The organism is Nocardia sp. alder85J, assembly GCF_020176955.2.
Classification (GTDB): domain Bacteria; phylum Actinomycetota; class Actinomycetes; order Mycobacteriales; family Mycobacteriaceae; genus Nocardia.
The window spans coordinates 1-57,382 of the sequence record NZ_JAIUCZ020000016.1 but is presented as its reverse complement, the minus strand read 5'-3'; the positions used below and the strand labels follow the sequence as shown (position 1 = coordinate 57,382).

Here is a 57,382-nt window from a genome sequence, read left to right as displayed (position 1 = left end):
GGTGGCCTGGCCGGTGCTGACCCGGCTGGCGCCGGTACTGAGCCGGCACGCGCCCGATCTGCGGGTGGTGAAACTGGACAACACCGCGATCAGCCGCGACGCCGAGGTCGTCGCCGCCTACAACGCCGACCCGCTGGTCCATCACGGCCCGCTGCCCGCCCGCACCGCCGCCGAGATCGTGCGCGGCGCCGCCGCGGTGCTGCAACGCCTGGACCGGCTCACCGTGCCCACCCTGGTACTCCAGGGCACCGCCGACCGCCTGGCGCCCCCGGCCGGCGCCGACCTGATCGAGCGGGGGGCGGCCGCCACGGACCTCACCGTGATCCGTTATCCGGGCCTCTACCACGAGGTCTTCAACGAACCCGAGCAGCAGACGGTGCTGGGGGACCTGGTCGGCTGGCTGGAGGCGCATCTGCCCCCGCAGTAGAATCCGGCCCATGAGCACCGATACCGGGCGCATCGCGTTCGTCCGCGCGAACTGGCACCGCGCCATCGTGAACCAGGCCTACGAGGGGTTCCTGGCCGAATATCGCGACCTCGGCTTCGCCCCGGAGACGGTCGACGTGTTCGACGTGCCCGGCGCCTTCGAGATCCCGCTGCACGCGCAACGGCTGGCCCGCAGCGGCGGGTACGCGGCGGTGGTGGCGGCGGCGCTGGTGGTCGACGGCGGCATCTACCGCCACGAGTTCGTCGCGGGCGCGGTGATCGACGGCCTGATGCGGGTGCAACTGGACACCGATGTGCCGGTGTTCTCGGTCGTGCTGACCCCGCACCACTTCCACGAGCACAGTGAGCACGTGAACTACTTCACCGACCATTTCGTCACCAAGGGCGCCGAGGCGGCGCGGGCGCTGGCCACCACGCTCAGCTCGTTGCGCTCGCTGCCGGCCCCCGCGGCCGACCGCGGCTGACACCTCCGCACGGATCGGAAACCACCGGGTCAGGGCCGCTGTCACCCCGCTCGGCGGACCGATGCCTGGCGTACAACAACGCCCCCCTGCTGTTCAGCTGACGGCAACCAGCCGCTGTTAGCGTGCGCGCGTGTCCGCTCAGTTGGTGGTGAGTATCCATGACGTGGCTCCGGCGACCGACGCCGAGACGGCGCGGTGGTGTGCCGATGCCGATTCGTTCGGTATTCCGGTGTCGCTGTTGGTGATTCCGGGGCCGTGGCGGGGTTCCCGCCTGGCCGAGGCGCCGGAGTACGGGATGTTCCTGCGGGAGCGGCGGGCCCACGGCGACGAGATCATGTTGCACGGCTGGGAACATCGCGCGCCGGGTGAGGGCGCGCCGCTGCGCCGCGCGGTGGCCCGGGCGGTGGCCCGCGGCGCCGCGGAATTCGCCGCGCTGGAGCCGGAGGGCGCCGACGACCGGCTGCGCCGGGCGATCGCGGTGATGGACGAGATGGGGCTGGCGACAACCGGATTCACCCCGCCCGGCTGGCTGGCCTCACCGGCGGCCGAACAGGCGCTGGCGCGAGCCGGATTCTCGCACACCACAGACCATTTCGGCCTGCTGGATCTGCGCACCGGGCAGCGGTGGCGCGGCTTCGCCCTCTCGCAACGGCCCGGTGGCGCCGGGGAGCGCACGGCGGCGCGGCTGATGCAGGCGCTGGCGCAGCGGTCGGCGCGCCGTGGCGGGCTGGTCCGCATCGCCCTGCACCCCGACGATCTGCACCGGCCCGGACTGCGCACGGCCGCGCTGCGGGCCATCGAGGGCGCGCTGGCGGCGGGCGCCCGCGCCACCACCTACGCAGGAGTGATCGGGTGATGCGCATCGTGCAGCTGGCGAACTTCTATACGCCGGCCTCCGGGGGGTTGCGCACCTGCGTCGACGAGATCGGCCGCGGCTATCTGGCCGCCGGCCACGAACGGGTGCTGGTGGTGCCGGGTCTGACCGACGGCGACGAGCACACTCCGGCCGGGCGCCGGGTCACCGTGCGCGGGCCGCGATTCGGCGGCGCCGGGTACCACATGCTCACCGCCCGCCGCACCCTGCCGCTGCTGGAGTCGTTGCGGCCGGACGTGATCGAGTGCAGCGACAAGCTGAGCGTGCGCTGGCTCGCGCCCTGGGCCCGGCGCGCCGGAGTGCCGCTGGTGCTGTTCTCGCACGAGCGCATAGACGCCATCCTGCGCAGCCGGGTGCCGCGCGGATTCCCGCTGGCGGCGGCGGCCGACGTGGCGAACCGGCGACTGGCGGCCCGGGCCGCGAAGATCGTCGTCACCTCGGGTTTCGCCCGCACCGAATTCACCCGGATCGGGGCGGGCAACGTGCATCGGGTGCCGCTGGGCGTGGATCTGGACACCTTCCACCCGCAGGCGGTGGCGCGGCTGGATCCGGACGTGGTGTCGATCCGCCCGACCGGCGAGGCCGAGAAACGGCCCACCCGGCCGCTGCCGGTCCGGCCGCGCGCCGGACTGTCGCTGGTCCGGCCGCAATACGCGGTGGTGCGGCGCAATGCGACCGTCCGGCGCGCGGTTTCGGTGTCCGTGCGCGGGGACCGGATCCGGCACAACGGCATCCGGGCGACGGCGCAGGCCCGGCGCGGCGCGGCGATCCGGATCGGCGACGACGCCCCGGCCCGGCCGGCGCCCGCCGGACCGGAGGTGCGGCTGGTCACGGTCAGCAGGCTGTCCCGGGAGAAGCGCCCGGAGCGCGCGATCGAGGCCGTGGAACTGCTGCGGGACAGCGGCATTCGCGCCGAACTCACGGTGATCGGCGACGGCCCGCTGCGCGAGCGGTTGCAGCGGCGGGCCGAGGGCCTGCCGGTGCGCTTCCTGGGGCACCTCGCCGAGCGCGACGCGGTGGCCGGCTGGGTGGCCGCCGCCGACATCGCCGTCTGCCCGTCCCCGGCGGAGACCTTCGGGCTGGCGGTGCTGGAGGCGCTGGCCTGCGGCACCCCGGTGGTGGTCCCGCACGCCGGCGCCGCGCGGGAACTGCTGGGCCCGGCCGGATCCGGCATCGAATGCGACGGCACCGCGGCCGGCCTCGCCGCCGGCGTCCGCACCCTGCTCACCGTGCCCGCGCCGGAGCGGCGCCGGGCGGCCCGGCTGGCGGCCGAGCGCTTCCCCTGGTCGACCACCGTGGCCGGAATGCTCGCGCTGTACGCCGATTGCACCGCGATGGCCGCCGGCCAGTAGCGGGCACCGGCCGAATCGCCCGGTTGGCCCGGCGTGTCGCGCGCCGAGCGGTCACCATGGTTGGGTGGCAGGGCAATTCGTACCGATCCCGGACTGGTTCTCCTGGGAGAACCAGGACTGCGGCATCGCCGTGGCCGACATCGACGGCGACGGCGCACTCGACGTCGTGGTGTTGATGGTCGACAACCCGGAGGGTCAGAACACCGGCAACTATCGCATCGGCACCGGACTCGCCGCCGACGGCACCGTCGCGGCCTGGGGGCCGTGGCTTTCCGTGCCCGACTGGTGGGGCTGGGAGAACCAGGGCGCGGGCATCGCGCTCGCCGACCTGTCCGGCAACGGCCGCCTCGACATGGTGGTCTTCACCGTCGACCACCCCGACCAGGGCAATCACGGAAAGTACCGGGTGGCACGGGATCTCGCCGCCGACGGCACCGTGACCGGCGGCTGGACCCCGTGGCTGGACATCCCCGACTGGTACGGCTGGCAGAACCAGGGCGCTGACATCTGCCTGGTCGAGATCGAGGGGCAGCACGTACTGGTGGTGCTGACCGTCGACGATCCGGCAGGCCAGAACTCCGGGCAGTTCCGGCTCGGCAAGGGCTTCACCGCCGACGGCACGGTGACGGAATGGACGCCGTGGCTGGCGGTTCCGGACTGGTGGGGATGGGAGAACCAGGGCGCCGGCATCACCGCGGCCGACCTCGACGGCGACGGTCGCGCCGAGCTGATCGTGTTCACCATCGACCACCCCGCCGACGGCAATGCCGGGCTGTACACGGTCGGCTGGGGGCTCGACGGCACCGGGCACTGCGTCGACGGCTGGAGCACCTGGTCGCACGTGCCGGACTGGGGCTTCACCCAGAACCAGGGCGCCGCGGTCGCGGTACTGCCCACCGGCGCCGCGACACCCGAACTGGTGATCCTCACCATCGACCACCCCGCAGGCGGCAACCACGGCTATCTGCGGGTGATCGATCCGGAACTCGATGTGGCACAGGGCTCGACGCTGGGCCTGTGGCGAATCCTGGACTTCGGCACCGAGATCAACCCGGTGCACGCGGCCCTGCTGCACACCGGGGACGTGCTGTTCTTCGCCGGATCCGGCAACGATCCGGATCGCGAGCCCACGCACGACTTCGCCACCCGCGTCTGGCATTACCCGAATCCCGGGCTGGCCGCTCCCCCGCTGACGGTCGACATCTTCTGCTCGGCGCAGGCGTTCCTGCCCGACGGCCGGGTACTCGCCGCGGGCGGCACCCAGCAGTACGACCCGTTCTTCGGGCTGCGCGACGCGCTGTTGTTCGACCCGGCCACGCTGGCCTGGAACGCGGTGCCGGACATGACCTTCGGGCGCTGGTACCCGACGCTGGCGGCGCTGCCGACCGGGCGGGTGGTCGCCACCTCGGGGCTGGGCGCCGACGGATTCCTGTCCGAGACACCGGAAGTGTTCGATCCGGCCACCGCGACCTGGGCACAGCTGCCGACGCCGGGCCCGATCCCGATGTTCGCCCATCTGATCCTGCTCGCCGACGGCCGACTGTTCTACACCGGCGGCCAGTACGGTGGCAACAACGGTATGCACCCGTCCATCTGGGACACCAGCACCGGCGCGGTCACCGTGGTGAACGGCCTGGCCGATCCGGATTCGCGCAACCAGTCCACCAGCGTGCTGCTGCCGCCCGCGCAGGAGCAGCGGGTGATGCTGATCGGCGGCGGCGGATACGATCCGCACCAGCCCTCCCCCGCGACCGCCGACACCCGGATCGCCGACCTGAGCGAGCCGACCCCGGCCTATCAGCCCGGCCCGCCACTGCAATTCGCCCGCATGCACGTCAGCGCGGTGGTGCTGCCGGACCGCACGGTCCTGGCCTGCGGCGGCGCCACCATGGAGGAGATGGGCACCATGGCCCCGCCGCACGCGGAGCTCCTGGACCCCATCGCAGGCACCTGGAAACCGACCGCGCCGCAACGGGTTCCGCGGCTCTACCATTCGGTGGCACTGCTCACCCCCGACGGCAAGGTGATCACCGCCGGCTCCAATCCGGCCCGCAAGACGGAGGAGACGCGGATCGAGATGTTCTGGCCGCCTTACCTTTTCCAGGGCTCCCGGCCGACTCTCCACCTGGACACCACCGCCGCCGGATACGGCGGCACCCTCACCGCCACCACCACCGCGGCCACCGTGCGCGAGGTGAGCCTGATGCACCCGACCGCATGCACCCATTCCTCCGACAACAGCCAGCGCCTGATCGACCTGCCGTTCACCGAATCCGGCCCCGGCGCCCTCACCGTGACACTGCCCTCGAATCCGGCACTCGCGCCACCGAGCTGGTATCAGGTACTGGTGGTCGACACCCATGGCATCCCGTCACCGGGGCAGTGGATTCGGCTGGGCTGAGCCGACGGCCGGAAATCGCCGGGGCAGGTTCATGATCCAGGACGCCCCGGCACCGGGTAGGCGGATACCGGCGGGCTGAGCCAGTAGCCGAACGGCCGTGGCCGGACCCCCGCACCCTGGCGGTGGTACAGCATGGTTGGTCCAGCGGCCGGAATGGCCGGGTCCGGACCACGATTCGGGGGCGCCCCCGGCAGTGGATGGGGCCGAGCCGAGTCGTCCGCCGGAATCGGCTGGGCCGGTTCACAATCCGGCCCCGCCGGTGGCGTCGACGACCCGGCCGGTGACCCAGCGACCGTCCGCGGAGGCCAGGAAGGCGACGATGCCCGCGATGTCGTCGGGTGTGCCGACCCGGCCGAGCGCCGACAGGGCCGCGGCGCCGGCCATGGCCTCGGGGTTCCCGCGCAGCCAGCCGGCGTTGATGTCGGTGTCGACGATGCCGGGGCGACCGAATTCACCGTGATGCCACGTGAACCCAGCTCCTTGGCCAGGTTCACGGTGAAGGTGTCCAATGCCCCCTTGGTGGAGCCGTAGGCGATCGCGGCGGGCATCGCCAGCCGCGCTGCGCCGCTGGAGATGTTGACGATCCGGCCACCGTCGCGCAGGCGCCGCAACCCTTCCCGCACGACGAAGAACGGCGCCCGCACGTTGATCGCGAAGACCCGGTCGAACTCGGCTTCGGTCAGCGCGGAAATATCGGCGGGACTGTTGGTTCCGGCATTGTTCACGATGATGTCCACGCCCGGGACCGGAGTGGCGGCGTCGAAGGCCGCCCACAGCCGGGCCGCATCGCCGTGCCCGCCGAATTCGGCCCGCAGCGCGAACGCCCGCCCACCGGCCGCGCCGATCCCGGCCACCACCGCGTCGGCGGCGGCCCGGTCGGTGGCGTAGGCGACGCCCACCACCGCACCGTCGCGCCCCAGCCGCTCGGCGACGGCCCGCCCGATCCCCCGGCTACCGCCGGTCACCAGCGCCACCTTGCCGTCCAGCACACCCATGACACCCTCACATTCAATTTTTGGTCGATCATTCAAAAATGACGCTAGCATATAGTTGAACGATCGCTCTAAAATAAGCGACATGGGAACACCGGCACGGGGACGCCCCCGCACCTTCGACCGCGACGCGGCGCTGACGGCCGCGACCCACCTGTTCTGGGAGCGCGGCTACCACGCCACCGCACTGTCGGACCTCACCACCGCCATGGGCATCCGCTCCGCCAGCCTCTACCAGGCATTCGGCGATAAGCAGGCCCTGTTCCGGGAGGCGGTCGCCACCTACGCCGCCGTCCCCGGCGCCGATTTCGTCACCACCGCCCTCGCCCAGGAGCCCACGGCCCGAACCGCTTTCGCCCGCATCCTGCGCGACGCCGCACACTTCTACAGCGACCCGTCTCATCCCCCCGGCTGCCTGGTCATCACCGCCGCCACCAACATCACCCCGCAGGACACCGCCGTCGAGGAATACCTGCGCGGATTACGCCGAGCGAACCTGGAGATCTTCCGCGACCGCCTGACCACGGCGGCACACGACGGCGAACTACCCGCCGGCACCGACACCACCGCGCTCGCCGACTACTTCGCCGTGGTCGTCCAGGGCATGTCCCAGCGCGCCCGCGACGGCATCGATACGGCAGCGCTGGCGGCGGTCGCCGAACTGGCGATGGCGGCCTGGCCCGCCAGATCCCGCACCACCACCGATCACGCAGGCGAGGGCCGAGCACATCCGGCAGCCGTCGCGCCGGACCGGATCACGCCGCCGACGGCGGACGCGCCGGTCATGCCCCGGACACGACCGGCATGGCAAGCCGTTTCCCACCTGCCCGAGGCACTCGCCACACCCAGCGACGAATGCCGGGCAGACATGTGAATCACTGAGCCATTCCGGGTAAGGGTGGCTGCGGCGGCTTGACCTGGTGACACGCCGGAACGTGTTGGGGTGCAACGTGAAAGCGCGGAGTGCCTGGTAGAGGTTGTTTCGACCAAGAAGACAACTTCATAGGAACTCCGCGCCCCATGAGTGTGACATACACAGCCGTCCTGCCGGTCTCCGAGCCCACTGTCGAACGCTTGACCAGCCTGCTCGAAACCGAACGCCGTCGCCGGGGCACTCGTGCGGGGCGGCGGGCGCTGTGCTGCTTTGACCAGGCCGTTCTCGTGCTCCGCTGGTTCCTCGACGCTGTTCGTGTCAGCCAGCTCGCCGTCGATCACGGCATCGGTAAATCCACCTGCTACGCCTACCTTCACGAAGGGATCGACGTGCTCGCCGACCAGGCACCCGACCTCGGGCAGGCGTTATGGGAGGCGTATCTGGCTGGGCACGAGCATGTTTCGGTCGATGGCACGCTTATCGAAACCGATCGGATCAGCGAACCCGGACCGACCCTGCGCAAGGGCAGTTCCAGCGGTCGCCGCGTCGATCTGTGGTGGTCCGGCAAACACCGCCACCACGGCGGGAACGTGCAGGTCGTGACGGTGCCCGACGGATTTCCGATCTGGACTTCCGACGTGCGGCCCGGCCGCGAACACGACACCAAAGCGTTGCGTACCCACGAGGGTGTGCATGATGCGTTCACCGGCTGGACCAGCCACGACCTTGCTGTGCTGGGCGATCTCGGCTACGAAGGACAAGCCCCGCTGATCACCACCGCGACCAAGACCCCGGCCGGCGGGACGCTCACCGAGGAACACAAGACCGCCAACAAGGCTCACAACACCCGCAGAGCCCTCGGCGAGCGCGGAAACGCGCTGCTCAAAACCACTTTCAAAGCTCTTCGCCGAGTCACGCTGTGCCCGTGGCGAATCGGCGCCATCACCGCCGCCGCACTGGTACTGCTCCAACTCGAACACCGCCGCACAGCGTGAGCGCCCGACACGCCGCTTACCCGGAATGGCTCACTGTGCGAAGAAGCCTGTTTCAGCTGTTGAAAGTGCGGGCCGTGGCCAGGGTGGCGAGGCGGTTCTCGTTACCGGAGTCGCGCAGTTCGACGCGGCCGACACCGTCGTGGAGTTGGGCGGTGGCGACCACCGGGCCGACGCGGGCCGCTTGCAGATACCGCAGCCCGAGGAAGCTGAGGCTGTCACCGGGTGCCAGTGAGAGCACCGCTTCTTCGGCGGCGAGCGCGATCAGGCCACCATTGACGGTGTTGGACGCATTCAGCCCGTCTTCGGTGCGCGGCAGCACCGCCACCCCCGGAGCACGCCGCTCACAGCCCGCCCGGTCGGCCAGCGGCACGGTGAGGCGCTCGGTCCCGGCGGGCATGTCGATGCTCAGGTTGCCGTGGAACTGCACGTCCGGATTGGGCGCCACCATGAAGGAGGCCGCGCCGAAGGCCACCGGCACCCCGTCGACGCTGCACTCCGTCTCGGCGACGAACACCGAGCGGCCCACCTTGACCGTGCGGCCGATCATCCGCACCACCCCCGCACCCGGCAGCGGACGGTAGACGTTCACGTCCAGTTCCAGCGTGACGGGCACCCGCGGCCCCATGAGCAGGGCCGCGAGCAGACCCGAGACCGTATCCGCCCAGGTGGCGAGGATCGAGGTCCGCAGATGACCGGTGCCGGGCACATGCATCTCGGGCGTGATCTCGGCACTTCCGTGCAGTTCGTCACCGACCTTGCGGGTGGCGAACCGGAGCTCACGAAGAATGTGCCGACGCTCCTCCAGCCTCGTCTCGACCGTCACTGCACACTCCTCACCTTCACCCCGACCGGCCGAACCCGGCGGGCGCCCGGCCGGAAACACCACTCTACAAATAGGCAAGTAGCGTTCTCATTGCCGAGACTATCGATTTCAAAGTTAGCACCCGGCCGCTGCGGTGAGATTGCGACGCCGAGTTGCCTGGATCACATCCCCCTCACTCTCGCCAGCGGTGCAGCAAGCGGTCGGCCTCCGCCGCGAGCCGGTACTGGAGAAACGGCCCGAAACTGATCCGACCCGCACCCGCCGCGGCGAACTCCGCCCGATCACCGGCCTCCGGCGAGGTGACAGCATTCACCGGCAACGGCAGCGCCGCCGTCAACCGCCGCAACGTCGCCGCGTCGTGCCGCCCGATCGGATACAACACATCGGCCCCCGCCTCCGCCGCCAGCAGCAACCGCGCCACGGCCCGCGCCACCCGATCCGCCGGATCACCGTCCTCCCGCAGGAACAGATCGGTCCGGGCATTGACCACCACCGGCACCCCCGCCGCATCGGCCGCAGCCCGCAACCCCGCCACCACCTCGGCATGCTCCTGCGGCCCTCGCAACCGCCCACCCTCGCCGTGCACGGTGTCCTCGATATTGAGCCCCACCGCCCCCGCCTCGATCAACCCCTCCGTCAACCGCACCGCCTCCACCCCGTACCCCGACTCCACATCCACCGACACCGGAATATCCACGGCCGCAGCGATTTCCCGCACCCGCCCCAGCACCTGCGCGAAACTCATCCCCTCCCCGTCCCGCGCCCCCACCGCAGCCGCCAGCGGATGACTCCCCACCGTCAACCCCCGAAAACCGCTCTCCTGCACCAGATTCGCCGACCACGCATCCCATACCGTCGGCAGCACCACCGGATCCCCCGGCCGATGCAACTCCCGGAACGCCACCGCCTTCGCTGCAAGACCAGTCATCCCGTCCGCCTCCTCATCCAGTCGAAACCTGTTGATATACAAGCCCTCACACCAGCCGATGCCCCGGTACTCGACCCCACCCACAGGCACCGCCGGCACAGCCAGGACAGTCGACCCACACCCACACGCCCCGACACAAAGCCCGGTACTCACCGAGAGCACCAGCACACCGAAGCGCCACGACGCCCTGCACGTTCGAATCACCGATAACCTGCGCGCGGTGGCGAATCACGCCGACCGAATTACCGAGCCACCAGACCGCCGGGCACCGGTTTACCGGACTTCGGTTCGACGGACCGCGAGGCCGCCGACCCGCCGGGGTAGTCAGGCCCGGCCCCACAGCCCCGAGACCGCAATACTGCGCAGCCACGCGCCTGCAAGCCCTGACCAGATGCTCGCAGGCATAGCGGATGCGTTCCTACTTCGTGGGGCACGCCGCCAACATGCAAACTCCGGAGTGCCGGAGTGCCGGAGTGCCGGAGTGCCGGAGTGCCGGAGTGCCGGAGTGCCGGAGTGCCGGGAATTATGCCAACCGCTCGGGTGCCCGCATCCACGGTGCTCATGCGCCGAAACCGGTGCGCCAGGCGGCGTGTTGCGGCTTCCAGCCCAGGGAGCGGGCCAGCGCGTTGGTGGCGCCGCGCTCCCATCCGGCGCGGCCGGACACCGGCGCCGGCGCCGGCGCGCCGACGGCGGCCGCCAGCACCGGCACCCATTCCCGGCCCGGAGCGGGCTCGTCGTCCACCACGTTCACCGTGCCGCTGGGCCAGTCCAGCGCCTCGACGGTGGCGCGTGCGGCATCGTCGACGTGCACGAACGAGGCCACCGCATCGTTCGGCACCAGGTTCGCCATGAATCCGGCCGCCGGATCGGAGGTGTCACCGTGCAGTACGGCGTCGGCCAGCCCGCCGCGCCGATACCAGGTGCCCGGCCCGTAGAGCAGCCCGTATCGCAGCACCACGTGCTGCGGCAGCTCCGCGACCGCCTCCTCCAGCGCCCGCACCCCGGCCACCGTCGTTGCCCGGGGCTCCGGCGCGCCGAGATCCAGCGGCGTGGCCTCGTCCGCAGGCGTGTCCCCCGGCTGGTAGACCCAGGAGATCGACTGGGCAACAATTCTTTCCACCCCGGCGGCCAGCGCCGCATCCACCAGATTCCGGGTGCCGGCCACCCGGATGCGGCCGTTCTCGGCAGGGGTGCCCCCACTGAGCGCCGTCAACTGATGCACCACCACATCCGGTGCCGCCGCGGCCACCGCCCGCCCGACCGCGTCGGCGTCGAAGACGTCCAGCCGCACCCCTTCGGCCCCGAGCGCTCGCACCGCTGCCACCCCCGCCTCGGTCCGCGAGGTCCCGGCCACCCGATGCCCCGCCGCCACCAGCGCCGCGACCAGAGGCCGCCCGATCGCCCCGGTAGCACCTGCCACGAAGATCCGCACAGCCACTCCTCACTCTCGAATGTCGTTGCGGCCGTGTTCCATTGCCGCAGGGGAAGGCCGATCGCCGCCACCGCGTCCGGCCGCCCGATGATCACGCTACGCACTCGGTAGTCCATTAGAATGATCCACTGCCGACACAAAAAATTGGACCACTTGCCATGCTGTACCCGAACAACGACGACCCCGCCGCGACAGCCGACGGCCACTCGACGAATCGACCCCCGACCGGCCACCCTCCCGCCGGCCGGAACACCGCCGACTACACGCCGGTGCCGCACAACTCGACGGCGTCGCTCGACAACCGGTCCACTCGGGACACGCTCGGCCGAGCCCCGGCAACTCGAAACATCACAAGGCACAACCCGCCGCCACCGGCGGAATCGCACCGCGAACCGGTCGGCCGGGGGACAGCCGTATCGGGCGGGACCATCGGCCCCGAACTGCCGGAACCCCACCGGCCGAGGGCCGCTGTATCCGAACTCCCCCGGCCTCACCAGCCAGGGGACCCGCGACCCACCTGTCCTGAACTGCCCGCACCTCGCCGACCGGGGGCGACTGTGTCCGGTCGGCCTCCCGGTCCCGAACTGCTGCTGGAGCTGACCGCGCACGGGACCCGCAGGCACGCGCTGGAAGAGGCGTTGCGCGGCGCGATCCGGGACGGGCGGTTGCGCGCGGGGAGCGGGCTGCCGTCGAGCCGGGACCTCGCCGCACAACTCGGACTGTCGCGGGGCACCGTGACCACGGTGTTCGAGCAATTGGTGGCCGAGGGGTGGCTCACCGCACGGCAGGGGGCGGGGACGCGGGTGGCGGCCGGTGTCGTGGCGGCGGACCACGAGGCCGCGACACCGGCACCGGCGGAGGGGACGTATCGGTTCGATCTGCGGCCCGGCCGCCCGGATGTCGGCGCGTTTCCGCGCAATGCCTGGACCCGGGCGATGCGGGTCGCCCTGCGCGAGGCGCCGGCCGACGCGTTCGGTTTCGGTGATCCGCGCGGACGGCTCGAGCTGCGCACCACCCTCGCGGCCTATCTGGGGCGGGTGCGCGGGATGCGGGTGGATCCGGCGCAGGTGGTGATCTGTTCCGGTTATACGCAGGCGCTGGGGTTGCTCGCCGACGTGTTCGCCGAACTGGGTGTCGGGACGGTGGGGATGGAGGATCCGTCGATCGGCGACCATGCGCGACTGGTCGCGACGCGGCTGACGGTGGCCGATATTCCGGTGGACGACAACGGGATTCGGGTCGACGCGCTGATCGGTTCCGGCGCGGGGGCGGTGGTGTGCACACCGGCGCACCAGTTCCCGACCGGGGTGGCCATGACCCCGCAGCGCCGCACCGCGCTGCTGGACTGGGCCGACGATCGGGGCGGCTGGATCGTCGAGGACGACTACGACGGCGAATTCCGCTACGACCGGCACCCCACCGCCGCCCTGCACCCGCGCGGGCCCGCGCGGGTGATCTACGCCGGGTCCACCAGCAAGACCATCGGTCCGGCCGTCCGGCTCGGCTGGATCGTCTGCCCGCCCGGGCTGCTGGACCGGCTGGTGGCGGCCAAGCGCCGCACCCACGACTGGCGCACGCTCGATCAGCTGGCCCTGGCCCGGTTGATCGACACCGGTGCCTACGACCGGCATCTGCGCACCGCACGGCGCGGTTATCGCCGCCGCCGGGACCTGCTCACCGCGGCCGTCCGGAACGACCTGCCGCACAGCGTGATCCGGGGCCTGGAGGCGGGTCTGCACGCCGTGCTCGAGCTCCCGCCCGGCACGACCGAGGCCGCCGCCCGTACCGCGCTGGCCGCGGCGTCGGTGACCACCTTCGGCCTGACCGACCTGCTCCGCACCGACCGTCACCATTACCCGCCCTCCCTCGTGCTCGGTTACGCCACCCCTTCGGCGCGGGACTACCCCACTGCCGTCGACACTCTCACGCGCACACTGGCCGGACTCGGCCGCTGATCGAACGGACCGTCAAGGCGCCGAACGAGATTCGGCCGCATCGCCGGACGCCGGAAACGAGCCGGCGGGCCCGGCGGGCCGCCCCGGCCGCGCGAGCGTTCGGCGCACCGCCCGCAATTGCGCGAGCACGGCTTCCGGATCGTCGCCGGCATCGATCTCGACCGCCGTGGCCGCCAGCGCCTCGTACTGCCGCTGCCGCCGGGCCTCCCGATATCGCAGCACATCGTCGAGACGGAGGCGGTGGAAACGCTTGCCGACCAGTTCGGCCGGCAGCTCCCCGCGCTCGATCCAGCGTTTGACCGTCGGCCGGCTCACCCCGAGCAGGTCGGCGGCCTGCTGGGACGTCAGCGCCACAGCAGGCCGGGACGTTTCGTCGCCCATGAGATCACCTCTCCTCCGTCACCGCTTGTCCGATCGACGGTACGACGGAGGTACGACACGAATGTCCGTGCCCGGCGCGGCGACTCGCCGGAACGCGGTCAGAACCGGCCGGCGGCGACCAGCACGGCGATCACGAAGAGGAACACATTGGACAGGGACCGGGCGTATTCGTGGCGGCGCAGATGGGTGGCGAAACCGCCGACCATGACCAGCGCCAGGCCGACCGCCGCGATCGGGGTGAGCACCGGCGCGATATCGGTGGCCCACGGCAGGATCACGCCCGCGCCGCCGAGGATCTCGACCGCGCCGATCCCCTGCACGGCGGTGCGCGGCATGTCGTCCACCCAGGGCATGCCGCCGCGCAGCTTGTCGAGGGGGAGAACGAGTTTCACCAGGCCGCCGCCCAGGAAGCTCACGGCGAGGACGATCTGCCCCACCCACAGCCAGACATTCATTCCGATCTTCCTTCCAGTTGCCAGGTCGCGGCCACGGAATCCGCCACCCGGTCGATCAGGGCGCGGTCCCCGTCACCGCCGAGCATGTGCAGCCAGAGATAGACGGGACCGGCGAATTGCGCGTGCGCCCACCGCAGATCGGGCATCGCGGTCAGGTCGCCGCGCGCCACCGCCCGCTCGGCGGTGCGGCGGATGAGTTCCAGTTCCGGCCCCAGGCAGATCCGCTCGAACGTGTGCTGCAGACTCTGTTCCCGCATCAGCTCGATGAAGATCTCCGGCAGCACCGCCCGCACCCGCGGCCGGGACATCCGGGTCACGAAATCCGCGGCGACCTCGCGCAGATCACCGCGCATGCTGCCGGTGTCGCGGTACTCCCGCGGCCGGAGGTCACCGATCAGATGATGCAGGGCGAGGGCCGATTTCGAGGGCCAGCGCCGATACAGCGCCGCCTTCCCGACCCCGGCCCGTGCCGCCACGTCGTCCATCCGCAGCCGGCTGTACCCGACCTCCGCGAGCAGGGCGAGCGTGGCGTCGCACACGGCCCGGTCGGTCTCCGCGGACAGCGGACGGCCGGTGCGCGACTCACCAGTTTCGGAACTCACGGTTCCGAATATAACAGATACGGAACCCGCGGTTCCGCCTCACGCGGATCCTCGCGGTGAGCGGCGATCTACGTGTGCACCGGCACCTCCACCCCGTCCGGATCGCGTTCGTCGTGCAGCGTCGGCGAATTCGCCAGCAGCACGATGCCGGTGATCACGATCGCGCCGGCGAAAAGCAGCGGCACCGGCCGCGGCCGCGTGCCGACGGCGAACAGGGTCATCCCGGCCAGATAGCTCAGCGTCGGATCGGTGATCGTCATGGTGGTGAGAGCGGTGGGCAGCGAGCCCCGGGCGAACGCCTCCTGGGTCAGGATCGCGCCGATGGTGGTGGTCACCGGAATACCGAGCAGGGCCCAGGTGAGGTGCGGCAGCGCCGGCACCGCGATCGCGGTGACCACGGCCGTGGTCGACACACAGCACCCGGCCGCCATCGCGGTGAGCGCGGAACGCATCTGCGGCGACCGGACCGTGCGCGACGCGATCAGCAGCAGCGCCACCGCCGCCAGGATCACCCCACCGGCCTCCGGCAGCGCCGCCACCCGCACGTGACCGTGCGGCACCCCCTGCGCGATCAGCAGCGCCAGCCCGCAGCACACCGCGACCGTGCCCGCCCAGTCCCGCCGCAGCAGCGGACGACCGCGCCGGCGCGCCGCCAGCGGCAGCGCGAACAACAACTGCACCACCAGCAGCGCCTGCACCATCGGCAGTGCGCCGTAGCGCAATGCCGCTGCGTGCGAAGCGAATCCGGCCACGCTCGCGACCTGTCCGGCCAGCCAGCGCCGGCTGGTGACCAGGGTCCGGGCGATCCCGGCGACCGCCAGGAACCGGGTCGCGTCCGGGTCGGCCAGCGCGGCCTTGCGCGCACTGCTCTGCTGCAACGACGCCGAGGTCGCGAACAGCAGCGACGACACCAGCGCCAGCGCCGCACTGAGCGAGCCCGAACTCATCGGGCCCGCCCGGCGCGAACCGACGGAACACACACCATGTCCACATCCTGGGGAGCGTGGATGAACCCCGGTTGTCGGGCAGATGGACCTTTTCCGGCGGCCGCGGCACGTCCTACTTGTAGGTCGTCAGGCACGCGCCCTCACCGTCGAGGACGCCGGTGCGGAACGCGTCCAGCCGCTGGAAGCCGCTCGCCACCACTTTGCCGTCCACATCGGAGGCCGCGAGACCGTCGGCGAGCAGCCCGGACACCGCGGCGTCGAGATCGCCCGCGGTCAACTGCACCCCGCTGCCCGGATCGCTGAACTTGGTGGACACCGCCCCGGACAGGCACGCCGTCCGCAGCCCCGCGGTCTCGGCGCCGGTCAGGCTCAGCTGCCGGCTCTGCTGCACGGCCAGCAGATACCGCGAGACGAAGACGATGAACGCGTTGTAATTACCGTCCACCACCGCCGACAGCGGCTGATCGTCACCGGCCTGTTGCCCGGCCCGTTTCGCCAGCTCCGGCACATCGGTGCCGAGGGTGCCGTTGGCCGGGCAGTAGGAGGCCGGTTCGACACCGCCGTCCTGCGGGCAGTTCCGCACGATGCCCGTGTAGTCCAGCCGCGGCGGCTGCGGCAGCGGATACAGCTTGCCGAGCGCCCCCGCCACCAGAGTCAGCGAGTCGTTGTCGACGGCCAGCTGCCCCTCCTCGTCACCGGGCTTGTAGGTGACGGGCAGTTCGCCGCGGCGCTTCTGAATCTCCTTGCGGTTGATGTTCTTACAGGCCATGGCACCGTCCTGCCAGCCCATCTGCACCGCGGTGACCCGCTCGAAAGCGGAGCCGTGCACATTGTGGGGATTGTTCGGATCCTGATCGCGCACCGCGACGGTGGCGCCCAGCACGCCGTTGAGGCCGTCGGTGGTGTTCAGGGTGAAGTGCGTGGAGCCGCCGTCGGCGACGTGCCGCAGGAAAACCCCGGCGAAACAGTCCGCCTGCTGCTCCAGCACCAGGCCGGGGGTGAGGAACCCGTTGAGCCGGGCCAGATGCTGGATGGAGTGCCCGTATTCGTGCGCGAGCACCATCACCACCGCCATCTTCCCGTACTTCTGGGAGATCAGCGGCAGCAGCACCCCGCGGTCCCAGCCGATGGTCTGATCCACCGAGCAGTAGGCCGCGTTCACCACGTGATACGTGTTGGAGCGGCAGAAGGTGATCTGTTGTTCCTTGGGCGCCTTGGCATCCCAGGACAGGAAGTGGTCGACCGGCACGAAGGCGCCCTTGTCGAAGACCTTGCCGTACTCGGTCTTCCAGAAGTCGCCGAGATCGGCGATGGTGTTCAGCGCCAGCCGGTCCATCTCGCCGCCGTCGCCGTTGTCGGCGCGAAGCGGTGCGTCCGGCACGCCGGACCGCGGGCCGCTCGGCCCGTTCTGCGCCGATCCGGCCACCGGCCAGGAGTCGTTGTCGGCGGCCACGGCCGCGGTCTGTTGCGAGGCAGCGCCTTCCACCCCGTCGCCGCATCCGGCCAGCAGCAGTACCAGCGTCAGCAACCCGGCCAGCACCGCCGGTACGGCCGCGCGCCGTCCGTTCCTTCTCATGAAGTTCTTCCCTCCCGAATACCGCAGTCGCGCACTCGAAAAGAGGGTGTGCCGCCGTCACGGCGAGCGGTCCCCCCGCTTCCGAGCGTCCACATGGTAATCGCAGCCGTGGGCCCGCGCGCAACAGAGATTTCCGGACGGCTCCGGGGCCTGCTCAGCTGTGCTTGCGGTGCGGCACGAACTCCAGCGTGAACAGCGCCGCCGCGGTGAACACGATCTCCCGCCAGCGCAGCAGCACGAACCGCTGATCGCCGAACGAGTTGAACTTCCGCAGGAACCGGTACAGCGACTCCAGCCGGATCATCGGATCCAGCGTGCGGGCCAGCACGTACAGCGTCTGCTTGATCCGGGACCGCTGCTTGTCCGAATACAGCTCCGGGAACGCCGCGAACGCCAGCGAGATGGACCGGACGCCGTGGTGGCGGCCGTACTCGACCAGGTCGACGATCATCCGCTCATCCAGGCCGTTGGGGGCGTCCTTGCGCCGCCACGGCACGTCCAGGCTCAGCTCGCTGCCGCGATTGGACGTACCGTAGCGCTGGAAACCCACCACCCGGCCGTCGCCGTCGCGCGCGATCACCAGCACCATGCCCGGATTCCGGCCGTCGAGCAGATGATCGAGGATCATCGAGAACCCGCGGGTCTGGCGGCCGGCGTTCCACTCGTCGACGATCTCGAACAGGGTGTCGCGCAGGGCGTCGGTGAGCTCGCGCTCCGGCACGATCTCGGTGGTGACCCCGAAGTTGTGGGTGCGGCTGACCGCCTGCCGCAGATTGCGGAACTTCCGCCCGACCAGGTCGAAGCCGTCCACGTCGACGACGACGTCGCGGCCGATCGGGATGGCGTGCAGCCCGTGGTGGTCGACCGCGCGGGTGCGCCACAGCTCCGACATCTCCGGGCTGGCGCCCAGCACCGCGATCCGCCAGCCCTGGTTGTGCGCGAATTCGGAGAACTCGCCGATCAGCGCGCCGAACCGGGCCCGGTCGCCGACCGGATCGCCCGCGACCACCGCGACGCCGAACCGGGCCCGGTAACCGATGGCCGCGGTCGACCCCTCGTCGAAGAAGTAGGTCTTGGCGGAGTGCAGCGCGAACGGCGCGATCGGGTCCGAGACCGTCCCGTCGACCAGTTCGGCGACCTGGAACCGCTGCTCGGGCTGCGCCCGGGAGCTCTGCGGCAGCATCAGCAGGAAGCCGGTGCCGGCCAGGCAGACGAAGCCGACCGCCGGATGCTGGTCGCGATAGGCGACATTCGACACCCCCAGCACGATGACGGCCACGGTGACGTGCGGCAGCGTGATCGGCCGCCGCAGATGCAGCCCGCGGGCCACGAACAGCCCGGACACCGACACCGCGACCAGCCAGCCGCGGTTCACGCCCTCGCGCGAGGCCCGGTCGGCCACGTACAGCAGCACCACGCCGACCAGCAGCAACACCGCGATCAGCGGTAATCGCACCGCGCGCGTGGGCGACAGCGCCGCCTGCCGATAGGTGCGATAGCCCGCCACCCCGTAACCGAGACCCGAGTTGAGATCCGCCACGTCACAACCCCCCGGTCGCGCTCTCGAGTGCCGTCGCCATAGTGGTCCTCCCGATGGTCCTTACCAACCACACACTATGCGGAACGGTAGTTCCGTCTTTCACCGACCCGTTCGGAACGCGGCGACACAGCATGCGGCTACATACAACCCATATCGCTCGCAGGCTGTTCCCAGCAACCGGGTTTTCGAGCCGTGACGGGATCTGTCGTCGTCTGCCTCCGATCAGCCGCCGAACACGCGCTCGACGACCGTCTTGGCCCGGCGGGTCACGCGCATGTAGTGGTCGAGGAACTCACTGCCGTCGTCGTTGGGCCAGCCCGCCACCCGTGCGACCGCGGATAGTAGACGGCCCGGACCGGGCAGCTGATCGGCGGACTTGCCGCGGACCAGCACCAGCGCGTTGCGGGCCTTGGTGGCCGTCAGCCAGGCGTCGCGCAGCAGGCCGACGTCGGTGGCGTCCAGCAGCTCGGCGCGCTCGATGGCGTCCAGCGTCTCCAGTGTGGACGTGTTGTGCAGTTCCGGCACCTCGTGTGCATAACGCAACTGCATCAACTGCACGGTCCACTCGATGTCGGCCAGACCGCCGCGGCCCAGCTTGGTGTGCGTGGCCGGATTCGCCCCGCGCGGCAACCGCTCGGAATCGACGCGCGCCTTGATCCGGCGGATCTCCCGCACCGCCTCCGCGGACACGCCGCCCTCGGGGTACCGGACCGCATCGATCATCCGCAGGAACCGGACGCCGAGCTCCTGATCACCCGCGACCTGATGGGCGCGCAACAGCGCCTGCACCTCCCACGCCTGGGCCCACTGCTGGTAGTACGCCTCGTAGGCCGCCAGCGTGCGCACCAGAGCGCCGTTGCGGCCCTCCGGCCGCAACCCGGCGTCGACCTGCAAGGGCGGATCGACACTCGGCGCCCCCAGCAGCCGCTGCACCTGTTCGGCCACCCCGATCGCCCACTTCACCGCGATCGTCTCGTCCTCGCCGGGCCGCGGATCGCAGACGAACAGCACGTCGGCGTCGGAACCGTAGCCCAGCTCGAAACCGCCGAGGCGGCCCATGCCGATCACCGCCAGGCTCGCCGGCGACGGTTCGCCGGTCTCCAGCTCGGTGGAGCGGATCACCGCCTGCACCGCGGCCTCCAGCACCGCCACCCACACCAGCGACAGGGATTTGCACACCGCGGGCACGTCCAGCATGCCGAGCACGTCGGCCGAGGCCACCCGGGCCAGCTCGTGGCGGCGCAGCGACCGCGCGGTGGCGACCGCGCGGCGCGGGTCGTCGTAGCGGGCGACCGCGGCGAGGATGCCGTGGCCGACCTCGTCCGGCTGCGGCTTCACCAGCAGCGGCCCGTCCGGGCCGTCGGCGAACATCCGGATCGTCTCCGGGGCGTTGATCAGCAGATCCGGCAGATAGGCCGAGGAGCCGAGCACGATCATCAGCCGCTGCGCGATGGCGCCCTCGTCGCGCAGTTCGCGCAGGAACCAGATCTCGTCGTCGAGGCCCTCCGACACCCGGCGGTAGGCCAGCAGCCCCGCGTCGGGATTGGGGGTGTCGCCCAGCCATTCCAGCAGCGTCGGCAGCAGCAGCGTCTGGATGCGGCCCTTGCGGCCCACCTCACCGGTCAGGGCCTTGAGGTGACCGAGCGCGTGCTCCGGGGCGGCGTAGCCGAGGGCGGCCAGCTGCCGCACCGCCGCTTCCGGGCTCAGCCGCAGCGCGTCCGCGTCCAGCCGCGCCACCGATTCCAGCAGCGGCCGGTAGAACAGCTTGGCGTGCAGCCGGCGCACCCGCAGCGCGTTGCGCTTGATCTCGCTCTGCAAGACCCCGACCGCGTCCTGGCGGCCGTCCGGGCGCATGTGGGCGGCGCGGGCCAGCCAGCGCATACCCTCGTCGTCGTCGGCGGCCGGGAGGGTGTGGGTCCGCTTGAGCCGCTGCAACTGCAACCGGTGCTCGAGCAACCGCAGGAATTCGTAGGAGGCGGTGAGGTTGGCGGCATCGTCGCGGCCGACGTACCCCTGCGACGCCAGCGCCGCCAATGCCTCGACGGTGCCCTGCACGTGCAGGTTCTCGTCGGCCTTACCGTGCACCAATTGGAGCAGCTGCACGGCGAATTCGACGTCGCGCAGGCTGCCGTGGCCGAGTTTCAGCTCGCGTTCGCGCAGGTCCGCGGGGACCAGATCCTCCACCCGACGTCGCATCGCCTGCACATCGGTGACGAAATCCGAACGCTCCGAGGCACTCCAGACCATCGGCAGCAACGCGGCGCGATACTCCTCGCCCAGCTCCAGATCGCCGGTGGCGGGCCGCATCTTCAGCAGCGCCTGGAACTCCCAGGTCCGCGCCCACCGCTTGTAGTACGCCACATGGGATTCCAGCGTCCGGACCAGGGCGCCGGCCTTGCCCTCCGGGCGCAGCGCGGCATCCACCTCGAAGAAGGCGTTGCCGGCCACCGACATCAGCTCCGCGGCCAGCCGGGTGGCCTCGGTGTCGGCCGGTTCGGCGACGAACACCAGATCCACGTCGGAGACGTAGTTCAGTTCGCGCGCACCGCATTTGCCCATCGCGATCACGGCCAGCCGGGACGAGACGGGCCGGTCGGCGCACACCCGCGCCACCGCGACCGCCAGCGCCGCGGTGAGCGCGGCATCGGCGAGATCGGTCAGATGTCGGCCGACCTGCTGGTATGGCAGCACCGGCTCGTTCTCGACGGTGGCGGCCAGATCGATGGCCGCCAGCAGCATCAGCTGATCGCGATACCGCTTGCGCAGCAACGCGATGGCCTCCGGACCGTGGATCTCGGCCCGGAAGATCATCGGGCCCGCCTCCGGTTCCGGCTGTGCCCGCACCGCTTCGAGCAGGTCCGCGACCAGCTCGTCGCGGCCGGGCAACTCGCGGCGGCGCAACGTCTGCCAGACCGGCGGGTCCGCCACCAGGTGATCGGCGAACGCACTGGACGACCCGATCAGCGCGAACATCCGCCCGCGCAGGGCCGTCTCGGTGCGCAACGCGGAATCCAGTGCGGCCCAGTCCGTCCCGAGTTTCTCCCGGAGACGGACCAGGGTCAGCAGTGCCAGGTCGGCGTCGGGCGCCCGGGACAGCGCCCAGAGCAGCGGAATACTTTCGACGTTGTCCCATGCCAACTCTCGCAGAGAGTCGGCAGCCGTCGGTTCGAGCAGGCCGAGCCGGCCTGCTCCGGGAACCGCGGGACGGGCAGTCGGTGGCCGTACCATGCCTTCAAGTTACATGGTATGGGTCACAGATCCAGATACTCCTGCAGTTCGTAGGGGGTGACCTGGGCCCGGTAGCCCGCCCATTCCCGCCGCTTGTTGCGCAGGAAGAAGTCGAAGACGTGCTCGCCCAGCGTCTCGGCGACCAGCTCCGACCGCTCCATCGCCTGCAACGCCTCGTCCAGGCTGGTGGGCAGTTCCTTGAAACCCATGGCCCGGCGCTCGGCCTGGGTCAGCGACCACACGTCGTCCTCGGCCTCCGGCGGCAGCGTGTAGCCCTTCTCGATCCCGCGCAGCCCGGCGGCCAGCAGCACCGCGAACGCCAGGTACGGATTGCAGGCGGAATCGGGGCTGCGGATCTCGACCCGCCGCGAGGAGGACTTGTTCGGCGTGTACATCGGCACCCGGACCAGCGCCGAGCGGTTGGACCGGCCCCACGACACCGCCGTCGGCGCCTCGCCGCCGTGCACCAGGCGCTTGTAGGAGTTCACCCACTGGTTGGTGACCGCGCTGATCTCGTTGGCGTGCTCCAGGACACCGGCGATGAAGGCCCGCGCGGTCTCCGAGAGGTTGAGCGGATCGTCCGGATCGGCGAAGGCGTTCTGCTCACCCTCGAACAGGCTCATGTGGGTGTGCATGGCCGAGCCCGGATGCTCCGCGAACGGCTTGGGCATGAACGACGCCCGCACACCCTCGTCGATCGCCACCTCCTTGATGAGGTAGCGGAAGGTCATCACGTTGTCGGCCATGGACAGCGCGTCGGCGTAGCGCAGGTCGATCTCCTGCTGGCCGGGGGCGCCCTCGTGATGGCTGAACTCCACCGAGATGCCCATCGACTCCAGCGCGTCGATGGCGTGGCGGCGGAAGTTCGGCGCCTCGTCGTGCACCGCCTGGTCGAAGAAGCCGCCGTTGTCGACCGGGACCGGGGCCGAGTTGGGGAGCCCGGCCTTCAGCAGGAAGAACTCGATCTCCGGATGCACATAGCAACTGAAGCCGAGATCGGCGGCCTTGTTCAGCTGCCGGCGCAGCACGTGGCGCGGGTCGGCCCAGGACGGCGAACCGTCGGGCATGGCGATGTCACAGAACATCCGGGCGGAATGCTGATGGCCCTTGCTGGTGGCCCAGGGCAGCACCTGGAAGGTCGAGGGGTCCGGCTTGGCGACCATGTCGGCCTCCGAGACGCGAGCGAAGCCCTCGATCGCCGAACCGTCGAAGCCGATACCCTCCTCGAAGGCGCCCTCCAACTCCGCCGGCGCGATCGCGACCGACTTGAGATACCCCAAGACATCCGTGAACCACAGCCGTACGAAACGGATGTCACGCTCCTCGAGCGTCCGCAGCACGAATTCTTTCTGGCGATCCATACGCGCGAGCGTAAGCATGCCGAGTTAAATCCGTGTTACATGGCGAACACAGTGCTGAACTAACCACAGGTGAGCCCGCTCGGGGGCTCCTTCAGGTCGATCAGATAGTCGAACACCGCGTTGTCCACACAGGCCACTCCGCCGGAGAGGAACACGGTGTGCCGGGTGCCCTTGTTGGTGATCAGCGCGGCCCCCAGTTCCTGGGCCAGATCGACGCCGGCCTGATAGGGCGTGGCCGGATCCTGGGTGGTCGAGATGACCACCGTCTTCGGCAGTCCGGCTATCGAAACCTTGTGCGGGGTACCGGTATTGGGCACCGGCCAGAATGCGCACAACTCCAGCGGCGCCTGATCGCCGCCGTGACCGTCGTCGAGGAACGGAGCAACCTTCCGGTATTCGCGATCCTGCTCGTCGACCGCCTGGCGATCCTTGACCGCCGGATCGTCCACGCAGTGGATGGCCAGGAACGCGTCCTGGGAATTGTCGTAGCTGCCGTCGTTGCGGCGGCCGTTGTACAGATCCGCCAGCTTCAGCAGCAGATCGCCCGATCCGCTCGACAGCTGCGCCAGCCCGGCGCTGAGCACGTTCCAGTTGTCCTCGGCGTACAGGGTGTTCTGCACGCCGGTGATCGCGTCGCCGAACGACAGCCCACGGCCGTCCTTGGTCGGCGCCGGGTGGTCCCACAGCGGTGCGAGCAGGGTGCGGAATTTCGGCACCGCCTGCGCCGGATCCGGGCCCAGCGGACAGTCCGGCTTCGCGGCGCAGTCGGTGGCGTAGGCGTCGAACGCCTTCTGGAAGCCGGCGGCCTGCTGCACCGACTCCTTGATCGGGTCGGCGTCCGGATCGACCGCGCCGTCGAGCACCATCGCGCGCACCCGCTCCGGGAACCGCTCGGCGTACGAGTAACCCAGCCGGGTGCCGTACGAATAGCCGACGTAGGTGAGCTTCTGGTCGCCGAGCACGGCCCGGATCACATCCATGTCCTGCACCACCTCACGGGTGCCGACATGCTCCAGGACGTCGTTGCCGGTGCGCTCCGAACAGTGCGCGGCGAACTGCTTGTTCTCGTCCTCCGCGGCGGCGACCCCGGCCGGCGAACCGTCCTTCGGCGGTTCCGCCCGTTCCGCATCCCACTCCTGGGCGGTCAGGCAGCTGATCTGCGGCGTCGAGGCGCCGACGCCCCGCGGATCGAAGCCGACCCGGTCGAAATGCTGGGACAGGCGCGAGTCCTGGCCCTGCGTGGCCATCCACAGCCCGGCCTGGCCCGGACCGCCCGGGTTGAACAGCAGCGATCCGACCTTCTTCCCGGTCGCCTTGATCCGGGAGATCGCGATCTGCGCGGTGCCGCCGTCCGGATTCGCGTAATCGATCGGAACGGTGACGTGGGCACACTGGGTGCCGACCGGGAACCGGCTGCTCTGATCGCCGCCGAAGGTGTCGCACCCGCTCCACTGCACCGTCTGGTTGTAGAACTTCTCCAGCCCGGCGGGGGTCGGGACGGCCGGTGCGGGCGTGCCGGGCACCACCTGTGATGTCGAACACGCGGCGGCCGTCAACAGGGTGGCGGCCAGGACTGCACATCGACCGGATCGCGACAAGGTCATTGCACGATCCTGCCATCCACGGCCATGTGACCAATTCCATGGCCGTACCGCCTTCAGCGGCGTGTCGGACCGGGGCAGACTGGGCTGGTCTACACCACCCGGGGACCCACACGGGCCTCGAGGACCGACGAAAGGGACGATGATGTCCGAATCCACTTCGGAAACCCCTGCCTACGGCGCGGCGCCGCGGACTTCCAAGAAGACGCGAGTACAGCACCTGCAGCAGTGGAAGGCAGCCGGTGAGCGCTGGTCGATGCTCACCGCCTATGACTACTCGACGGCGAAGCTGTTCGACGAGGCCGGCATCCCCGTACTGCTGGTCGGCGACTCGGCCGCCAACGTCGTCTACGGCTACGACACCACGGTGCCGATCACCGTGGACGAGTTGCTCCCCCTGGTCCGCGGCGTGGTCCGCGGCGCTCCGCACGCCCTGGTCGTGGCCGATCTGCCGTTCGGCAGCTACGAGGGCAGCCCGGCCCAGGCCCTGGCCTCCGCCGTCCGCTTCCTGAAGGAGGGCGGCGCGCACGCGGTGAAACTCGAAGGCGGCGAACGCGTTGCGGAGCACATCGCCACCCTGACCGCCTCGGGCATCCCGGTCATCGCCCACATCGGCTTCACCCCGCAGAGCGTCAACACCCTCGGCGGCTTCCGGGTGCAGGGCCGCGGTGACGCCGCCGAGCAGCTGATCGCCGACGCCATCGCGGTCCAGGAGGCCGGGGCCGCCGCGGTCGTCATCGAAATGGTGCCGGCCGACCTGGCGGGCCAGGTCACCCGCAAACTGACCATCCCGACCGTCGGCATCGGCGCCGGCGCGGAATGCGACGCCCAGGTGCTGGTCTGGCAGGACATGGCCGGCTACACCAGCGGCAAGACCGCCCGCTTCGTGAAGCAGTTCACCCAGCTCGGCGACCAGCTCCGCACCGCCGCGGCCACCTACGCCGACGAGGTTCGCCGCGGGGTCTTCCCAGGTCCGGAACATATTTTCTGATCCGCACGGCCGATCCGCCGGACGCTGGAAAACCCGATGCGTCCGGCGGATCGTCCTGGGTACGGTCGCGCTCATGCCGCTCGCCCGCGTCACCACAGACCCGTCACCACAGACCCGTCACCACACCGGTCGCACCCCGGGTGCACATCCGGGCACGGCAATTCGGAGCCCACCGATGACCGTCCCCGTATCCGTGGCGAACCAGCCGCTACAACCGCTCGTGCAGTGGGCGACCGACGAATTGCTCTCCTCGGGCATCACCGTGACCGGCCCCGCCGAGGAGATGCGCCGCCGGGACTGGACCCTGCTCACCCGCATCCCCACCACCGCGGGCCCGGTCTGGGCCAAGGCATGCGCCCGCGCCTTCGCCCACGAGGGCCCGCTGCTGGCGGCCCTGCACCGCCTGGCACCCGACGCCGTCCTGAAACCCCTTGCCGTACACCGCGACAACGGCTGGTTCCTCACCCCCGACGGCGGCCCCACCCTGCCCGTCGACGCGGCCGACCGCACCTCGTTCGGCACCGCCGTCCGCACCGACCCGGATCGCTGGTCGGCCGCCCTGCACACATATGCCCTTGTGCAGCAACGCCTTTCCGCACACATCACCGAACTGCGCGCCACCGGCGTCCCCCACCTCCCACCGACCCGGTTGCTGGCGGTGTACCACCACTACGAACACCGCGTCCCCGGCCTGGCTCCCGCGATCACCGCTGCCGCCACCGAACTCGAGCGCTACGACCGCCTGAGCCTGGAACACAACGACCTGTTCCCCGGTCACGTCTTCGCCACCGGCACCAGGTTCTTCGACTGGGGCGACGCCCTCCTCACACACCCGTTCCTGTCGATGCGCACCCTCCGAGACCCGCACCGCGAGGCGTATTTCGACGCCTGGCGCAGCACCGGCCCCGTCACCCCCGCCGAAATCGACCTCGCCGAACGCCTTGCGCCCCTTGCCGCTCTGCACCCCTGGCGCACTCTCGACCTCTCCCCCGGCCATCCCGACGCAGCCCATGCCCCCTTCGTCGACGAACTACTCACCCACTTGCGCAACGGATTCCACGGCTGAGTGACGGTCGCACCAAGCCGTACCATCGGACACACCCATGCACGACACGCCGTGTTCGCTTGCAGCACAAAGGTTTCACATCGAGGTTTCACAATGACAGTGGCGCGGCTGCCGCGGCGCCGGTAGTTTGCCGGACATGGGGGAGAAACCGAGCAACCCACACGATGCCTATTTCCGGGCCGAGCTGTCGCAGGCCGAGACCGCGATCGGAGAGGTGCGGGGGGTACTGTCACCCGCAATCGCGACACGGTTCGACTGGACCGTGATGGAGCGGCAGTCCGTCAGTTTCGTGCCCGCGGAACTACGGAGCCGCTGGGCGGCTATCTGCCGAGGCTGCGCTTCCTGCTCGACGACGTCAATGCCATCGGGGTAGAGCAACTGCGGGCACGAAAGCCTGTGATCGTAGGTGTTGCACTGGCCGCGTTGCGCCTGGTGCCGGGCAATACGCATCTGGACGAGGATTTGGAGCCCCTCGAAGAGGATCTGCGGGAGCTGACTGAGCCACAGTTACGACGACTGCTGGAGTACATTTTTACCGTGGGCAGCACGAGCGCGAAGGCATTGCTGCCACTGATAGACCGGATCGGACCACACGCGAAGGGGGCCATGGTGATGATCTCACAAGCAATCCGGGACGAGCTCGCGGAAGGACTCCGCGACGAGGTTATAGAAGGACTTCGCGACGAGGTCATGGCGGGAGTCCGGGACGAGGTCATAGAAAAACTCCGCGACCAACTCACGGAAGGAGTCCGGGACGAGCTCAAGAAAGGACTCCGCAGCGAGGTCCTGGCAGAACTATTGACCGAAGAGTGGGCCGGGGGCCGCGTACAGGGCCAAGCCGAACTGGTGATCGACCAGATGTCGTATCGGTTCGGAGCGTTGTCCGACGATGTGACCTCCATAGTGCGTGCAGCAAGCCCGGCTCAACTGAAGGAATATTCCCGGCGCCTGTTCACGGCCTCGTCGGCCGACGACGTGGTCGGCGGATAGTTCGTCGCCGGTTCGGCCATGCGGCAGTTGCCGTTTCGGGGTGGATCGCGTACCGCCTCACGCTGTTGACGACTCGACGTCCAGGGGCACATACCGAGCAATCGGTGGCAGACTCGGACTCGACGGATCATGAGTGGAGGACTGGTAGATGGTGCACAGGCGGTGGGCAACTCGCGTGATGCTGGGGGTTGCGACGACGACGGCGGTACTGGTCGCCGGGTGCGGGACCAGTGGGTCGCCGGCGCCGGCCGGGTCCAGCGGGCCCGCCTCGTCCTCGACGTCGGCGCACGCCGGTGGGCCCGCCGTACCGACCGGTCCGGCGCAGGTGCAGGTCACCGACGCGGTCGGGAAGCAGCTGTGTGACGACATCCAGCCGCAGTTGTCGGACTGGCGGATCCAGGGGCCGACGCTGGGCCGGGCGGCGCTCAATATCGAGGTGCACGACTGGGCCTTCCGCAACGGTGCGATCAATCTCCAGGTGCTGGCCGACAAGGCTGTGATAGACCGGCTCATGGTCAAGAACTGCCCGGATGTCCGGACGCAGGCGTTGCAGGCGCTGGAGTTGAACGACCTCGCCTCGGGGATCGCGTTCTGATGCGCCCGCTGTACCCGGCCCTGGAACCGCATCGCAGCGGAATGCTCGACGTGGGCGACGGGCAGCAGCTGTACTGGGAGGAGAGCGGGAATCCGGACGGGAAGCCGGTGGTGTTCCTGCACGGCGGGCCCGGCGGCGGCACCTCGCCGTTCCATCGGCAGTTCTTCGATCCGCAGGCGTACCGGATCGTGCTGTTCGATCAGCGTGGCTGCGGGCGGTCCACCCCGCACATCGCCGACGGCGCGAGCCTGGAGACCAACACCACCTGGCATCTGGTGGCCGACATCGAGCGCTTGCGCGCATTCCTCCGGGTCGAGCGATGGCAGGTGTTCGGTGGCTCGTGGGGGTCGACGCTGGCGCTGGCCTATGCCGAAACTCATCCCGAACGGGTCACCGAGCTGGTGCTGCGCGGGGTCTTCCTGTTGCGCCGCAAGGAGATCGACTGGTATTACAACGGCAGTGCCGGATACATCTATCCGGACGAATGGGAGAAATTCCTGGCGCCGGTGCCGGAATCCGAGCGCCGAGGAGATCTCGTGAGCGCCTATCACCGATTGTTGAACGACGCCGACCCGCAGGTCGCCACGGCGGCCGCGGTCGCCTGGTCCAGCTGGGAGGGAGCGACGAGTTCGCTGCTGCCACAACCGGATCGGGTCACCGAATCGGCCGATCCGCGGTTCGCGCTGGCCTTCGCGAAGATCGAGAACCACTACTTCGTGCACGGCGCGTTCTTCGACGAGGACGCGCTGCTGCGTGACGTCGGCAAGATCGCGCACATCCCCGGCGTGATCGTGCAGGGCCGCTACGACGTGGTGTGCCCGGCGGTCAGCGCGTGGGATCTGCACCGGGCGTGGCCGAATTCACAGTTGCACCTGGTCACCGATGCCGGGCACGCCGCCGCCGAACCGGGCATCACCCACCATCTGGTCGAAGCGACCGACAAGTTCCGGGGCAGCTGATGAACACCTCCGCCGGTCCCGCGCTCGCCGCCGCCCTCGACGACGACGTCGACAGCCTGCTGACCACCGAGCCCGAAGTCCGCGCCGACGCGCCGGATTCGGTGCACCAGATGCGCGTCGCCACCCGGCGGCTGCGCAGCGTGTTGCGTTCCTATCGGACGGTGCTGCGGCAACACCGCGTCGACGAGATGCGCGGCGAATTGCAGTGGCTGGCGGGCTTGCTCGGCGTGGCCCGCGATGCCGAGGTGCGAGCGGAGCGGTTCGAAACCCTGCTCGCGGAACAACCGCCGGAGCAGCGCGCCGCCGCCGAGCGGCTGGTGTCCGACGAGCGCGCGAAATACGCTGCCGCCCATCGGGAGGTGCTCGACGCGCTGGACGGCGACCGCTATTCGGCGCTGCACGACCGACTGGTCCGATGGCACGACCACCCGCCGTTGGGTCGCCGGCACGCCAAGGCCGAGGCCGCCCGCGTCTTCTCCGGAGTGCTGCGCGACGACTTCCACCGCCTGCAACGGCTGGCCCACACCGGATCCAAGCTCACCGGTGACGAACGCATCGAACATCTGCACGAGATCCGCAAGGGCGCCAAGCGATTGCGGTATTCCGCGGAGGCGGCCGCCCGGATCCTCGATGGCCCGGCAGTGGAACTCGCCGACCGCGCCAAGAAATTGCAGACGGTGCTCGGCGACCATCGCGACGCCGTGGAGGCCCAGGCCGCCATCCGCTCCCGCGCGGTGATGGCCGCCGCCCGCGGCGCCGACACTTCCGGCTACGACGAGCTGGCCCAGGTCGAGGCCGATGCCGCCCGCAAGGCCCTCGAGGAATACCCGGCCGCGGCCGCCTTCCTGCGGCACAAGTACGGCAGCCGCTCGCTGCGCAAGGGGAAATCGAAGCGCCGCAAGAAGAAGTGACCGCGGGGTTGGTGGCCGCACTCGGCGGCGCGGGTACGACCGCCCGTTACGGCCGCAGCACCGAGACCAGGAATTCGGTCTGGTCGTAGACCGCCTTCTCGAACCAGTCGTCGAAGTAGATGTCGAAGTGGCCGATCGGATACCGCTTGACCACGGCGTGTTTGGTGCGGGCGGCGGCCGTCAGCACCGGCTTCACCGGTATCAGGGAATCGTTGTCGCACACCGAGTACAGCACCGGCACCTTGATGTTCTTGGTGCGCCGGTAGGGCGCGTCGAACAGCGTGGCCAGGGCGATGCGCGCGCCCACCTTCGGCTGGTACTTGCTGCTCTCCTCGGCGAGCAGCCCGAACCCGTGCGGCACGTCGGCGGCGCTCATCAGGGCGGCGGAATGCCGTCGACCGGCCAGCCGCACCCGTACCGGCTTGCGCCGGATCGGGCCGAACAGCACATCGGTCAGCGCCACCGTACCCGTCTTGATCAGGCTGATCGGCCCCTTCGCGCGCGCCGAGGCCTTACCGCTGGTGAACGGGCACTGCGCGACCACCGCCGCCAGGTAATCGTCCTCGTGCGCGATCGACAGCACGTGCCCGCCTCCGAAGGAGGTGCCCCACAGCGCGATTCGCGTCGCGTCGAAGCCCTTGAGGGTGCGGGCGTAGGCGATGGCGGCTCGCCAGTCGTCACGCTGGCGCCGGATGTGGATCACCTGCCGAGCGCTGCCCCCGCTGGCTCCGAAGCCGCGATAGTCGAACACCAGCACACCCATTCCGGCGGTGGCGAAACGACGCGCGTATCGATCCAGCCCCATTTCCCGGTCGGCGCCCAGGCCGTGCCCCATGATCACCAGCGGCCGCGGCTTGGGCGGACCGACCGGAAGATAGAGCCACGCTGCACATTGATCGCTTCCCGACGGGAACCCCACCTCGACACGCTCCATGGCCATTAACGGTAACGGGTAACACCCCCGCTCGCCGAGCGGGTTGCGGTGATTTCCGGCGGCCTCCCAGCCCTGGTGCGGGGGCCGCGACACGGGACCGGCATAATGTCCCGGACGAGTCGGTCGGGCGACTGCGGCGAGAGGGACGGGCACGACGGTGTCGCTGCCTCCTGTCGAGGAAAGTCCGGACTCCACAGAGCAGGGCGGTTGTTAACGGCAACCCGGGGTGACCCGCGGGACAGTGCCACAGAAAACAGACCGCCGGTGCCCGGCCCCAGGGCCGGACGCCGGTAAGGGTGAAACGGTGCGGTAAGAGCGCACCAGCGCCCCGGGTGACCGGGGCGGCTCGGTAAACCCCGCCCGGAGCAAGGTCGAAGGCCGCATTCCCTGTGAGTGCGGCTGCGCAGGCGTTCGAGGGCTGCTCGCCCGAGCCTGCGGGTGGGCCGCTCGAGGTGCCCGGCGACGGTGCACCCAGATGGATGGTCGCCCCCCGGCACCCGCCGGGGACAGGATCCGGCTTACAGACCGACTCGTCCCCCACCCGGATACCCGGTGTGCGGCCGAATTCGGCCGTGGCGCGGCGGGTGCGGCGGTGCCATCATCGAGGTACCGGCCCGCCAGCGGGCGGTCCGGCGGAGCGCGAACCCAGGTGGCGCAGGGCTATGGATATTGCGGGGATCATCGCAACCGTCGTCGGAGTGGGCGCCTTCGCCGGCGTCGTGGTGGCGAGTATGAGCCTGCGGGTGGTGCAGCAGTTCGAGCGGGGGCTGGTGTTCCGGTTCGGGCGGGTGCGCACCGTGCAGGAACCCGGTCTGCGCGTGCTGGTTCCGATCGTGGACAAGATGCGCCGGGTGCCGATGCGAATCGTCACGCTGCCGGTGCCCGCGCAGGAGGGCATCACCCGCGACAACGTCACGGTATGGGTGGACGCGGTGGTGTACTTCCGGGTGATCGATCCGGTCCGGGCGATCGTGGAGGTCCAGGACTACATGTTCGCGGTCGCGCAGGTCGCGCAGACCTCGTTGCGATCGATCATCGGCAAGAGCGATCTGGACGATCTGCTGTCCAGCCGCGAACAGCTCAACAAGGGGCTGGAGGTCATGATCGACAGCCCGGCGCTGGGCTGGGGCGTGCACATCGATCGGGTCGAGATCAAGGATGTGGCACTGCCGGAATCGATGAAGCGGTCCATGTCGCGGCAGGCGGAGGCCGAACGGGAACGCCGGGCCCGCATCATCACCGCGGAGGGTGAACTCCAGGCCTCGAGCATGCTCGCCGAGGCCGGTACCCGGATGTCCGCCGCCCCGGCCGCACTGCAACTGCGGCTGCTCCAGACCGTGGTAGAGGTTGCGGCGGAGAAGAACTCGACGCTGGTGCTGCCATTTCCGGTGGAGCTGTTGCGATTCCTGGAACGCTCCACCCTGCAACCGGACCAACCCGCGCAATCCGCCCCCGGCGACGCCGGAACCGTCCCGGCCGACTCGGGCGCCACGACCCCGGCGGAAACCGGGGACGAACCCTGAGCCGGTGGCGGATTTCCGGCCGGCGCCGTGTTCCGGGGCCGGCGGATCGGCGGAAAACATGCGGCGGCAACGCATTCGGCGGCGCCACCGCAGACCGGTGCGGGACTAGCCCGCGGGGCTGATGACGAGCAGCTGCGCCCAATAGGCGGCCTGCTCGGGGCCGAGCATCGGCAACAGGTAGTCGTAAACGATCGACGACATGCGGTGCTGAACTTCCTTCCTGACTCGACTGACGGCTTGACCCGCGCCACAGTAGCAGCGCCGTCGGCGAAACGCCGCAGACCCACCATATGGTTGCCGGTCACCGCGTGTCTCCGTTGAAAATCCGTGCTGAACTGGCCTGAGACGTGATGGACGTCATAGAGTGTTCGCGTTGGAAAGTTGCGCCGTGGGGTGGCGGCGAACTGAGGGTGTCAACGGACGTGGAAAGCAGGTTCTATCTATATGCGAGTAGTTCGCGCACTGGCCATCGGCGCTCTGATCGCCGGTGCTGCTTCGATTTCGGCCGCGCTGGGAGCCGGCACGGCGGGCGCGGTGGCGATCACCCCGGTGCCCGGTGGGGTGCAGGTCGATCTCACCCCCGGCGACACCCAGTGGGTGCACCAGACCCATGTCGGACAGGCGCTGGCCGGCCTGCCGCACCCGTCGGCGGCCTCCTTCGGTGAGGCGCTCGACTCGGCGGCGGACATGTCCTCGCAGTACCCGAGCGGCCGGGTCGTGTTCACGGTCTACGGGCCGCTCGATCAGCTCAACGGCACGATGCTGGCGTTGCAGTAAGAGGTCCGCTACACCTGGGTCGGGTTCCAGCCGCGGTGCTCGCCGCACGAGACAGCTTCGGCGAGCATCACTTTCGGGCCGGTTCCGGAACGCGAGATCCGGAACCGGCCCGTCGGTGCCCGCGGGCCGGTTACAGGTACGAGGTCTCGTTCACCAGCCGCACCGACGATCCGCCGTCCGGATAGAACTCGGCGATCGACAGCGAGGCGAGATCCAGATGCAGCCGGTACAGCAGTGACGGACCGACCCCCAGCGCCAGTTGCAGCAAGGTCTTGATCGGCGTCACGTGACTGACCACCAGGACGTTCCGCTCGGGGTACAGCGCGGCCAGATCCCGGCGCACCTGCTCCACCCGCTCGCGCACCCGGTCGAAACTCTCCCCACCGGGCGGCGGCAGCGACGGATCACCCAGCCAGGCCGCGTGCACCTCCGGATCCCGTTGCGCCGCTTCGCTGAACGTGAGCCCCTCCCACTCGCCGAAGTCCGTCTCGATCAGCCCGTCCAGCACCCGCACCGGGACATCCAGCGCCCGCGCCGCGGCCGTCGCGGTCTCCTGGGCCCGCTCCAGCGGCGAACTCACCACCGCGGCGATACCCCCCTTGGCAGCGAGATGTTCCGCCGCCCGCGCGGCCTGCTCCCGGCCGAGCGCCGTCAACGGCGGATTACCGCGACCGGAATACCGCCGCTGGATCGACAATTCGGTCTGACCGTGCCGTAGCAGCAGCAGGCGCGTCGGGCGGCCGACGGCGCCGGACCAACCCGGGCCACCGGAGGCCGCCGGTGCACCGCCACCGCTGCCCGTGGCCCCGGCGATGGCCGATGCCGCGCGCTCGGCAGGGGACGAATCCGACGGCACGACGGCGGCCGAATCCGACCCGGCCGCAGCGGGATCGGACCGCACCACGCCGGAATCGGACCCTGCGACGCCGGAATCGGATCGTGTACCGGAGGCGGACCGTGTCCCGTCGGCGGCGGACTGTGCGGCATCGATGGCGGCGCGCGCCGACCGGGGCCGCGCCGCGGCTGATTCGGCAGCCCGTGTCGAACCCGGCGAGGCACCGGCGGATTCGGACCGGGCAACACGCGCCGACTCGGCGGCCCGCACCGATTCGATCAGGGGCGCGTCGTCCATCGCCTCGTTCGCCAGCCGGTCGGCATGGGAGTTGTCCGCGCGCGGAATCCACTGGAAGCGGACGATATCGAAGCCGGAGACCAGCTGCCGGGCCTGGCCGGCGAGCGGAATCATGGCCGTGTGCTTGACCTTCCAGCGGCCGGACATCTGCTCCACGACCAGCTTGGAATCCATCCGGACGTCGACCTCGCTGGCGCCGAGTTCGGCGGCCGCCGCGAGACCCGCGATCAGACCCCGATATTCGGCGACATTGTTGGTCGCGACGCCGATCGACTCCTTGCGCTCGGCCAGCACCCGGCCGTGCCCGGAATCCCAGACCACCGCGCCGTAACCGGCCGGTCCCGGATTACCGCGGGAGCCACCGTCGGCCTCCACGATCACACGCGTCATCGTCTCTCCCTGTGTCACCACTGCGGTCGTCCCTCACGCGGCCGTACGACGCCGCGGATATCCGGGTGGCGGAACGCATTCCGCCACCCGTCCGGCTCACAGTCCCGATTGCTTGGTGCGGACCAGCACCGCGCCGCACTCCGGGCAGCGCACCACGACCGGCGGTTCGGTCTTCGCGATGCGGGCGATCTCGCCGCGGTCCAGTTCGATGCGGCAGGCGCCGCAACGGCGGGCCTGGAGCAGGGCGGCGCCGACGCCGTGGGCGCCACGCTGCTTGTCGTAGATGCCGAGCAGGTCCGCCGGGAACACGGTGACCAGCTGCCCACGGTCGGTCGTGCAACGCTGGGTGGCGACGTCGAGATCGGCGACCGCCTGATCCCGCAGCCGCATCGCGTCGGTCAGATCCTCCTCGGCCTTGCTGAGCCGGGCGCCCGCGTGCTGATGATCGGCGACGGCGGCCTCTCGCCGCTCCATCACCTCGAGCAGATCGTCCTCCAGGACGGTGCGACGGCGTTGCAGACTGGTGAGCTCGTGCTGCAACTCGGCGAGCTGCTTGGCGCCGACACTGCCGCTGTCGAGCATGCCGCGGTCGCGATCCTCGCGCTTGCGGACGCCGTCGATCTCGTTCTCCAGCTTGCGGATGTCCCGGTCGAGATCGTCGATCAGAATCTCCACCTTCACCGCGGCATCCTTGCGGGTGGAGCGCTCCGTCTCCAGCCGCTGCACCTCTTGCTGTTCGGGCAGCACCTTGCGGCGATGCTCGATGCGGGTCAGTTCGGCGTCGACGGCGGCGAGGTCGAGCAGCTTGGCCTGGATCGATGGTTCGACATTCAACGCGGAACGTACTCCTCGACACTATGGATGGTTCAGTGGGTGCAAACGGCCGCGGAGTGACCGGGACCGGAAGGTCAACGGTACTCCGCCCCCGGCCCGTTCCGCCCGAGCCCGCCCCTTCCACCGGCGCGGCCCGCGGAAATCGGGGCGCGAGCGGGCACCGCGCCGTGTCACGCTGACCTCATGGGTGAACATCACTACGCGGTCGAGGTGGTCTGGAGCGGGGCGACGACCGACTATCGCGGCTACTCCCGCAACCACGAGGCTCACGCCCCCGGCCGCCCGCCGATCCCGGGTTCCGCCGACCCCGCCTTCCACGGCGACCCGTCCCGCTGGAATCCGGAACAACTCCTCGTCGCCGCCCTCGCCGAATGCCACATGCTCTGGTACCTGCACCTCTGCGCCGACGCCGGGATCGTCGTCACCGACTACCACGACGCCGCCACCGGCACCATGGACGACCGGCGCTTCCTGCACGTCACCCTGCACCCGCACATCACCATCACCACGGCGGCCCACCTCGACACCGCCCGCACCCTGCACACCACCGGACACGCCCGCTGCTACCTGGCCAATTCCATGAACTTCCCCGTGCACCACGAACCGACCATCGTCACCGGGTGAGCGCACACCGCACGTCGATCACCCACGGCCGGTACACGATTCCGATCACCGCTCCCCGCGGGTCCCCGGCGGTACGAGCACACCGGCTCGTCGCCGCCGGCCATCCACCGTTCGGCACCCAACCGAAGCCTCTCGTCGGCGAGCACACTCGTCCCCCGGCCGGTGGGCAACCGATCGGTCAGTCGTCGGCGGCGCCGATCGTCCACGGGTCGGTGCGCAGTGTGGAGATCCGGGTGGTGACGGCCGGCAGAGCGGTGCGGACGACGGTGGCGGCCTGTGCGCACCACGGGAATTCGGTGGCCCAGTGAGCGGCGTCGATCAGTGCGGGGCCGCCGGCGCGCAACTGCTCGTCGACGGGGTGGTGGCGCAGGTCGGCCGTCACGTAGGCGTCGACGCCGAGGCGGGCGACGGTGCCCAGGAACGAATCTCCCGCGCCGCCGCACACGGCCACGGTGTGCACGAGGCGATCCGGATCGCCGGCGGCGCGCACGCCCCAGACGGTGCCGGGCAGGGCGGCGCGCACCCGGGCGGTGAAGGCGCGCAACGTTTCCGGCTTCGCGATGGCGCCCATACGACCGAGCCCGCACGAGGTCGGCAACGCCGCGCGCTCGGTGACGTGGAAGGCCGGGTCCGTGGCCGGATGCGCCGACCGCAGTGCCGTCAGCAGTGCGCGCCGGGCCGCCGGCGGCGCCACCACCACGATCCGGATCGGTTCACCCGCAGGCGATCCGGCGACCACACCGTGCCGGGCGCAGTCGTGCCCGGCGGCGGTGGCGCCGGCCGCCAGCAGCGCGTCGGTCACCGCGGTGGCCGCCTCGGCGGGTACGTGCACCGTCCATTCATCCACGGCCGCAGCAGATTTCGATTCCAGCGGACCGGACACGACGACTCCCAGCGCCGCCGCCAGCGCATCGGAGACCCCCGGATCGGCGGAGTCGGCATTGGTATGCGCGGTGAACAGCGCGCAGCCGTGCCGAATCAGCCGATGCACCAACGCCCCCTTCGGAGTGTCGGCGGCCACGGTGTCGACCCCGCGCAACAGCAGCGGATGGTGCACCACCAGAGCCTGTGCGCCCCAAGCGATCGCCTCGTCGACCACAGCAGCGGTGGCGTCCACGGCGAACAACACCCGCGACACCGGATCTGCCGGATCACCGCACACCAGCCCGACCGAGTCCCAGGACTCGGCCAGCCGGGGCGGATACGCCGCATCCAGCGCCGCAACCAGCTCCCGCACCGTCACACCCGCATCGACCTGTGCCACCGCGCCTCCTCACCGTCCACACCGAGGACCACACGCGCCGGGCGCCGAGCCCGGCCGAACCTCGGCGTCACCGCATGCCGGATGTCCGACACTACCGAAGACCCGGCGGGTCCCAGCCGACGTCCCGGCCACACCCGCCCACCCGATATCCGATCCGCCACCATCCGACCCACCAGCCACATTCGCGACACCCGACGGCCGATCCGGTACCGGCCGATCCGCCGACCACCTTCGACTCACCGGATGGCCGATCCGGCATCGGCCGATTGCCGGCGCCACTCGTCGCGCCGGTGGCAGGTTCCGGTACCGGCTCCCGCAGCGGTCAGAGGCCGATGTCGCGAACGGCGGTGATCAGCCGATCGACCACCGCGGACGGTCGCACGGCGAGGCGCAGATGGCCCGGCCCGAGCCCGGGGAAGGTGTCGCCGCGGCGTACGGCGATCCCCTTGTCCGCCAGCCGTTTCCGGAGCAGTTCGGCATCCGGGACGCGGATCAGCAGGAAGGGCCCGGCCGCGGGTTCGTGCACGTACACCCCGATCGCCCGCAATCGGGCCGTCATCGAGATCCGGTCGGCCGCGAGTTGCCTTGCCCGCGATTGTGCTTCGGTGACAGCGGCAGGTTCGGCGGTGGCGGCCACCGCTTCCAGTTGCAGGACGCCCAGCGGCCAATGTGGGCGACCGTGATTCAGGCGGGCCAGCACGCCGGGATCGCCGAGCGCGTAACCGCACCGCAGCCCGGCCAGCGCCCAGGTCTTGGTGAGACTGCGGAACACCAGGACATCCGGAAGTGATCGCCCGGCAAGCGATTCCACCTCTCCCGGGACGGCGTCGACGAATGCCTCGTCCACCACCACGATCCGGCCCGGCCGCCGCAGCCCCAGGATCCGCTCGGCGGGATGCAGCACCGAGGTGGGGTTGGTCGGATTGCCCACCACCACCAGGTCGGCCGCCACCGGCACCAGCGCCGGATCCAGCGCGTAGGGCGGCGGCAGCAGCACCCGTGTCACCGGTGTCCCGGCCTCACGCAGCGCGAATTCCGGCTCGGTGAACGACGGCTGCACCACAGCGGCCGCGACCGCCCCCAGCCGCGGCAGCATCGCGAACCCTTCGGCCGCACCCGCGAGCAGCAGCACCTCCTCCGGCGCCCGCCCGTGCCGAGCCGCCACCGCGGCCCGCACCGCCGCCTCCTCGGCCGCCGACGGGTATCGGCCCAATTCCCCCAGCCGCGACGCCAGCCGTTCCCGCAACCAGGCCGGCGGCCCCTCCCCCTGCACATTCACCGCGAAATCCAGCATCCCGGGTTCCGCATCCACATCCCCGTGATGCCGCAGGAGCTCCCGATCCACCGCCCATCGACCGGCCGCAGCCCTCGCATCGACGCCCCCCGGCCCCACACCCGCCTCATGCTCATCGCCAACCGGCTGATCACCGGCTGCCGAGCCCACACCCGCGTCCGGCTCATCGACGCCCCCCGGCCCCACACCCGTTCCCGGCCCGTGGACAGTCTCGGGGCCCACAGCCGACCCCGGCTCACCAGCGATCATCGACTCGCCGACCACGCCCACATACCTCCTCCGGTCATCGACGGCCACCGGTTCGGCCGATCACCACGATGGGCCTACCCGCGACGTGGACGATACGGCCGGCCGGATCCGCGCCCCCGCTGCCCTCGCACGACGACAGCACGCGCGGCGGGAGGTCACCGCTGTACGACGGTCTGTAGTGGTCTCGGGCACAGACGACACCCTACGTGGCCGCCCGCGGAGCCGACCGGACAGAATGGCTGTCGTGGGCGAGATGCACGTGACCTTCATCTGCACGGGAAACATCTGTCGATCGCCGATGGCCGAGAAGATCTTCGCCACGGCGGTGGAACAGGCGGGTCTCGCCGATCGGGTGCGGGTGACCAGCGCGGGTACCAGCGGCTGGCATTCCGGCGACGACGCCGACCGCCGGACCGACGCGCTGCTGCGGCGGCACGGGTACCCGACCGGGCACGTGGCCGCTGCGGTCGGACCGGACCATCTGGCCGCCGACCTGGTGATAGCGCTGGACACCACGCACGCGCGGGAGCTGGCCCGGCTCGGGGTGCCCACGGCGCGGCGGCGGCTGTTGCGATCCTTCGATCCGGACGCCGACGGCCCTGACGTACCCGACCCGTACTACGGCGACACCGCCGACTTCGAACTGGTCCGGGAGCAGATCGAGGCCGCGGTGCCCGGACTGCTCGACCAGGTGCGCGCGCAACTCGGTGAGCGCCGATGACCGTCCTGCGCCGGATCACCTTCCTGCTGCGGCCCAGCTGGGTGATCCTGGCCGCCGTCGTGGCGGCCTTCGCCTACCTGTGTTTCACGGTGCTCGCGCCCTGGCAGCTGGGGAAGAACGTCCGCACCTCGCACCGCAACGATCTGATCGCCGCGTCGGTGCGCGCCGATCCGGTCGACGTGGCGGGCCTGCTGAACGCGCCGGGCACGAAGGACAGCGAATGGCGGCGGGTGCTGGCCACCGGCCACTACGTGCCCGGATCCACGGTGCTGGAACGACTGCAACGGCTCGACGACAAACCGGCGTACGGGGTGCTGGCCGCCTTCCAGCTGGCCGACGGGCGGGAACTGCTGGTCGATCGTGGCCTGGTGGGCGCCGCCGACGGCATCCACCTCCCGCCGATCGCCGAGCCACCGGCCGGGCAGCAGCGGATCGAGGGCCGGGTCCGCAAGTCCGAGGGCGTCATTCCCGGCAAGGAACCGATGACTCAGGACGGCTACCGGCAGGTGTACTCGATCGATACCACCGAGGTGTCGACGGTGCTCGGCACCCCGCTGACCGTTGTACCCACCGGCGATCGCAGCGGCGGCTATCTGCAACTGTCCGACGGGCAGCCCGGCGCCTTCACCCCCGAGCCGCTGCCCCAGCTGGACGCCGGACCGTACCTGTCCTACGGCCTGCAATGGATCGCCTTCGGCGTCATGGCTCCGCTCGGCCTCGGCTACTTCGTCGTCGCCGAACTGCGCGAACGCCGCCGCGAGCGCACCCCCGCACCCGCCCCGGCAACCGCCACCGGACCGGCAACGTCCACCGGGCTCGCTCCGGCAGCTCGAGCCGAATCCGCGGCCGACGCCGCCGTCGCTACGAGCACCCCGGCACCACCGAAGACCAACGCCGACCGGCTCGCGGATCGCTACGGCGGGACACGTCGCTGACCAGCAGGTACCCGGCCACCGAGGGGGCAGGCAGTCCCGTGTAATGCCCTGCCCAGCAGGGCATATCGCGCAACCGCCACAATCCACCACTGTCGAGACGCGAAAACGGCTGCCCAACAGCATATTCAGCACCGAGCAGCTCATCAGCGCGGCGCGAAACGGCGGCCGAAGGGAGTCCGGCAGGTGCCGATGTCGCCCCGGGCGGACCGGCCGGTCTCGGGTCGTAAACGAAACGCTAAAGTCATGAGTGGTGTGTCGGGAAGTCTGGTCGACGGGTTCTGTTCGTGCGATCGGAAGGCGGATCCTGTGCTCCTCGTGAGACATCCGAATGGTGTTGTACGCCGGCTGAAGTCGTGCCCACCGGGACATCGTGATGACTGATGTGACGCCGTTCGCCGCGGCGGTGCTGATCGTGTCGCTGGCCGCGCTGGCCGCGGTGCTGTCGAACCGGCTCGGGAAATGGCTGCCGATTCCGGCGCCCGCGCTGTTCCTGGGCGCCGCGGCGGCCGCGTCCGACATCTGGCCGGCGCTGGGCCGGATTCCGATCACGCTGGTCCAGCAGGTGGTGACGATCGCGCTGGTGGTGATCCTGTTCGACGGCGGCATGCAGATCGGCCGGCGGCGATTCCGGGCCAATGCGGCGGCGATCACCTGGATCGGGGTGGCCGGCACCCTGGTCACCGCGGCGGCGCTGGCGCTGGCCGCGCATCTGATCTTCGGGCTGGATTGGCGGATCTCGCTGCTGCTGGGTACCGCGCTGTCGCCCACCGATCCGGCGGTGGTGTTCTCGGTGCTGGGCGGGCGGCAGATCGAGGGCCGCGCCGGGACGCTGTTGCAGGGCGAGTCCGGGGCCAATGATCCGGTCGGCATCGCGTTGCTGGTGGTGCTGCTGGAGACCAGCCGATTCCATTGGGACGCTCTCGGTTCCGCGGCCGGGGAGTTCGCCGCGCAACTGCTCGTCGGCGCGGTCGCGGGGGTGGCCGGGGGCCGCGGCCTGTTGTGGTTCATGCGGCGGGTGCCGCTGCCGGCGGCGGGGTTGTACTCGCTGCGGGTGCTGGTGTGCGTGCCCGCGATCTACGGCGCCACCACCCTGCTGCACGGTTCCGGATTCCTGGCGGTGCTGGTGGCGGGCATGATGATCGGCGATGAGCGGGCCCCCTTCCGGGCCGAGATCGAGCGATTCCATTCGGCGCTGGCCACTCTCGGCGAGATCGTGGCCTTCGCGATGCTGGGCCTGACCATCCAGGTGACCGGGCCGCACGGCGTCCTGGAGGGCGGGGCGCTGCCGATCGGGCTCGGGCTCGCGGGGCTGCTGGCGGTGGTGATCCGGCCGGTGCTGGTGGGTGCGCTGATCCAGCGGATCCGGCTCGAGCGCGGCGAGCGGCTTTTCGTGCTGTGGACCGGGCTGAAGGGCGCGGTGCCGATTCTGCTGGGCAGCTTCCTGTTGCACTCCGGGATCTCCGGCGCCCACCGCGCCTACGAGATCATCTTCGTCGTGGTCGCGTTCTCCGTGATCGTGCAGGGCGGGACCGTGCCGGTGGTGGCCCGGTGGCTCGGGGTGCCGTTGCGTACGGTGCATCCCCGGCCCTGGACCATGAACGCGCGGTTCGAGGAGGAGCCCGACAGCCTGCACCGCTACACGGTCGCCTCGGGTTCCCCGGCCGACGGCACCACCGTATCCGGCCTGCCGTTCGCGGATCTGTGGGTGAGCGTGATCATCCGCCGCGGCCGGTTGGTGACCGTCACCCCGGACACCCGGCTGCGCAGCGGCGACGAGGTGCTGATCCTCGCCGAACCCACGGCCGGCCCCGCGATCGAAGCCCTGTTCATCACGGAACCACAAGCCCCGTAACGACTTCCGGCTATCGGCGGCGGCGCACGGCGGCCAGCAGCACGGCCGTGGCGGCGGCGGCGAACTGCACGGCCTCGGACAGCCGCACCGCCCGGCGCAGATCGCCGACCCCGGGCGCGGGACCGTCGCCGAGGGTGGGGCGCATCTCGACGCCGTGCCGATATTCGGTGCGCCCGCCCAGCCGCACCCCCAGCGCCCCGGCCGTACTCGCCTCCGCGACCCCCGCGTTCGGGCTGGGATGCCGCCCGGCGTCCCGCCACCAGGCCCGCAGGGCGTCGGCCCGGCGGCCACCGGCCAGCGGGGCCAGCGCCACCGTCAGCGCCCCGGCCAGCCGCGCCGGAGCCAGGTTGGCCAGATCGTCGAGACGCGCTGCCGCCCAGCCGAATCGGAGGTAGCGCTCGTTGCGGTAGCCGACCATGGCGTCGAGGGTGTTGATCGCGCGGTAGCCCAGCAGGCCCGGTACGCCCGCGACCGCGCCCCAGAACAGCGGCGCGACCGTGGCATCCGAGGTGTTCTCGGCGATGGATTCGAGGGCGGCCCGCGCCAGCCCGTCGGCGTCGAGCAGTTCGGGGTCGCGCCCGCACAGCGACGGCAGCAATGCCCGCGCGGCCGCCACATCCCCCGCCTCGAGCCGGTCGGCCATCTCCCGGCCGGTCCGCGCGAGGGTGGTGCCGCCGAGCGCGGTCCAGGTCGCCAGCGCCGTCACCAGCACACCGCCGCCCGCGGACCGGCACCGCCGCCGCGCCGCGGCGCCGAGGGCCACCGCACCCCCGGCCAGCAGGACTTCGTAGACCACGCCCGCGGCCCGCCGATCCCGATACACCAGCGGCTCCAACCGCGCCGCGACCGTGCCGAATCCGGCCACCGGATGCCCCCGCCGCGGATCGCCCAGCGCCCGATCCAGCAGGAACCCGAGCCCTACACCGGCCGCCGTCACCATCCCCGTTCGCACCGGGCGACAGTAACGCACCGCTCACCGGGCATTTCGTCCGATGCCTCTTACGATAATGTGTTACACACACTATAGTGTCGAGGGTGAGCGAATCCGAACTGCTGGATGCCCACCGGCAGGAACTACGGCGAGGCTCGGTGGTGCTCGCCAGCCTGCTCGCCCTCCGCGAACCCGGCTACGGCTACGTCCTGCTGGAATCCCTGGAGCGGGCGGGCATTCCGGTCACCGGCAACACCCTGTACCCGCTGTTGCGGCGCCTGGAGAGCCAGGGCCTGCTGACCAGCGAGTGGGACACCAGCCAGGCCCGGCCGCGCAAGTTCTACCGGACCAGCGACCGGGGCTCGGCCCTGGCCGCGGCGCTGCTGCGCGAGTGGCGGGCCGTCGACCGGGCGCTCACGACTCTGGATGTCGATCGGGAGGACGACAATCGTGACCCACACCCTGACTGACCGCTACGTCCACGTCGCGGTCGCACACATTCCCCGGCAGCGCCGCCGCGACACCGAGCGCGAGCTACGCTCGGCGATCGCCGACGACATCGACGCCCGGCTGGCCGGCGGCGAGTCCGCGGCCCGGGCCGAATACGCCGCACTGCGCGAACTCGGCGACCCGATCCGGATGGCCGCCCGCTACACCTACGCCGCCCGAGCGCTGATCGGCCCGGACAGCTATCCGAGCTATGTCCAGGCCACCCGCGGCACCTGCGCGACCGTACTGCCGATCCTCTACGTCACGCTGGTGCTGGTCCAGCACGCCCGGAACCACGACCTGTGGATGACTTTCCTTCGCCCACTGGGCATCACCGTGACCGTGGCGATGTACCTGCTGGTGATCCTCACCGCCCTGTTCGTCCTGGGCGAACACACCCGCGCCGCGGCCGGTGGCGCCGAGGACGATGCACCGTGGACACCGGATCGGCTGGCCGACACCGAGATTCCGCGCTGGAACAGTCGCGCCGAACTGATCGGCCGGGTGGCACAGGCCGCGCTCCTGGTACTCGCCCTGTTCGCCCAGCGCCTCTTCCCGGTCCATACCCCCGGCGGCGGCACCGCGCCGATCCTGAATCCGCAACTGTGGCACGGCTGGATCCCCTACTTCCTGTGCCTGCTCGTCGCCGCGGTGCTCCTGGAGACCGCGAATCTGTTTCAGCCCAAGCGAACTCGACTCGCCGCAGTGCTGGGCTCGGCATTCGCTCTCGCCGCGGCGATCCCGCTGGGCCGGTTGTGCTGGCAGGCCCGCGTCATCGACCCGGCCGTCGCTCACGAACCGAGTGTGCTCACCGCACAAGGCAGTTGGATAGCGTGGCTGGCGATCCTGATGCTCGCCCTGCTCACCGCCCGCTACCTGATCGGCGTCTGGCGCCCCGAGGACTGACACGCAGGTGCCGCCGGATGTCCGGCGTACGAACAGGACCGTCGACTCGGCCCGGGTGGCGGCGCAGCGCGATGCCGGGACCGGCCGCGCGACTTGCGAAAGTCGTTCGGGCACAGGCGCAGAACTCAGGCGCCGGTGCGGAAAAGGCGGCGGTGGTCAGCCGGGGCGAGGCCCAGGGTGCGGTGGAAGTGGTGGCGGAGGTTGACGGCGGTGCCCAGGCCGCAGTCGGTGGCGATCCGATCCATGGTGTCGTCGGTGGATTCCAGCAGCAGGCGAGCCTGGTCGAGGCGCTGGTGCAACAGCCACTGCTGCGGGCTGGATCCCGTGCGGGCGCGGAAATGCCGGGTGAAGGTGCGCCGCGACATCAGCGCCACCCGCGCCCAGCTGTCGAGATCGACCCGGTCGCCGAGACGGGTGCGGGCCCACACCATCGCCAGTTCGATCGGATCGTCGTCGGCGTCGTCGGGGACCGCGATCGGGATGTACTGCGCCTGCGAGCCACCGCGGTGCGGGGCCAGCACCAGGGTGCGGGCCAGGTCGGCGGCGACCCGGCTGCCGTGGTCGGCCCGCACCAGATGCAGGCAGCAGTCCAGGGCCGCGGCCACCCCGGCGGAGGTCACCACGTCGCCGAGGTCGGTCCACAGCCGGTCGGCGCGGACCCGGACCGCCGGGTGGGCGCGGGCCAGGTCGGCGGCGGCGGACCAGTGGGTGGTGATCTCCCGGCCGTCGGCCAGCCCGGTCGCGGCGATCGCCCAGGCGCCCAGGCACAGTCCGACCAGGCGGGCCCCGCGCTCGTGCGCCCGGCACAGGGCGTCGCGAATCGGCCCGGACAGCTCGGCCCCCGGCAGCCAGCTGGGGATCACCACCGTGTCGGCGGTATCCATCACCTCCGGCCCGTGCCGCACCGCGAGGTCGAAATCACCTGGTGTGCAGAGTATTCCGGGACGTTCGGCACAGGTGCGCAACCGGTAGCGGGCGGCCGGGCGGGCGCTGGTGCCGATGCCTCCGAACACCAGGCCCGGCACCGACAAGTGGAACGGGCTGATGCCCTCGAAGGCGAGCACCGCCACTTCGTGCCGACGATCGGAGGTCATGGCCCGATTGTATCGATCAGCGGACTTCGGGCCACTTCCGGTCGGCCCGCCGCCGGACGACCATCGTGGTCATGACCGATACCTCCACCGGCTCGCTCGAACTGCTGCACGTCGGCGGCCCCACCGTCCGCCTCCGCTACGGCGGCCTGACCTGGCTCACCGACCCCACCTTCGACGCGCCGCGCGACTATCCGGGCCCGATCACACTGCACAAGCTGACCCCGCCGGCGATCCCGGCCGCACAGGTGGGACCGGTGGATGTGGTGCTGCTGTCGCACGATCAGCACGCCGACAACCTGGACATCACCGGACGCGAATTCCTCACCGCCCCCACCCTGTCCACGCCCGAGGCCGCGCAGCGGATCGAAGGTGTTCGGGGACTGAAGGATTGGGAGACCGTCCGATTCGGCGAGGTGACCGTCACCGCGGTCCCGGCGCTGCACGGCCCCGAGGGCGCGGAGGAATTCTCCGGCACCGTCATCGGATTCGTGCTGCACGCCGACGGGCTGCCCACCGTGTACGTCTCCGGCGACAACGCGTCGGTGGCGTACGTGCGGGACATCGTCGCGCGGATCGGGCGCATCGATGTCGCGGTGCTGCACGTCGGCGCCGCCAATGTCGGCCGCTTCGGCGACACCGACGTCACCCTCAACGCCCGGACGGCGCTGGAGGCCGCCGCGGAACTCGGCGACGACACCGTGATCGTGCCGGTACACGCCGAGGGCTGGGCACATTTCACCGAGACCGTCGGTCATCTCGAGCTCACCTTCGGCTACGGCGGCCGCGCCGGACAGCTGCGGATCCCCATCGCGGGCGTACCGCTGACGATCTGAGCGGATCGCCCGAATCACACCCGCGAACAGGGTGAATCGCCGCACAGGTCGTGGTAACCGGCCTGGTTCTGGGCCACGATGGCGGCATGAGAATCGGCGTTCCGCGGGAGATCAAGGAGCAGGAGGCCCGGGTGGCGCTGACCCCGGCCGGCGCCGGGGAACTCGCCCGGCACGGGCACGAGGTGGTCGTCGAGACCGGCGCCGGCGCCGGGTCGGGCTTCACCGACGCCGACTATCCGGCCGCCGGGGCGCGCATCGTGGCCACCGCCGACGAGGTATGGCAGCTGGCCGACCTGATCCTGAAGGTGAAAGAACCCATCGCGCCGGAGTATTCGCGGATGCGGCCGGACCAGGTGCTGTTCACCTACCTGCATCTGGCCGCCTCCCGGGCCTGCACCGAGGCCGTCCTGGCCGCCGGCATCACCGCGATCGCCTACGAGACGGTGCGCGGACCCGACGGCGCGCTGCCGCTGCTGGCGCCGATGAGCGAGGTGGCCGGCAAGCTGAGTGCCCAGGTCGGCGCGTATCACCTGATGGCGCCCAACGGCGGGGCGGGTGTCCTGCTCGGCGGCGTGCCGGGGGTGCGCCCGGCCGATGTCGTGGTGATCGGTGGCGGCGTCGCCGGCTCGAACGCCGCGGCGGTGGCGGCCGGGATGGGCGCGCGGGTCACCGTGCTGGACACCAGCCTGCCCAGGCTGCGCGAGCTCGACGCGCGCTTCGGCGGCCGGGTCGTCACCATCGGCTCCAATGCCGCCGAGGTCGAAAGGGCTGTTCCGGCAGCGGATCTGGTGATCGGCTCGGTGCTGGTCCCGGGCGCGCGGGCGCCGCAGCTGGTGCCCGACACCCTGGTGGCGCGGATGCGGCCCGGCTCGGTCCTGGTCGACATCGCCATCGACCAGGGCGGCTGCTTCCAGAGTTCGGTGCCGACCACGCACGCGAATCCCACCTTCCGCGTGGCGGATTCGCTGTTCTACTGCGTGGCCAACATGCCCGGCGCGGTGCCGCACACCGCGACGGTGGCGCTCACCAACGCCACGCTGCCGTATGTGCGCTCCATCGCCGACCGCGGCTGGCGGGCGGCCTGCCGGACCGATCCGGGTCTGGCCCGCGGCCTGACCGCGACTGCGGGACAACTGCTCTCGACCGAGGTGGCCGCCGCCCACGCACTGGTCGCGGGCAGTCTCGACGGACTGGACGCGGTGGTCGGCTGAGCCGCGCGGCCGGCGGTCACAGGAACCAGTCCGGCTGCCACGGTTCGGGCAGCTCGCGCAATTTATCGGGATTGCGCACGATCTGGATCGCGGTCACCCGGCCGTCGTCGACGGTGAACGACATCACCCCGAGGTGGGAACCGTCGAACACCACCAGGCCGGGCCGGCCGTTGACCAGCACGCTGCGGCCCGAGGCGTTCGCCCCTGCCCGGTACCAGCCGAAGAACATCTTCGCGACCAACTCGGCGCCGCTGACCGGCCGCCGGATCGCGGGCACCTTGCCGCCCCCGTCGGCGGTCAGTACGACGTTCTCGTCCAGCACGTTCAGCAGCGCGGACAGATCGCCGGACCGCCAGGCCAGCGCGAACGCGGACACCACCTGTTCCTGTTCGTCGCGGCTGACCGGGAACCGCGGCGTGCCCGCCTCCACGTGCCTGCGGGCCCGGGAGGCCAACTGCCGCACCGCGGCCGGGGTGCGGCCCACCACCTCGGCCACCTCCGGGCCGGACATGCCGAACACGTCCTGCAACACGAACGCGGTGCGCTCGGCCGGTGACAGCGACTCCAGCACCAGCAGCAGCGCGGTCGTCACCCGCTCGTCCTGGGTGATCCGGTCGGCCGGGTCGTTCTGGACGGTCACCTCCGGCTCCGGCAGCCACTCGCCGACGTACTGTTCGCGGCGCGCGCGGGCGGACCCGAGCTGATCCAGCGCCAGGCGGCCGGTGACGGTGCTCAGCCAGGCCCGCAGATTGTCGATCCGGTCCGGGCCGGTCGCGCTGTCGTGCCAGCGCTGCAACCGCAGCCAGGCCTCCTGCACCACGTCGTCGGCGTCGCTGAGGCTGCCGAGCGTGCTGTAGGCCAGCCGGCGCAGGTAGGGACGTTGTTCCTCGAAGCGGCGCGCCAGGTCCGCCTGGTCCATGTCGCCCGATACCGGCTCGGTCACGGCCACGTCCTCTCCCGCGGTCGATCCGCCCGAGGCCGGGCGGATCCTGTCACCATGATGACGACGCCGCGACGGTGACTGTGACAGGCGGTGCGGATCAGGGGCGCAGCACATCCCCCACGGGCTGGATGAGGCAGGTCAGGAACCGTCCGGGACCTTCGGGATGCCGTACGGCATACAACTCGACCGGCAGCCAGTCGCGGTCGGTGGTCAGCAACCGCACCACCGCGTGGCCGGATTCCCGCCGGCCGTCGGCCAGCTCGGCCACCTCCCGCAGATAGAGCCGCAGATCGTCCGGGTGGACGATCTGCGTGGTCAGCAGGTTGTACTCCGGCAGGTCCGGCGGCGCGACCGGGGCGGAGGCCGGATGGTGCCGCCAGGCGATGCCGGGCAGCGGCGGGGTCAGCCATTCGATGATCTGCATGGTGCGCAGGTCGATCAGTGCGGTGGTACCGCCGAGCAGGGTCGCGGTGGTGTCGTGGTGGTGAGCCGGCAGCACCTCGGGTTCGGTGTGCATCTGGAGCAGCAGGCCGCGCAGCCGATCGGGAGCGTGGTACCGGAAATAGCCGTACACCCGGGCGATGCCGTGGCCCGCGGTCAGCACCCGCATCGGCCCCTCCCAGGCGGTGCCCGGCTCGGGTTCCAGTGCGGCCGCGATCAACCGGTCCCGGCCCTCGCACTCCAGCACCCGCGACAGGAACCAGGCGCCGTGCAGCAGCGGATGTCCGGCGGGCAGCATCGCGCCACCGGCGCCGCTGCTCCACAACGTCCACTGCCGGCCCTGCCAGACGAACGTGTCCATCGGCGGCGGCTCGTCGCGCGGCGCTCCGTTCGCGCCGACCCACAGCCGCACGGCGGCCACCACGCCGTCATGACCGGCCACCGGCACCGCGACCACCTCGAAGCGCTGCCCGCGGATGAGCGCCCGCCGGATGCGGACCGCGGCCGAATCCATCGCCTCGGCGATGGCGATCTCGGCCAGTGCGGTGAGGAAACCCGGGCGGACGGCACGGTGCAGCGAACGCTCCCGCGCCGTTCCCTCACCGGGGATGTGCCGGACGACACGGTCTGGTCGCGCGGCATCGATCAAGTACCACACAACATTTCCCTCCCGCGACCGCTCTCCGGAGCCCCCGAGCGTCCGGCTGCGAGTGTAGATCACGGCGCGCACCACCCGCGGGAATTGTCCCGCGCCCCGGCGGCATCCGCGCACGATGCCGTGGCAGACTGCCCTGCATGAGCGCGGTTGTGCGGTGCGGCACCAGGATTCGGCAGCAGCACGAGATGCACGTGCGGGCGGGACGGCTGGCCGCGGCGCTGGCGGCCACCGGCGCCGAGCGCGGCGTCCGGGTGGCGGTGCTGCTGCGCAACGACATCGAGTTCCTGGAGGTGTCGCTGGCGGTCGCGGCGGTCGGCGCCAATCCGGTGCCGATCAACACCGGATGGCAGGCCCCGGAGGTGGCGCACGTCCTCGCCGACAGCCGTCCGCGAATGATCGTCGTGCACACCGAATTCGTCGGCATCGTCGAGCGCGCGCTCGACATCGCGGGCGGCACAGCCGAACTGGTGGAGGCCGCGATGCCGCCGGAACTGCTCGCCGAGGCCGGCCTGGACGCCGCACTCGCCCGGCCGACCGGCCGCCACCGGCTGCTCGCGGATCTGATCGCCGCCCATCCCGAACCGCTCGGACCCGTCGAGGGCGCGATCGCCGACTCGATGGGCCTGATCTACACCTCCGGCACCACCGGGCGTCCGAAAGGCGTTGTCCGCGAGCGGCTGACCGCCGAGCAGTTGCTGGCCGTCGCGGGCGCGACCGCGACCCGGATGGGCCTCACCCCGCACGCCGAGGTGCTGGTGGCCGGGCCGCTCTACCACACCAGCCCGAATGTGGTTGCGGTGCTGGCGCTGCGGATCGGCGCCTCGATCACCATCATGCCGCGGTTCGACCCGCGGCGGTTCCTCGAGCACGTGCAGCGGGATCGGATCACCCAGGCGAAGGTCGTGCCGACCATGCTGTCGCGGCTGCTGTCGCTGCCCGCGGCGGTCCGCGCGGACTACGACGTGTCCAGCCTGACCCATCTGATCCATTCGTCGGCGCCGTGCCCGCCCGCGGTCAAGCGCGCGGCCATCGCGTGGTTCGGGACCGCCCTGCGCGAGTTCTACGGCTGCACCGAGGCGGGCACGATCACCTGGATCGGCGCCGACGAATGGCTCGACCATCCGGGCAGCGTGGGCCGGCCCGCCGACGGCTCGGCGGTGCTGGTCGCCGCCGCCGACGGACGGCCGCTGCCGCCGGGTGAGATCGGCGACGTGTACGTGCGCGGCGCCGACTACTGGCCCGGCTTCCACTACCTCGGCCGCGCCGAGGCGCCCGCGGGTCCGGTGCCGGGGCTGTTGTCCGTCGGCGACACCGGTTATCTGGACGAATCCGGATACCTCTATCTCACCGGCCGATCCGCGGAGATCGTCATCCGCGGCGGGGTGAACATCTACCCGGCCGAGATCGAGCACGCCGTCATGGCGATTCCCGGCGTCGAGGACGTCGCGGTGTTCGGCATCCCCGACGGTGATCTCGGCGAAGCCGTTGCCGCGCACATCGTCCCGCGCCCCGGCGCCACGCTCACCGCCGAGGCCGTGACCGCCGCGCTGCACGGGGAACTGGCGAAGTTCAAGCATCCCACCACGATTCGGATCACCGACGGTCTCCCGCGCGACGACGCCGGCAAACTGCGCAAACATCTGTTGCGCGCGGAGTACGTGCCCGCCCCGGACGGCACCGCCGGGTGACCGTCCGCGCCGGATCCGGGCCCGGTTAGGGTCGGCGCATGAGGATCAGATTGGGTGAATTCGCGCCGGAGGTCGACGAGACGGCGTGGCTGGCGCCGAACTCGACCGTGATCGGCCGGGTGCGGCTGGCTGCCGAGGTCGGCATCTGGTACGGCGCGGTGGTCCGGGCCGACGTGGAGGCCATCACGATCGGCGCCCGCACGAACATCCAGGACGGCTGTGCCCTGCACGCCGACCCCGGCTTCCCCCTCGTCATCGGCGCCGGGGTGTCGGTGGGGCACAACGCGATCCTGCACGGCTGCACGATCGAGGACGACGTGCTGATCGGCATGGGGGCGACGGTGCTCAACGGCGCCGTGATCGGCACCGGCAGCCTGATCGCCGCCAACGCGCTGATCCCGGAGGGTGCGCAGATCCCGCCCGGCTCGCTGGTGGCCGGGGTGCCCGGCAAGGTGCGCCGGGAACTGGGCCCCGCCGAGATCGATCGCATCAAACTCAATGCGGCTGTCTACCTGCACAACATCGGCGTGCACCGCGGGGCCGAGGTGGTGTGAGAGAGCCCACATCACACGGCGGGCAGGATACATTTTGTTAACATTTTCGCCAACGTGCCCGGTACAGCGTCGATAATTCCGGTTCGGCGCACGCGCGATACGAGCCCGCGCGGTGTCCGGGTGCGTGTGCGGGTGAGCAGGAGGTATCCACGGTGGCGTACGAGCAGTCCGGTATGCACCGGCCCGCCGGGCGGATCAGCGTCGCCGACATCGCGGCGCAGCCCGGCGGCATCGAGGCGCTGCGGTGCCGGGTCCACGAATTGCGTGCGCGGGGCATCGACTTCGCGGCCAACGCGATCGAGCGGGAGATGGTCGCGTTCGATCTGAACGTCGCCGCCCAGCCCTGATCCGCACCGCACCGGGCACTCGTCCCCCGGACCGGTCGCGAGCCGATGAGATAATCATCGACACGCTTCCGCACCGGGCACTGCCCCGCGCGGACCGAATTCGACTTGGAGACTCGATGCCGACCGTTCCACCCATCCTGGCTCGCATTCTGGAGAAGCCACGGGCCGATGGCGAACAGCTGCTGGAGAGCGCGCTGTCGGCATTCCTCGACTTCGGGATCAAGCGCACCAGCATGGGCGAGATCGCACGGCGCGCCGGCATCAGCCCCGCCACCCTGTATCGGCGTTTCGAGTCCAAGAACGATCTGGTCGAGGCGGTCGGGGTGCGGGAGGCGCAGCGCTTCGTGGCCGCCATCGAGGAGCGCGCCGCCAGGATCACCGGCGCCCAGGGCGGATCCGAGGTGTCGAGCGTGGACCAGTTGGTGGAGATCTTCGCCTCGTTCACCACCCTGCTGGCCCGCAACGAACTGCTGCAACGACTACTGCGCACCGAGCCGGAGCTGATCCTGCCGCGGCTGACCGTCGACGGCGGCCCGGTGCTCGAGGTCGGCCGTCTCTATCTGGCGGGCAAACTGCGCGGCCTGCAACAGGCCGACAGCTCGCTGCGGTTCGACGCCGACCTGGTCGCGGAGGTGCTGGCCCGGCTCGCGCAATCGCTGATGCTGACCCCCGACGGCCTGATCCCGCTGCGCGACGAATCCGCCGCCCGCGAATTCGCCCGCCGCACCCTGCTTCCCATGGTCGGCGTGCGCGTCGCCTGAGCGCCGTGTGCCGCGCGCGCGTCGCCTGAGCGCCGTGTCCCGCGCGCGCTCCGCCTGAGCGCGATGTCCCGGGAGCCGCGACTCGACCGGCCGCACACCGGTTTCCGGCGGCCCGGCGATCACCGCGGGCCGGGCACCGCGAAGGCCGCCGCGACCAATTCGTCGAGCAGTTGCGGATCCGGATCGGCGCCGTCGACGAGATCGCGGACCAGCCCGGTCAGCGCCTCGGCGGCCGGGGTGAACGGATCCGGCACCGGCAGCCGCCCGACGTACTGGGTGATCCAGCGCCGCCGCCCGGAGTACAGCCGATTGCCGCAGACCGCGTCGTAGAATCGCAGTCCCAGCGCCGAATTGGCCACGCCCATCAGCAGATACGCCAGCCGGTCGGTCCCGGCGTCCGGACCGCCGAGGTCGGGCAGCGAGATCCAGTAGCAGTCACCGTTGACGATCGCGCCGCTGCGGTCGAGCGCGAACCGCGGCGCCACACTGATGTCCGGGAACACCAACTTCGGCAGCCGCCACAGGTGCGGCCGCTGCGGCACCCAGATCTCGAACCACTCCCGGCCGCCGCCCACCACGTAGTCCCGCGCGGCCAGCACCTGCTTGTGTGCGTCCAGATATGCGGCGGCACAGGGATATTCGGCAAGATCGACGGTGGTGCGCCGGGTCCGGCCGACATCGTAGGGATAGAGCACCCGGGTCGGGCGGCTGCGGGTGATCCGCCACGGGGTCAGATCGTGATGGGTGAGCAGGTCGAACAGCAACTCGGCCTCCGGCTCCGGCTGCCACTCGTGCCAGCGATCGGAGATGAACACCCGATCCGCGGTCGTCTTGATCCCCACCCGGATCCGCGCCAGCTCACCGAAACTCCGCCAGGTCCCCGCCCCCACCCGCCGCAGCCAGGCATCCGTCTCCGGCTGCGACATCCGCCACGGCGGGCCCTCGGTGCCGACCCCGCCGCGTCGACGCGGCACCGGTGCGCCCGCCGCCGCCGAATCCCGGGCCGCCGCCGCCGATCCCGCACCACCGCAATCCAGAGTGCCGACCGTGATCGCGATGACCCGCCCCGCGTGCCGGATCACAGTGTCCTGCTCGGCCCGCAACGCCGCGAACAGGTCGTCGGTCTCCGGTGCCCCGGGCAGCGCATCCACCGGCCGGCCGGCATCGGGCGTCGACTCTGCGGCAGAGTTCCCCGCGGCATCGAAAGGCATTCCACCATGCGAGGTTTCGATCCGGCCGAGGCTCTCGGCGGAATCCGGCGCACGATCGGAGCCGGGTCCACCGGAACTCGATTCGCACGACACCGATTCCGCAGCACCCGGCCTCGGTGGCGCGCTCTCGTACGCGGCGACGTAGCGGCAGGTTTCGGCGCGGGTGAGGGACGGGGGCGGACGGACGGCGATGGTGACGGCGGGCAGGACGGCGGCGTCGAACAGTTTGGTGTCGCCGAGGTCGTAGAGCTCCACCGGGATCAGCTCGCCGCACAGCAGCGCTCGCAGGTTGGCGCCCGCCTTGGTGGTGAGAAACCGGTTGGCGCACAGCAATCCGAGTACCCCGCCGGGCCGCAGCAGCCGCGGCACGCTGGCGACGAAGGGATGGGTGAGGTCGATGCGGCCGGACAGCCCGAAACGACTGCGCAGCAACCGCGCCGTCTGCGCGCCGAGTTGCTGGGTCCGCACGTACGGCGGGTTGGTGATCACCACGTCGAACCGGTCCGGCGCCAATTCCGCTGCCGCGCGGAGGAAATCGCCGACCTGCCAGTGCGCGTCCAGGGCTGCGGCGCGCTCGCGCGCCACCCGCACCGCCGCCGGGTCCAGATCGTATCCGGTGGCCTGCACCGGCAGGCCCGGAAACCGTTGCGCCGCAGCGTCTCGCACCGCCAGCAGTAGTTCGCCGTCACCGCAGGCCGGGTCCAGGATCCGCAGCGGGCCGTCCGGGGTCAGATGCGCCAGCAGCCGGTCGGCCAGGAACCGGGCCAGCCGGTCCGGGGTGTAGTGCCGCCCGTGCCGCTTGCGCGCACCGGCGCCGCCGAGCTCCCTGCCCGCTCGCCGGTCGACCGCTGGCCCACCCCAGCCATCCATATCCGCATTGTGCTCGCACAACACCCATATCCGGCGCAGGAACACCATCACGTTCACAGCGGCGTCACACGCGCGCTCGCGAGATTTCGGGCAGACTGCACAGGTGGGCTCGAAGGTTTCGGGGGCGAGATCCCTGGTCACGACATGGGTACGGCGACCTGTCATCCGGCGTGTCGCGATCGGACTGACGGTACTGGTCGTCCTGCTCGCGGCGGTGGTGCTGGGCGCGGACGGCTGGATCCGGTCCCGGGCGGCGGGGCGGGAGTACAGCGCGGCGGACGTGCCGCCGGCCGATGTGGGCCTGGTGCTCGGCGCCGAGGTCTACAGCGACGGCACCCCCTCGCCCTATCTGGCCGCGCGGCTGGAACTCGGCCGCACCCTGCTGGAGACCGGCAAGGTGAAAGCGTTGCTGCTCAGCGGCGATCACGGGCACTGGTCCTACGACGAGCCGAATGCCATGCGCCGGTACCTGATGAGCAAGGGCGTCCCCGCGGCGGAACTCGCGGTGGACTACGCCGGATTCGACACCTACGACTCCTGCGCCCGCGCGTATCGCATCTTCGGGGTCCGCAAGGCCGTCGTGCTCACCCAGGACTTCAGCGTGCCGCGCACGGTCGCACTGTGCCGGGCGGTCGGCATCGACACCACCGCCGTGGCCGATCGCAGCCAGCCGCACGACCTCACCTACCGCCGGATCTGGCTGCGCGACCAGCTGGCCGCCACCAAGGCGGTGTACTCGATCGTCCGGAAACCCGATCCGATCCTCGGCGACCAGGAGACCACCGTTCGCGACGCGGTCGCCGCGAACGGTGGATGAGTCCGGTGGTCAGCCGATGCTGAACGGCTGACCCCACAACGTCTGCGAACCGTCCATGACGTTGTCGTGGATGGTCACCGTCGTGTAGGCCCGCGCCTCCGCCGCGCCGGCGCAGCCGTCGATCGAGATCGCGTGATCCACGTATTGGGTGATGCCGTCGGTGCCGGTGAAGGAGTAGGTCTGCACCTGCTTGGTGGTGACCGAGCCCGGCTTCAGATGCAGCGACATGTTCGGGTCCGCGTACGGCGAGAGGCCGTTGCTGTCGACACCCACACCGAGGTCGCCGGCGCCGACGGACAGGCCGCCACCGCCGCCACCGCCGTAGCCACCCCCGCCACTGCCGCCGGCGCCGCCCCCGG

General features: G+C 70.6%; 53 protein-coding genes, 1 other RNA gene and 1 pseudogene (1 of these 55 cut by a window edge). 31 read left to right on the top strand and 24 right to left on the bottom strand.

Annotation, left to right across the window (positions count from 1 at the left end; genetic code table 11):
• From LBW94_RS40715 to LBW94_RS40695, 5 genes are all read left to right on the top strand, one after another.
• On the top strand, positions 1 to 427 hold the final stretch of the coding sequence (locus LBW94_RS40715) for an alpha/beta hydrolase (RefSeq protein ID WP_225059862.1). 434 nt of this gene lie to the left of the window's left edge; 427 of the gene's 861 nt are visible here — the last part of the coding sequence; its start codon lies off the left edge, out of view; its stop codon occupies positions 425 to 427.
• A 10-nt stretch (positions 428 to 437) separates the two neighbouring features.
• On the top strand, positions 438 to 911 hold the full coding sequence (locus LBW94_RS40710) for a 6,7-dimethyl-8-ribityllumazine synthase (RefSeq protein WP_225059863.1): 474 nt from the start codon (positions 438 to 440) through the stop codon (positions 909 to 911).
• A 130-nt stretch (positions 912 to 1,041) separates the two neighbouring features.
• The gene (locus LBW94_RS40705) at positions 1,042 to 1,767 is read left to right on the top strand and encodes a DUF2334 domain-containing protein (protein WP_225059864.1); all 726 of its coding nucleotides are present in this window, start codon (positions 1,042 to 1,044) and stop codon (positions 1,765 to 1,767) included.
• The gene (locus tag LBW94_RS40700; protein ID WP_225059865.1) at positions 1,767 to 3,137 is read left to right on the top strand and encodes a glycosyltransferase; all 1,371 of its coding nucleotides are present in this window, start codon (positions 1,767 to 1,769) and stop codon (positions 3,135 to 3,137) included. The genes LBW94_RS40705 and LBW94_RS40700 overlap by 1 nt, the downstream gene beginning before the upstream one ends.
• 64 nt (positions 3,138 to 3,201) lie before the next feature.
• Positions 3,202 to 5,538: a galactose oxidase-like domain-containing protein gene (locus LBW94_RS40695; RefSeq protein ID WP_225059866.1), complete on the top strand. Its 2,337-nt coding sequence runs from the start codon at positions 3,202 to 3,204 to the stop codon at positions 5,536 to 5,538.
• Positions 5,539 to 5,778: 240 nt separating this feature from the next.
• Here LBW94_RS40695 and LBW94_RS40690 read toward each other — a convergent pair.
• Positions 5,779 to 6,533 (bottom strand): annotated as a pseudogene (locus LBW94_RS40690) (SDR family oxidoreductase).
• Between the two features lie 82 nt (positions 6,534 to 6,615).
• On the opposite strand from LBW94_RS40690, the gene LBW94_RS40685 reads away from it, so the two are divergent.
• Positions 6,616 to 7,404, top strand: coding sequence for a TetR/AcrR family transcriptional regulator (locus LBW94_RS40685; RefSeq protein WP_225059867.1), 789 nt, complete (start codon positions 6,616 to 6,618; stop codon positions 7,402 to 7,404).
• A gap of 146 nt (positions 7,405 to 7,550) precedes the next feature.
• Entirely contained in the window at positions 7,551 to 8,399 is an 849-nt protein-coding gene (locus LBW94_RS40680; protein ID WP_225062831.1) for a transposase family protein, read from the top strand.
• 52 nt (positions 8,400 to 8,451) lie between these two features.
• Here LBW94_RS40680 and LBW94_RS40675 read toward each other — a convergent pair whose 3' ends face one another.
• The 3 genes from LBW94_RS40675 to LBW94_RS40665 form a co-directional block, all read right to left on the bottom strand.
• Entirely contained in the window at positions 8,452 to 9,222 is a 771-nt protein-coding gene (locus LBW94_RS40675; RefSeq protein ID WP_225060386.1) for a hotdog domain-containing protein, read from the bottom strand.
• A gap of 172 nt (positions 9,223 to 9,394) precedes the next feature.
• Entirely contained in the window at positions 9,395 to 10,150 is a 756-nt protein-coding gene (locus LBW94_RS40670) for an isocitrate lyase/PEP mutase family protein (protein WP_225060385.1), read from the bottom strand.
• A 559-nt stretch (positions 10,151 to 10,709) separates the two neighbouring features.
• On the bottom strand, positions 10,710 to 11,582 hold the full coding sequence (locus tag LBW94_RS40665) for an NAD-dependent epimerase/dehydratase family protein (RefSeq protein WP_225060384.1): 873 nt from the start codon (positions 11,580 to 11,582) through the stop codon (positions 10,710 to 10,712).
• Between the two features lie 557 nt (positions 11,583 to 12,139).
• Between LBW94_RS40665 and LBW94_RS40660 the strand changes: the two genes are divergently transcribed.
• Positions 12,140 to 13,537, top strand: coding sequence for a PLP-dependent aminotransferase family protein (locus LBW94_RS40660; protein WP_225060383.1), 1,398 nt, complete (start codon positions 12,140 to 12,142; stop codon positions 13,535 to 13,537).
• Between the two features lie 12 nt (positions 13,538 to 13,549).
• On the opposite strand, the gene LBW94_RS40655 is transcribed toward LBW94_RS40660, so the two are convergent.
• From LBW94_RS40655 to LBW94_RS40615, 9 genes are all read right to left on the bottom strand, one after another.
• Complete coding sequence (locus LBW94_RS40655; RefSeq protein ID WP_323138049.1) at positions 13,550 to 13,918, bottom strand: helix-turn-helix domain-containing protein; 369 nt, start codon at positions 13,916 to 13,918, stop codon at positions 13,550 to 13,552.
• A 98-nt stretch (positions 13,919 to 14,016) separates the two neighbouring features.
• Entirely contained in the window at positions 14,017 to 14,373 is a 357-nt protein-coding gene (locus tag LBW94_RS40650) for a DoxX family protein (RefSeq protein WP_225060382.1), read from the bottom strand.
• On the bottom strand, positions 14,370 to 14,975 hold the full coding sequence (locus LBW94_RS40645) for a TetR/AcrR family transcriptional regulator (RefSeq protein WP_225060381.1): 606 nt from the start codon (positions 14,973 to 14,975) through the stop codon (positions 14,370 to 14,372). The genes LBW94_RS40650 and LBW94_RS40645 overlap by 4 nt, the downstream gene beginning before the upstream one ends.
• A gap of 68 nt (positions 14,976 to 15,043) precedes the next feature.
• Positions 15,044 to 15,922, bottom strand: a complete 879-nt coding sequence (locus LBW94_RS40640) for a DMT family transporter (protein WP_225060380.1) — start codon at positions 15,920 to 15,922, stop codon at positions 15,044 to 15,046.
• A gap of 112 nt (positions 15,923 to 16,034) precedes the next feature.
• On the bottom strand, positions 16,035 to 17,498 hold the full coding sequence (locus LBW94_RS40635; protein WP_225060379.1) for a metallopeptidase: 1,464 nt from the start codon (positions 17,496 to 17,498) through the stop codon (positions 16,035 to 16,037).
• A 154-nt stretch (positions 17,499 to 17,652) separates the two neighbouring features.
• The gene (locus tag LBW94_RS40630; protein WP_225060378.1) at positions 17,653 to 19,038 is read right to left on the bottom strand and encodes a bifunctional lysylphosphatidylglycerol flippase/synthetase MprF; all 1,386 of its coding nucleotides are present in this window, start codon (positions 19,036 to 19,038) and stop codon (positions 17,653 to 17,655) included.
• A 222-nt stretch (positions 19,039 to 19,260) separates the two neighbouring features.
• The gene (locus LBW94_RS40625; protein ID WP_225060377.1) at positions 19,261 to 22,266 is read right to left on the bottom strand and encodes a bifunctional [glutamine synthetase] adenylyltransferase/[glutamine synthetase]-adenylyl-L-tyrosine phosphorylase; all 3,006 of its coding nucleotides are present in this window, start codon (positions 22,264 to 22,266) and stop codon (positions 19,261 to 19,263) included.
• 23 nt (positions 22,267 to 22,289) lie between these two features.
• Entirely contained in the window at positions 22,290 to 23,627 is a 1,338-nt protein-coding gene (locus tag LBW94_RS40620) for a glutamine synthetase family protein (protein ID WP_225060376.1), read from the bottom strand.
• Between the two features lie 59 nt (positions 23,628 to 23,686).
• The gene (locus LBW94_RS40615) at positions 23,687 to 25,231 is read right to left on the bottom strand and encodes an alpha/beta hydrolase (RefSeq protein WP_225060375.1); all 1,545 of its coding nucleotides are present in this window, start codon (positions 25,229 to 25,231) and stop codon (positions 23,687 to 23,689) included.
• Between the two features lie 142 nt (positions 25,232 to 25,373).
• Between LBW94_RS40615 and panB the strand changes: the two genes are divergently transcribed.
• From panB to LBW94_RS40585, 7 genes are all read left to right on the top strand, one after another.
• Entirely contained in the window at positions 25,374 to 26,219 is an 846-nt protein-coding gene (panB, locus tag LBW94_RS40610; protein ID WP_225060397.1) for a 3-methyl-2-oxobutanoate hydroxymethyltransferase, read from the top strand.
• Between the two features lie 175 nt (positions 26,220 to 26,394).
• Positions 26,395 to 27,285 (top strand): hypothetical protein, encoded by an 891-nt coding sequence (locus tag LBW94_RS40605; RefSeq protein ID WP_225060374.1) that lies wholly within the window; start codon positions 26,395 to 26,397, stop codon positions 27,283 to 27,285.
• 136 nt (positions 27,286 to 27,421) lie between these two features.
• Positions 27,422 to 27,658 carry an Rpn family recombination-promoting nuclease/putative transposase gene (locus tag LBW94_RS44665; protein ID WP_225060373.1) on the top strand — a complete coding sequence of 79 codons (237 nt, stop codon included), beginning with the start codon at positions 27,422 to 27,424 and terminating at the stop codon, positions 27,656 to 27,658.
• A gap of 23 nt (positions 27,659 to 27,681) precedes the next feature.
• Complete coding sequence (locus tag LBW94_RS40600; RefSeq protein ID WP_225060372.1) at positions 27,682 to 28,275, top strand: DUF4351 domain-containing protein; 594 nt, start codon at positions 27,682 to 27,684, stop codon at positions 28,273 to 28,275.
• Between the two features lie 148 nt (positions 28,276 to 28,423).
• Complete coding sequence (locus LBW94_RS40595) at positions 28,424 to 28,870, top strand: hypothetical protein (RefSeq protein ID WP_225060371.1); 447 nt, start codon at positions 28,424 to 28,426, stop codon at positions 28,868 to 28,870.
• Positions 28,870 to 29,829, top strand: a complete 960-nt coding sequence (gene pip, locus LBW94_RS40590; RefSeq protein ID WP_225060370.1) for a prolyl aminopeptidase — start codon at positions 28,870 to 28,872, stop codon at positions 29,827 to 29,829. The genes LBW94_RS40595 and pip overlap by 1 nt, the downstream gene beginning before the upstream one ends.
• The gene (locus LBW94_RS40585) at positions 29,829 to 30,740 is read left to right on the top strand and encodes a CHAD domain-containing protein (RefSeq protein WP_225060369.1); all 912 of its coding nucleotides are present in this window, start codon (positions 29,829 to 29,831) and stop codon (positions 30,738 to 30,740) included. The genes pip and LBW94_RS40585 overlap by 1 nt, the downstream gene beginning before the upstream one ends.
• A gap of 46 nt (positions 30,741 to 30,786) precedes the next feature.
• Here the strand turns inward: LBW94_RS40585 and LBW94_RS40580 are convergent, their stop codons facing one another.
• A complete protein-coding gene (locus LBW94_RS40580; protein ID WP_225060368.1) occupies positions 30,787 to 31,674 on the bottom strand; it encodes an alpha/beta hydrolase in 888 nt (295 codons plus the stop codon).
• A gap of 115 nt (positions 31,675 to 31,789) precedes the next feature.
• On the opposite strand from LBW94_RS40580, the gene rnpB reads away from it, so the two are divergent.
• From rnpB to LBW94_RS40565, 3 genes are all read left to right on the top strand, one after another.
• Positions 31,790 to 32,211, top strand: an RNA gene (gene rnpB, locus LBW94_RS40575) — RNase P RNA component class A.
• A gap of 194 nt (positions 32,212 to 32,405) precedes the next feature.
• On the top strand, positions 32,406 to 33,197 hold the full coding sequence (locus LBW94_RS40570) for a slipin family protein (protein WP_416277057.1): 792 nt from the start codon (positions 32,406 to 32,408) through the stop codon (positions 33,195 to 33,197).
• 444 nt (positions 33,198 to 33,641) lie between these two features.
• The gene (locus tag LBW94_RS40565; RefSeq protein ID WP_225060366.1) at positions 33,642 to 33,974 is read left to right on the top strand and encodes a hypothetical protein; all 333 of its coding nucleotides are present in this window, start codon (positions 33,642 to 33,644) and stop codon (positions 33,972 to 33,974) included.
• Positions 33,975 to 34,104: 130 nt separating this feature from the next.
• On the opposite strand, the gene LBW94_RS40560 is transcribed toward LBW94_RS40565, so the two are convergent.
• Entirely contained in the window at positions 34,105 to 35,496 is a 1,392-nt protein-coding gene (locus LBW94_RS40560) for a bifunctional RNase H/acid phosphatase (protein ID WP_225060365.1), read from the bottom strand.
• 96 nt (positions 35,497 to 35,592) lie between these two features.
• Positions 35,593 to 36,330 (bottom strand): zinc ribbon domain-containing protein, encoded by a 738-nt coding sequence (locus LBW94_RS40555; protein ID WP_225060364.1) that lies wholly within the window; start codon positions 36,328 to 36,330, stop codon positions 35,593 to 35,595.
• A 183-nt stretch (positions 36,331 to 36,513) separates the two neighbouring features.
• Here LBW94_RS40555 and LBW94_RS40550 point away from each other — a divergent pair, with 183 nt between their 5' ends.
• Positions 36,514 to 36,954 (top strand): OsmC family protein, encoded by a 441-nt coding sequence (locus tag LBW94_RS40550; RefSeq protein WP_225060363.1) that lies wholly within the window; start codon positions 36,514 to 36,516, stop codon positions 36,952 to 36,954.
• A gap of 178 nt (positions 36,955 to 37,132) precedes the next feature.
• Here LBW94_RS40550 and LBW94_RS40545 read toward each other — a convergent pair whose 3' ends face one another.
• Positions 37,133 to 38,218 (bottom strand): Nif3-like dinuclear metal center hexameric protein, encoded by a 1,086-nt coding sequence (locus tag LBW94_RS40545; protein ID WP_225060362.1) that lies wholly within the window; start codon positions 38,216 to 38,218, stop codon positions 37,133 to 37,135.
• Between the two features lie 322 nt (positions 38,219 to 38,540).
• Positions 38,541 to 39,563: an Rv2231c family pyridoxal phosphate-dependent protein CobC gene (gene cobC, locus LBW94_RS40540; RefSeq protein ID WP_225060361.1), complete on the bottom strand. Its 1,023-nt coding sequence runs from the start codon at positions 39,561 to 39,563 to the stop codon at positions 38,541 to 38,543.
• 433 nt (positions 39,564 to 39,996) lie between these two features.
• Here cobC and LBW94_RS40535 point away from each other — a divergent pair, with 433 nt between their 5' ends.
• The 3 genes from LBW94_RS40535 to LBW94_RS40525 all read left to right on the top strand — a co-directional run bounded on the left by LBW94_RS40535 (position 39,997) and on the right by LBW94_RS40525 (position 43,269).
• Positions 39,997 to 40,482 carry a low molecular weight protein-tyrosine-phosphatase gene (locus tag LBW94_RS40535; RefSeq protein ID WP_225060360.1) on the top strand — a complete coding sequence of 162 codons (486 nt, stop codon included), beginning with the start codon at positions 39,997 to 39,999 and terminating at the stop codon, positions 40,480 to 40,482.
• Between the two features lie 5 nt (positions 40,483 to 40,487).
• Positions 40,488 to 41,417: an SURF1 family protein gene (locus LBW94_RS40530; protein ID WP_225060396.1), complete on the top strand. Its 930-nt coding sequence runs from the start codon at positions 40,488 to 40,490 to the stop codon at positions 41,415 to 41,417.
• Between the two features lie 373 nt (positions 41,418 to 41,790).
• Positions 41,791 to 43,269, top strand: coding sequence for a cation:proton antiporter (locus LBW94_RS40525; protein ID WP_225060359.1), 1,479 nt, complete (start codon positions 41,791 to 41,793; stop codon positions 43,267 to 43,269).
• A 10-nt stretch (positions 43,270 to 43,279) separates the two neighbouring features.
• Here LBW94_RS40525 and LBW94_RS40520 read toward each other — a convergent pair whose 3' ends face one another.
• Entirely contained in the window at positions 43,280 to 44,209 is a 930-nt protein-coding gene (locus LBW94_RS40520; protein ID WP_225060395.1) for a cobalamin biosynthesis protein, read from the bottom strand.
• A gap of 95 nt (positions 44,210 to 44,304) precedes the next feature.
• Here LBW94_RS40520 and LBW94_RS40515 point away from each other — a divergent pair, with 95 nt between their 5' ends.
• Positions 44,305 to 44,670 (top strand): PadR family transcriptional regulator, encoded by a 366-nt coding sequence (locus LBW94_RS40515; protein WP_225060358.1) that lies wholly within the window; start codon positions 44,305 to 44,307, stop codon positions 44,668 to 44,670.
• The gene (locus LBW94_RS40510) at positions 44,651 to 45,595 is read left to right on the top strand and encodes a permease prefix domain 1-containing protein (protein WP_225060357.1); all 945 of its coding nucleotides are present in this window, start codon (positions 44,651 to 44,653) and stop codon (positions 45,593 to 45,595) included. The genes LBW94_RS40515 and LBW94_RS40510 overlap by 20 nt, the downstream gene beginning before the upstream one ends.
• Before the next feature lie 125 nt (positions 45,596 to 45,720).
• On the opposite strand, the gene LBW94_RS40505 is transcribed toward LBW94_RS40510, so the two are convergent.
• A complete protein-coding gene (locus LBW94_RS40505) occupies positions 45,721 to 46,689 on the bottom strand; it encodes a GlxA family transcriptional regulator (RefSeq protein WP_225060356.1) in 969 nt (322 codons plus the stop codon).
• A gap of 71 nt (positions 46,690 to 46,760) precedes the next feature.
• Between LBW94_RS40505 and LBW94_RS40500 the strand changes: the two genes are divergently transcribed.
• Together LBW94_RS40500 and ald are read left to right on the top strand one after the other, a co-directional pair.
• The gene (locus tag LBW94_RS40500) at positions 46,761 to 47,522 is read left to right on the top strand and encodes an MBL fold metallo-hydrolase (RefSeq protein ID WP_225060355.1); all 762 of its coding nucleotides are present in this window, start codon (positions 46,761 to 46,763) and stop codon (positions 47,520 to 47,522) included.
• A gap of 86 nt (positions 47,523 to 47,608) precedes the next feature.
• Positions 47,609 to 48,733, top strand: coding sequence for an alanine dehydrogenase (gene ald, locus LBW94_RS40495; protein WP_225060354.1), 1,125 nt, complete (start codon positions 47,609 to 47,611; stop codon positions 48,731 to 48,733).
• A 16-nt stretch (positions 48,734 to 48,749) separates the two neighbouring features.
• On the opposite strand, the gene sigJ is transcribed toward ald, so the two are convergent.
• Entirely contained in the window at positions 48,750 to 49,652 is a 903-nt protein-coding gene (gene sigJ, locus LBW94_RS40490) for an RNA polymerase sigma factor SigJ (protein ID WP_225060394.1), read from the bottom strand.
• A gap of 121 nt (positions 49,653 to 49,773) precedes the next feature.
• Positions 49,774 to 50,775: a GAF domain-containing protein gene (locus LBW94_RS40485; protein ID WP_225060353.1), complete on the bottom strand. Its 1,002-nt coding sequence runs from the start codon at positions 50,773 to 50,775 to the stop codon at positions 49,774 to 49,776.
• Positions 50,776 to 50,912: 137 nt separating this feature from the next.
• On the opposite strand from LBW94_RS40485, the gene LBW94_RS40480 reads away from it, so the two are divergent.
• The 4 genes from LBW94_RS40480 to LBW94_RS40465 all read left to right on the top strand — a co-directional run bounded on the left by LBW94_RS40480 (position 50,913) and on the right by LBW94_RS40465 (position 54,125).
• A complete protein-coding gene (locus LBW94_RS40480) occupies positions 50,913 to 52,463 on the top strand; it encodes an AMP-binding protein (RefSeq protein WP_225060352.1) in 1,551 nt (516 codons plus the stop codon).
• Positions 52,464 to 52,501: 38 nt separating this feature from the next.
• The gene (locus LBW94_RS40475; RefSeq protein ID WP_225060351.1) at positions 52,502 to 53,017 is read left to right on the top strand and encodes a gamma carbonic anhydrase family protein; all 516 of its coding nucleotides are present in this window, start codon (positions 52,502 to 52,504) and stop codon (positions 53,015 to 53,017) included.
• A gap of 152 nt (positions 53,018 to 53,169) precedes the next feature.
• Positions 53,170 to 53,364, top strand: coding sequence for a hypothetical protein (locus LBW94_RS40470; protein WP_225060350.1), 195 nt, complete (start codon positions 53,170 to 53,172; stop codon positions 53,362 to 53,364).
• A gap of 116 nt (positions 53,365 to 53,480) precedes the next feature.
• Positions 53,481 to 54,125 carry a TetR/AcrR family transcriptional regulator gene (locus tag LBW94_RS40465; RefSeq protein WP_225060349.1) on the top strand — a complete coding sequence of 215 codons (645 nt, stop codon included), beginning with the start codon at positions 53,481 to 53,483 and terminating at the stop codon, positions 54,123 to 54,125.
• A 119-nt stretch (positions 54,126 to 54,244) separates the two neighbouring features.
• Here the strand turns inward: LBW94_RS40465 and LBW94_RS40460 are convergent, their stop codons facing one another.
• A complete protein-coding gene (locus LBW94_RS40460; RefSeq protein ID WP_225060348.1) occupies positions 54,245 to 56,206 on the bottom strand; it encodes an Eco57I restriction-modification methylase domain-containing protein in 1,962 nt (653 codons plus the stop codon).
• Between the two features lie 103 nt (positions 56,207 to 56,309).
• On the opposite strand from LBW94_RS40460, the gene LBW94_RS40455 reads away from it, so the two are divergent.
• Positions 56,310 to 57,023, top strand: a complete 714-nt coding sequence (locus tag LBW94_RS40455; protein WP_225060347.1) for a SanA/YdcF family protein — start codon at positions 56,310 to 56,312, stop codon at positions 57,021 to 57,023.
• A 9-nt stretch (positions 57,024 to 57,032) separates the two neighbouring features.
• Here the strand turns inward: LBW94_RS40455 and LBW94_RS40450 are convergent.
• Positions 57,033 to 57,382: MspA family porin (locus tag LBW94_RS40450; RefSeq protein WP_266273307.1), on the bottom strand; the 350-nt coding region annotated here is incomplete at its 5' end.

Bases quoted from the DNA above. Each gene is read 5' to 3' on its own strand.
- LBW94_RS40710 (WP_225059863.1), top strand. From the start codon at position 438: ATGAGCACCGATACCGGGCGCATCGCGTTCGTCCGCGCGAACTGGCAC.
- LBW94_RS40700 (WP_225059865.1), top strand. From the start codon at position 1,767: ATGCGCATCGTGCAGCTGGCGAACTTCTATACGCCGGCCTCCGGGGGG.
- LBW94_RS40685 (WP_225059867.1), top strand. From the start codon at position 6,616: ATGGGAACACCGGCACGGGGACGCCCCCGCACCTTCGACCGCGACGCG.
- LBW94_RS40680 (WP_225062831.1), top strand. From the start codon at position 7,551: ATGAGTGTGACATACACAGCCGTCCTGCCGGTCTCCGAGCCCACTGTC.
- LBW94_RS40670 (WP_225060385.1), bottom strand. From the start codon at position 10,150: ATGACTGGTCTTGCAGCGAAGGCGGTGGCGTTCCGGGAGTTGCATCGG.
- LBW94_RS40655 (WP_323138049.1), bottom strand. From the start codon at position 13,918: ATGGGCGACGAAACGTCCCGGCCTGCTGTGGCGCTGACGTCCCAGCAG.
- LBW94_RS40650 (WP_225060382.1), bottom strand. From the start codon at position 14,373: ATGAATGTCTGGCTGTGGGTGGGGCAGATCGTCCTCGCCGTGAGCTTC.
- LBW94_RS40640 (WP_225060380.1), bottom strand. From the start codon at position 15,922: ATGAGTTCGGGCTCGCTCAGTGCGGCGCTGGCGCTGGTGTCGTCGCTG.
- LBW94_RS40635 (WP_225060379.1), bottom strand. From the start codon at position 17,498: ATGAGAAGGAACGGACGGCGCGCGGCCGTACCGGCGGTGCTGGCCGGG.
- LBW94_RS40625 (WP_225060377.1), bottom strand. From the start codon at position 22,266: ATGGTACGGCCACCGACTGCCCGTCCCGCGGTTCCCGGAGCAGGCCGG.
- LBW94_RS40620 (WP_225060376.1), bottom strand. From the start codon at position 23,627: ATGGATCGCCAGAAAGAATTCGTGCTGCGGACGCTCGAGGAGCGTGAC.
- LBW94_RS40615 (WP_225060375.1), bottom strand. From the start codon at position 25,231: ATGACCTTGTCGCGATCCGGTCGATGTGCAGTCCTGGCCGCCACCCTG.
- panB (WP_225060397.1), top strand. From the start codon at position 25,374: ATGTCCGAATCCACTTCGGAAACCCCTGCCTACGGCGCGGCGCCGCGG.
- LBW94_RS40605 (WP_225060374.1), top strand. From the start codon at position 26,395: ATGACCGTCCCCGTATCCGTGGCGAACCAGCCGCTACAACCGCTCGTG.
- LBW94_RS44665 (WP_225060373.1), top strand. From the start codon at position 27,422: ATGGGGGAGAAACCGAGCAACCCACACGATGCCTATTTCCGGGCCGAG.
- LBW94_RS40595 (WP_225060371.1), top strand. From the start codon at position 28,424: ATGGTGCACAGGCGGTGGGCAACTCGCGTGATGCTGGGGGTTGCGACG.
- pip (WP_225060370.1), top strand. From the start codon at position 28,870: ATGCGCCCGCTGTACCCGGCCCTGGAACCGCATCGCAGCGGAATGCTC.
- LBW94_RS40585 (WP_225060369.1), top strand. From the start codon at position 29,829: ATGAACACCTCCGCCGGTCCCGCGCTCGCCGCCGCCCTCGACGACGAC.
- LBW94_RS40580 (WP_225060368.1), bottom strand. From the start codon at position 31,674: ATGGAGCGTGTCGAGGTGGGGTTCCCGTCGGGAAGCGATCAATGTGCA.
- LBW94_RS40570 (WP_416277057.1), top strand. From the start codon at position 32,406: ATGAGCCTGCGGGTGGTGCAGCAGTTCGAGCGGGGGCTGGTGTTCCGG.
- LBW94_RS40565 (WP_225060366.1), top strand. From the start codon at position 33,642: ATGCGAGTAGTTCGCGCACTGGCCATCGGCGCTCTGATCGCCGGTGCT.
- LBW94_RS40560 (WP_225060365.1), bottom strand. From the start codon at position 35,496: ATGACGCGTGTGATCGTGGAGGCCGACGGTGGCTCCCGCGGTAATCCG.
- LBW94_RS40550 (WP_225060363.1), top strand. From the start codon at position 36,514: ATGGGTGAACATCACTACGCGGTCGAGGTGGTCTGGAGCGGGGCGACG.
- LBW94_RS40535 (WP_225060360.1), top strand. From the start codon at position 39,997: ATGGCTGTCGTGGGCGAGATGCACGTGACCTTCATCTGCACGGGAAAC.
- LBW94_RS40525 (WP_225060359.1), top strand. From the start codon at position 41,791: ATGACTGATGTGACGCCGTTCGCCGCGGCGGTGCTGATCGTGTCGCTG.
- LBW94_RS40520 (WP_225060395.1), bottom strand. From the start codon at position 44,209: ATGGTGACGGCGGCCGGTGTAGGGCTCGGGTTCCTGCTGGATCGGGCG.
- LBW94_RS40505 (WP_225060356.1), bottom strand. From the start codon at position 46,689: ATGACCTCCGATCGTCGGCACGAAGTGGCGGTGCTCGCCTTCGAGGGC.
- LBW94_RS40500 (WP_225060355.1), top strand. From the start codon at position 46,761: ATGACCGATACCTCCACCGGCTCGCTCGAACTGCTGCACGTCGGCGGC.
- ald (WP_225060354.1), top strand. From the start codon at position 47,609: ATGAGAATCGGCGTTCCGCGGGAGATCAAGGAGCAGGAGGCCCGGGTG.
- sigJ (WP_225060394.1), bottom strand. From the start codon at position 49,652: ATGGACCAGGCGGACCTGGCGCGCCGCTTCGAGGAACAACGTCCCTAC.
- LBW94_RS40480 (WP_225060352.1), top strand. From the start codon at position 50,913: ATGAGCGCGGTTGTGCGGTGCGGCACCAGGATTCGGCAGCAGCACGAG.
- LBW94_RS40475 (WP_225060351.1), top strand. From the start codon at position 52,502: ATGAGGATCAGATTGGGTGAATTCGCGCCGGAGGTCGACGAGACGGCG.
- LBW94_RS40465 (WP_225060349.1), top strand. From the start codon at position 53,481: ATGCCGACCGTTCCACCCATCCTGGCTCGCATTCTGGAGAAGCCACGG.
- LBW94_RS40460 (WP_225060348.1), bottom strand. From the start codon at position 56,206: ATGGATGGCTGGGGTGGGCCAGCGGTCGACCGGCGAGCGGGCAGGGAG.